49 protein-coding genes (2 of these 49 running past the window's edge) are annotated in these 56919 nt (G+C 73.6%); 29 read left to right on the top strand and 20 right to left on the bottom strand.

Features of this window, described 5'->3' with window-relative positions; genetic code table 11:
- The 3 genes from H299_RS0116695 to H299_RS0116705 form a co-directional block, all read left to right on the top strand.
- Positions 1-885 carry the 3' portion of a succinic semialdehyde dehydrogenase gene (locus tag H299_RS0116695; RefSeq protein ID WP_027749327.1) on the top strand. The gene continues 729 nt to the left of window position 1, outside the view, so 885 of the gene's 1614 nt are visible here — the last part of the coding sequence; the start codon falls outside the window, past its left edge; the stop codon is at positions 883-885.
- 40 nt (positions 886-925) lie between these two features.
- Positions 926-2851 carry a GMC family oxidoreductase gene (locus tag H299_RS34590; protein WP_051262546.1) on the top strand — a complete coding sequence of 642 codons (1926 nt, stop codon included), beginning with the start codon at positions 926-928 and terminating at the stop codon, positions 2849-2851.
- A 141-nt stretch (positions 2852-2992) separates the two neighbouring features.
- The gene (locus H299_RS0116705; protein WP_027749328.1) at positions 2993-3700 is read left to right on the top strand and encodes a hypothetical protein; all 708 of its coding nucleotides are present in this window, start codon (positions 2993-2995) and stop codon (positions 3698-3700) included.
- A gap of 174 nt (positions 3701-3874) precedes the next feature.
- Here H299_RS0116705 and H299_RS39645 read toward each other — a convergent pair whose 3' ends face one another.
- Positions 3875-5068 (bottom strand): LAETG motif-containing sortase-dependent surface protein, encoded by a 1194-nt coding sequence (locus tag H299_RS39645; protein WP_027749329.1) that lies wholly within the window; start codon positions 5066-5068, stop codon positions 3875-3877.
- Between the two features lie 941 nt (positions 5069-6009).
- Positions 6010-6318 (bottom strand): chorismate mutase, encoded by a 309-nt coding sequence (locus H299_RS0116715; RefSeq protein ID WP_027749330.1) that lies wholly within the window; start codon positions 6316-6318, stop codon positions 6010-6012.
- A gap of 367 nt (positions 6319-6685) precedes the next feature.
- Between H299_RS0116715 and guaA the strand changes: the two genes are divergently transcribed.
- The 3 genes from guaA (at position 6686) to H299_RS0116730 (ending at position 9776) form a co-directional block, all read left to right on the top strand.
- Positions 6686-8311 carry a glutamine-hydrolyzing GMP synthase gene (guaA, locus tag H299_RS0116720; protein WP_027749331.1) on the top strand — a complete coding sequence of 542 codons (1626 nt, stop codon included), beginning with the start codon at positions 6686-6688 and terminating at the stop codon, positions 8309-8311.
- Positions 8312-8466: 155 nt separating this feature from the next.
- Entirely contained in the window at positions 8467-9057 is a 591-nt protein-coding gene (locus H299_RS0116725) for a Uma2 family endonuclease (RefSeq protein WP_106965808.1), read from the top strand.
- Between the two features lie 134 nt (positions 9058-9191).
- Entirely contained in the window at positions 9192-9776 is a 585-nt protein-coding gene (locus H299_RS0116730; RefSeq protein WP_027749333.1) for a Uma2 family endonuclease, read from the top strand.
- A gap of 113 nt (positions 9777-9889) precedes the next feature.
- On the opposite strand, the gene thrS is transcribed toward H299_RS0116730, so the two are convergent.
- The gene (thrS, locus tag H299_RS0116735; protein WP_027749334.1) at positions 9890-11116 is read right to left on the bottom strand and encodes a threonine--tRNA ligase; all 1227 of its coding nucleotides are present in this window, start codon (positions 11114-11116) and stop codon (positions 9890-9892) included.
- A 213-nt stretch (positions 11117-11329) separates the two neighbouring features.
- Between thrS and H299_RS0116740 the strand changes: the two genes are divergently transcribed.
- Both H299_RS0116740 and H299_RS0116745 read left to right on the top strand, forming a co-directional pair.
- The gene (locus tag H299_RS0116740) at positions 11330-11905 is read left to right on the top strand and encodes a MarR family transcriptional regulator (protein ID WP_051262547.1); all 576 of its coding nucleotides are present in this window, start codon (positions 11330-11332) and stop codon (positions 11903-11905) included.
- 3 nt (positions 11906-11908) lie between these two features.
- Entirely contained in the window at positions 11909-12823 is a 915-nt protein-coding gene (locus H299_RS0116745) for an EamA family transporter (RefSeq protein ID WP_027749336.1), read from the top strand.
- Positions 12824-12916: 93 nt separating this feature from the next.
- On the opposite strand, the gene H299_RS0116750 is transcribed toward H299_RS0116745, so the two are convergent.
- Positions 12917-14275, bottom strand: a complete 1359-nt coding sequence (locus H299_RS0116750; protein ID WP_027749337.1) for a glycoside hydrolase family 18 protein — start codon at positions 14273-14275, stop codon at positions 12917-12919.
- A 509-nt stretch (positions 14276-14784) separates the two neighbouring features.
- Between H299_RS0116750 and H299_RS0116755 the strand changes: the two genes are divergently transcribed.
- Entirely contained in the window at positions 14785-15945 is a 1161-nt protein-coding gene (locus H299_RS0116755; protein WP_027749338.1) for a hypothetical protein, read from the top strand.
- Between the two features lie 61 nt (positions 15946-16006).
- On the opposite strand, the gene H299_RS0116760 is transcribed toward H299_RS0116755, so the two are convergent.
- From H299_RS0116760 to H299_RS0116770, 3 genes are all read right to left on the bottom strand, one after another.
- Positions 16007-16756 (bottom strand): hypothetical protein, encoded by a 750-nt coding sequence (locus tag H299_RS0116760; RefSeq protein WP_027749339.1) that lies wholly within the window; start codon positions 16754-16756, stop codon positions 16007-16009.
- 162 nt (positions 16757-16918) lie between these two features.
- Complete coding sequence (locus H299_RS0116765; protein WP_027749340.1) at positions 16919-17623, bottom strand: response regulator transcription factor; 705 nt, start codon at positions 17621-17623, stop codon at positions 16919-16921.
- Positions 17620-19068, bottom strand: coding sequence for an ATP-binding protein (locus H299_RS0116770; protein WP_027749341.1), 1449 nt, complete (start codon positions 19066-19068; stop codon positions 17620-17622). Before H299_RS0116770 ends, H299_RS0116765 begins: the two co-directional genes overlap by 4 nt.
- A gap of 205 nt (positions 19069-19273) precedes the next feature.
- Between H299_RS0116770 and H299_RS34595 the strand changes: the two genes are divergently transcribed.
- Together H299_RS34595 and H299_RS39965 are read left to right on the top strand one after the other, a co-directional pair.
- Complete coding sequence (locus tag H299_RS34595) at positions 19274-20746, top strand: PspC domain-containing protein (RefSeq protein ID WP_078512803.1); 1473 nt, start codon at positions 19274-19276, stop codon at positions 20744-20746.
- Positions 20743-21138 (top strand): hypothetical protein, encoded by a 396-nt coding sequence (locus H299_RS39965; RefSeq protein ID WP_199782458.1) that lies wholly within the window; start codon positions 20743-20745, stop codon positions 21136-21138. Before H299_RS34595 ends, H299_RS39965 begins: the two co-directional genes overlap by 4 nt.
- 3 nt (positions 21139-21141) lie before the next feature.
- Here the strand turns inward: H299_RS39965 and H299_RS0116785 are convergent, their stop codons facing one another.
- Positions 21142-21780 (bottom strand): DoxX family protein, encoded by a 639-nt coding sequence (locus H299_RS0116785; protein WP_078512804.1) that lies wholly within the window; start codon positions 21778-21780, stop codon positions 21142-21144.
- An 86-nt stretch (positions 21781-21866) separates the two neighbouring features.
- Positions 21867-22508: a hypothetical protein gene (locus H299_RS0116790; RefSeq protein ID WP_027749343.1), complete on the bottom strand. Its 642-nt coding sequence runs from the start codon at positions 22506-22508 to the stop codon at positions 21867-21869.
- Between the two features lie 88 nt (positions 22509-22596).
- On the opposite strand from H299_RS0116790, the gene H299_RS0116795 reads away from it, so the two are divergent.
- Positions 22597-22950 carry a hypothetical protein gene (locus H299_RS0116795; RefSeq protein ID WP_027749344.1) on the top strand — a complete coding sequence of 118 codons (354 nt, stop codon included), beginning with the start codon at positions 22597-22599 and terminating at the stop codon, positions 22948-22950.
- 93 nt (positions 22951-23043) lie between these two features.
- On the opposite strand, the gene H299_RS0116800 is transcribed toward H299_RS0116795, so the two are convergent.
- Positions 23044-24216 (bottom strand): NlpC/P60 family protein, encoded by a 1173-nt coding sequence (locus H299_RS0116800; protein WP_027749345.1) that lies wholly within the window; start codon positions 24214-24216, stop codon positions 23044-23046.
- A 337-nt stretch (positions 24217-24553) separates the two neighbouring features.
- On the opposite strand from H299_RS0116800, the gene pcrA reads away from it, so the two are divergent.
- On the top strand, positions 24554-27094 hold the full coding sequence (gene pcrA / locus H299_RS0116805; RefSeq protein ID WP_027749346.1) for a DNA helicase PcrA: 2541 nt from the start codon (positions 24554-24556) through the stop codon (positions 27092-27094).
- Positions 27095-27169: 75 nt separating this feature from the next.
- Here pcrA and H299_RS0116810 read toward each other — a convergent pair whose 3' ends face one another.
- Positions 27170-28993: a M23 family metallopeptidase gene (locus H299_RS0116810; protein ID WP_037759387.1), complete on the bottom strand. Its 1824-nt coding sequence runs from the start codon at positions 28991-28993 to the stop codon at positions 27170-27172.
- 426 nt (positions 28994-29419) lie between these two features.
- Here H299_RS0116810 and icmB point away from each other — a divergent pair, with 426 nt between their 5' ends.
- Positions 29420-29830, top strand: a complete 411-nt coding sequence (gene icmB / locus H299_RS0116815) for a coenzyme B12-dependent isobutyryl CoA mutase small subunit (protein WP_027749348.1) — start codon at positions 29420-29422, stop codon at positions 29828-29830.
- Here icmB and H299_RS0116820 read toward each other — a convergent pair whose 3' ends face one another.
- Together H299_RS0116820 and H299_RS0116825 are read right to left on the bottom strand one after the other, a co-directional pair.
- Positions 29831-31489, bottom strand: a complete 1659-nt coding sequence (locus H299_RS0116820; protein WP_027749349.1) for a DUF5691 domain-containing protein — start codon at positions 31487-31489, stop codon at positions 29831-29833. It lies immediately after the preceding gene.
- Between the two features lie 93 nt (positions 31490-31582).
- Positions 31583-33082 (bottom strand): SWIM zinc finger family protein, encoded by a 1500-nt coding sequence (locus tag H299_RS0116825; protein WP_027749350.1) that lies wholly within the window; start codon positions 33080-33082, stop codon positions 31583-31585.
- Positions 33083-33303: 221 nt separating this feature from the next.
- Between H299_RS0116825 and H299_RS0116830 the strand changes: the two genes are divergently transcribed.
- The 6 genes from H299_RS0116830 to sucD all read left to right on the top strand — a co-directional run bounded on the left by H299_RS0116830 (position 33304) and on the right by sucD (position 40945).
- Positions 33304-34392, top strand: coding sequence for an ATP-binding protein (locus H299_RS0116830; protein WP_027749351.1), 1089 nt, complete (start codon positions 33304-33306; stop codon positions 34390-34392).
- Complete coding sequence (locus H299_RS0116835) at positions 34389-36827, top strand: DUF5682 family protein (RefSeq protein WP_037759324.1); 2439 nt, start codon at positions 34389-34391, stop codon at positions 36825-36827. The genes H299_RS0116830 and H299_RS0116835 overlap by 4 nt, the downstream gene beginning before the upstream one ends.
- 1 nt (position 36828) lies before the next feature.
- A complete protein-coding gene (locus H299_RS0116840; RefSeq protein WP_027749353.1) occupies positions 36829-38013 on the top strand; it encodes a VWA domain-containing protein in 1185 nt (394 codons plus the stop codon).
- A 174-nt stretch (positions 38014-38187) separates the two neighbouring features.
- The gene (locus H299_RS0116845; protein ID WP_027749354.1) at positions 38188-38541 is read left to right on the top strand and encodes a hypothetical protein; all 354 of its coding nucleotides are present in this window, start codon (positions 38188-38190) and stop codon (positions 38539-38541) included.
- A 298-nt stretch (positions 38542-38839) separates the two neighbouring features.
- Positions 38840-40012, top strand: a complete 1173-nt coding sequence (gene sucC, locus H299_RS0116850; protein WP_027749355.1) for an ADP-forming succinate--CoA ligase subunit beta — start codon at positions 38840-38842, stop codon at positions 40010-40012.
- Between the two features lie 48 nt (positions 40013-40060).
- Complete coding sequence (gene sucD, locus H299_RS0116855) at positions 40061-40945, top strand: succinate--CoA ligase subunit alpha (protein WP_027749356.1); 885 nt, start codon at positions 40061-40063, stop codon at positions 40943-40945.
- Between the two features lie 129 nt (positions 40946-41074).
- On the opposite strand, the gene H299_RS39970 is transcribed toward sucD, so the two are convergent.
- Positions 41075-42217, bottom strand: coding sequence for a sigma factor-like helix-turn-helix DNA-binding protein (locus H299_RS39970; RefSeq protein WP_051262549.1), 1143 nt, complete (start codon positions 42215-42217; stop codon positions 41075-41077).
- A gap of 140 nt (positions 42218-42357) precedes the next feature.
- On the opposite strand from H299_RS39970, the gene H299_RS34610 reads away from it, so the two are divergent.
- Positions 42358-43929, top strand: a complete 1572-nt coding sequence (locus H299_RS34610; protein ID WP_051262550.1) for a cell division protein PerM — start codon at positions 42358-42360, stop codon at positions 43927-43929.
- Positions 43930-43936: 7 nt separating this feature from the next.
- On the opposite strand, the gene H299_RS0116870 is transcribed toward H299_RS34610, so the two are convergent.
- From H299_RS0116870 to H299_RS34615, 5 genes are all read right to left on the bottom strand, one after another.
- Positions 43937-44395 carry an Imm21 family immunity protein gene (locus tag H299_RS0116870; protein WP_027749357.1) on the bottom strand — a complete coding sequence of 153 codons (459 nt, stop codon included), beginning with the start codon at positions 44393-44395 and terminating at the stop codon, positions 43937-43939.
- A gap of 22 nt (positions 44396-44417) precedes the next feature.
- On the bottom strand, positions 44418-45230 hold the full coding sequence (locus H299_RS0116875) for a hypothetical protein (protein WP_027749358.1): 813 nt from the start codon (positions 45228-45230) through the stop codon (positions 44418-44420).
- An 85-nt stretch (positions 45231-45315) separates the two neighbouring features.
- Entirely contained in the window at positions 45316-45447 is a 132-nt protein-coding gene (locus H299_RS40490; protein WP_486587303.1) for a hypothetical protein, read from the bottom strand.
- Complete coding sequence (locus tag H299_RS0116885; RefSeq protein WP_027749359.1) at positions 45444-46565, bottom strand: radical SAM protein; 1122 nt, start codon at positions 46563-46565, stop codon at positions 45444-45446. The genes H299_RS40490 and H299_RS0116885 overlap by 4 nt, the downstream gene beginning before the upstream one ends.
- Entirely contained in the window at positions 46558-47052 is a 495-nt protein-coding gene (locus H299_RS34615) for an ATP-binding protein (protein WP_199782459.1), read from the bottom strand. The genes H299_RS0116885 and H299_RS34615 overlap by 8 nt, the downstream gene beginning before the upstream one ends.
- A 361-nt stretch (positions 47053-47413) precedes the next feature.
- Between H299_RS34615 and H299_RS34620 the strand changes: the two genes are divergently transcribed.
- The 8 genes from H299_RS34620 (at position 47414) to H299_RS34630 (ending at position 56560) form a co-directional block, all read left to right on the top strand.
- On the top strand, positions 47414-48532 hold the full coding sequence (locus tag H299_RS34620) for an NsdA family TPR-like regulatory protein (RefSeq protein WP_486587304.1): 1119 nt from the start codon (positions 47414-47416) through the stop codon (positions 48530-48532).
- Complete coding sequence (locus H299_RS0116900; RefSeq protein WP_027749360.1) at positions 48529-49092, top strand: hypothetical protein; 564 nt, start codon at positions 48529-48531, stop codon at positions 49090-49092. Before H299_RS34620 ends, H299_RS0116900 begins: the two co-directional genes overlap by 4 nt.
- A gap of 221 nt (positions 49093-49313) precedes the next feature.
- On the top strand, positions 49314-50123 hold the full coding sequence (locus tag H299_RS0116905; RefSeq protein ID WP_027749361.1) for a GntR family transcriptional regulator: 810 nt from the start codon (positions 49314-49316) through the stop codon (positions 50121-50123).
- Between the two features lie 94 nt (positions 50124-50217).
- Entirely contained in the window at positions 50218-50445 is a 228-nt protein-coding gene (locus tag H299_RS0116910; RefSeq protein WP_027749362.1) for a 4Fe-4S dicluster domain-containing protein, read from the top strand.
- A 32-nt stretch (positions 50446-50477) separates the two neighbouring features.
- A complete protein-coding gene (locus tag H299_RS0116915; protein ID WP_037759331.1) occupies positions 50478-51908 on the top strand; it encodes an ABC transporter substrate-binding protein in 1431 nt (476 codons plus the stop codon).
- Positions 51905-52810 carry an ABC transporter permease gene (locus H299_RS34625; RefSeq protein WP_078512807.1) on the top strand — a complete coding sequence of 302 codons (906 nt, stop codon included), beginning with the start codon at positions 51905-51907 and terminating at the stop codon, positions 52808-52810. Before H299_RS0116915 ends, H299_RS34625 begins: the two co-directional genes overlap by 4 nt.
- Positions 52807-53652 carry an ABC transporter ATP-binding protein gene (locus H299_RS0116925; RefSeq protein WP_078512808.1) on the top strand — a complete coding sequence of 282 codons (846 nt, stop codon included), beginning with the start codon at positions 52807-52809 and terminating at the stop codon, positions 53650-53652. Before H299_RS34625 ends, H299_RS0116925 begins: the two co-directional genes overlap by 4 nt.
- A gap of 43 nt (positions 53653-53695) precedes the next feature.
- Positions 53696-56560, top strand: coding sequence for a fumarate reductase/succinate dehydrogenase flavoprotein subunit (locus tag H299_RS34630; RefSeq protein WP_078512809.1), 2865 nt, complete (start codon positions 53696-53698; stop codon positions 56558-56560).
- Positions 56561-56569: 9 nt separating this feature from the next.
- On the opposite strand, the gene H299_RS0116935 is transcribed toward H299_RS34630, so the two are convergent.
- A protein-coding gene (locus H299_RS0116935; protein WP_027749365.1) for an SUKH-4 family immunity protein crosses the window boundary here: on the bottom strand, positions 56570-56919 show its 3' portion. 211 nt of this gene lie beyond the right edge of the window; only the last 350 of its 561 coding nucleotides appear in the window; its start codon lies off the right edge, out of view; the stop codon is at positions 56570-56572.

A 56919-nucleotide genomic window follows, 5' to 3' on the forward strand; every position in this document is an offset into this window, starting at 1 on the left:
CTCGCCGACTACGTCTCCTTCACCGGCTCCACCCGCACCGGCCGCGAGGTCGCCCAGAAGGCGGCGGCCCGGCTGGTGGGCTGCTCGCTGGAGCTGGGCGGCAAGAACGCCATGCTCGTGCTGCCGGACGCCGACCTGGAGCAGGCGGCGGCGGGCGCGGTGCGCGGGTCGTTCTCCTCGGCCGGGCAGCTGTGCATCTCCATCGAGCGGCTCTACGTGCACGACTCGGTCGCCGACGAGTTCCTGGCGCGCTTCACCGCCCGCACCAGAGCGATGCGGCTCGGCAACTCCCTCCAGTACGGCGCCGACATGGGCTCGCTCGTCTCCCCGCAGCAGCTGGAGACCGTGCGCCGCCACGTGGACGAGGCGGTGTCCAAGGGCGCCACCGTGCTGACCGGCGGCCGGGCCCGCCCGGACGCGGGGCCGCTGTTCTACGAGCCGACCATCCTCGACGGCGTCGAGCCGCCGATGGCGGTGTGCACCGAGGAGACCTTCGGCCCGGTCGTCTCCGTCTACCGCTGCGCCTCCGAGGACGAGGCCGTCGCCAAGGCCAACGCCACCCCGTACGGGCTCAACTCCAGCGTGTGGAGCCGGAACGGACGGCACGCACACCGCGTCGCCGCCCGGCTCAACACCGGCACCGTCAACGTCAACGAGGGCTACGCCTCCGCCTACGGCAGCGTCCAGGCGCCGATGGGCGGCATGGGCGACTCCGGGCTGGGGCGGCGGCACGGCGCGGAGGGGATTCTGAAGTACACCGAGGCGCAGACGATCGCGCAGCAGCGGGTGCTGCCGATGGGCCCGGCCTTCGGGATGGACGACGAGAAGCATGCCGCGATGATGACCCGCTCGCTCCGGGTGCTCAAGGCGCTCCGCTTCCGCTGAGCGGGGCGCCCGGCCGCCGCCCCGGCCGCCTCCTGCCCGCATCCGCTGTGTCCGCTGTGTCCGCTGCCTCGTGAGGGAGAGAACCGTGCGCGCGTACGACTACGACTACGACGTGATCGTCGTGGGTTCCGGCTTCGGTGGCTCGGTCTCCGCGCTGCGGCTGACGGAGAAGGGCTACGCGGTCGGCGTCCTGGAGGCCGGGCGCCGGTTCACCCGCGCGACGCTGCCCCGGAACTCCTGGGACCTGCGCAACTACCTCTGGGCTCCGCCCCTGGGCCTCTACGGAATCCAGCGCATCCACCTGCTCGGCAACGTGATGATCCTGGCCGGAGCCGGAGTGGGCGGCGGCTCCCTCAACTACGCCAACACGCTGTACGTGCCGCCCGCGCCCTTCTTCGAGGACCGCCAGTGGGGCCACATCACCGACTGGCAGGACGAGTTGAGGCCGTACTACGACCAGGCGCGGCGGATGCTGGGCGTCCGGCTGAACCCGACGATGACGCCCTCCGACGTCCACCTGAAGGCGGCTGCCGAGCGGATGGGCGTGGGCGACACGTTCCATCCGGCGCCGGTGGGCGTCTTCTTCGGCGACGGCCGGGACGCGGTCGCCGACGCGGTCGCCGAACCGGGCGCCGACGCGGGCGCCGAGCCGCGCGCCGAAGCGCCCGTGGCCCCGCCCGCCGCCGGGGGAGAGGTGCCCGACCCCTACTTCGGCGGCGCCGGACCGGCCCGGCGCGCCTGCACCGAGTGCGGCGAGTGCATGACCGGCTGCCGCCACGGCGCCAAGAACACCCTCACCGAGAACTACCTGCACCTGGCGGAGCGGGCGGGCGCCGTCATCCGCCCGCTGACCACGGTGCTCGGTATCCGGGAGGACGGGCGGGGCGGGTTCGCCGTCGCCGTCACCCCCACCGACGCGCCGCGCCGCCGGAAGCCGACGCTCCTGCGGGCCCGCCGGGTCGTCCTCGCGGCCGGCACCTACGGCACCCAGACGCTCCTGCACCGGATGCGCGACACCGGCGCCCTCCCGCACCTCTCCACCCGGCTCGGCGAGCTGACCCGTACCAACTCCGAGGCGCTGGTGGGCGCGCAGACCACCCCGCGCCGGTACCGGCGCAAGCACGGCGGCGGCGCCGCGCTCGACTTCACCCGCGGTGTGGCGATCACCTCGTCCGTGCACCCGGACGCGGACACCCATATCGAGCCGGTCCGCTACGGCCGGGGCTCCAACGCGATGGGCGCGCTCACCACGCTCCAGGTGCCGCACGGCTCCCGGTTGCCGCGCGTCCTGGCCCATGTGCTCAACTGCCTGCGACACCCCGGCCTCTTCGCCCGTTCGCTCTCCCAGCGCAGGTGGTCCGAACGGGTCATCATCGGGCTGGTGATGCAGAGCCTCGACAACTCCCTGACCACCTTCCGCAGGGAGAAGGGGCTCGGCAAAGGTCTGCTGACGGCCCGTCAGGGGCACGGCGCGCCCAACCCGCTGCACCTCCCGGCGGGCGCGGAGGCCGCGCGCCGGCTGGCCGAGGAGATCAACGGCTTCGCCGGAAGCAACATCGGCGAGGTCATGGGCACCCCGCTCACCGCGCACTTCCTGGGCGGCTGCGCGATCGGCGCGGACGCGGAGAGCGGGGTCATCGACCCGTACCACCGGCTGTACGGCCACCCGGGCATCTCCGTCGTCGACGGCGCGGCCGTCTCCGCGAACCTGGGCGTGAACCCCTCGCTGACCATCACGGCCCAGGCGGAGCGGGCGGTCGCGCTGTGGCCCAACAAGGGCGAGGAGGACGCCCGTCCGCCGCAGGGCGAGCCCTACGTACGGCTGCCCGCCGTGGCCCCGCACCGCCCGGCCGTCCCGGCGGACGCCTTCGCCGCGCTCCGGCCGCCCGTCCTCCTCCCGGTCCCCGCGGTCCCGCCCGCCCCGCCGCCGCCCGCCGCTGCGGCCGGGGCGGCGGAGCCGGGGTGAGTTGATCACGGCGCGGACGGGGTCTGGAATACTTGCCTATTACATATGACAAGAGCACATGGTGGGCGGGACGGCATGCGTACGGAAGACCGAAGACCAGGCGGTGCGGGGACGGGACGCCTCCGCCGGAGGCTGACGACCGTGGGCGTCGTCCTCGCCGTCACCGGTGCTCTCGCGAGCTGCGAGGACGACGGCGGCGGCGGCGATTCCGGCGACGCCTCCGCGCAGGCGTCGACCCCCTGGTACCCGCTGTCCGAGCGGGAGTTGAAGAAGGCGGCCGTCAGCGGGGAGGACGTCGAGGGGTTCGAGATCTCGGCGGGCAGTGCGGCGGAGTACGAACTGCCGGGCGTCGCGCGGGCGAAGCCGTCCGGCTGCCTGGCGCTGGTGCGGCTGTCCGGCGCCGGCAAGGACCCGCAGCCCGCGGCCACGCACTTCCTCACCTACGTGCCGGACAAGGGGCGGGACCGCTCCGGCGGCGTCCTCCGCCTCTCCGCGTACGAGGGCCGGGGTGCCGCCAAGGCGATCGGCGAGGTGCGCACGGCGGTCCGCCGGTGCGCGAAGGGTTACCGGGGACTGCCCGAGGACGGCACGCCGCAGCCCGTCGAGTCCGTGGCCGCCGCCAAGGCGCCGTCGCTCGGCGACGAGGCGGTGGCCTATCGCAGCACGGGGCGCGGTCTGGACGGCAAGAGCCTGGAGACGGTCACCACGGTGGTGCGCAGCGGCGCGCACCTGTCGATCCTGACCAGGGCCGACGCACCGGAGGCGGCCAAGGCCGACGCGCTCCACGCGCTGCTCGCGGCGCAGGTGAAGAAGGTGGACGCACAGGTGCGGGCCGCCGTGGCCGGCTGACCGACTGGCTGGCTGACCGGCTGACCGGCCTGTTCGTACGGGCGCCCCGTCCGCGGGCGCGTCCGGGGCGGACAGGCAGCGGGCGGGTGGTGGCGGTCCGCGCGGACCACCACCACCCGCCCTCACCTTCGAGCGGTCACACCGGCCGGTCGTCCCGGCCGGTCACACCCGCCGTCACGCCATCGCGTCCGTGGAGGCCGCGTCGTCCCGGCGCCGCCGCACGAGGAACATCGCGCCGCCGCCCAGCACGACGGCCGCGCCGCCCGCCAGGGCGAACATCGGCAGCTGCGAGGAGGAGCCGGTCGCGGCCAGCGTGCCCTTCTCGGGCAGGACCTGCACGTTCCCCCGGCCGCCCTGCGGCGCGGGCCGGTTGCCCTTGCCCGGCTCGCCCTTGGCGTCGTCGACCTTGCCGGTGCTGCTGCCCGCGGCCAGCACCTCGAACTCGTACTCCATCCACTCGCCCAGCTCGCAGTCGCCGTCCTCCGGCACGTGCAGGCCGGTGGTGAAGAGGAAGCCGTCACCCGCCGGGGCCGACTTGGCGACCTTCAGCCGCATCTTCGCGCCCGCGTAGCTGCCCGGTGCCAGGTCCTGGGCCGCGCCGAAGTAGCCCATCTCGTCCTCGATGCCGACCCAGGTGCCCGCGTCCTTGTCGTACCACTGCACGGTGACCTTGTCGGAGGTCAGTTCGCCGGTCTTGCCGTCGATGGTCTCCACCCCGGCGAAGACCTCGATGCTCTTCATGGTGCGGTCGGAGTTGTTCGTCACGCGGAAGGTGAAGTCCTGCCAGCCGGAGCCCGCGACGACCTTGCCGGGCAGGCCGAGCACCTCGGTGCCGATCTTTCCGTCGAGGGAGATGTCCTCGCACAGGTCGGGGGAGGAGGGCGAGGGGTCCGGGCTGGGCTCACCGGTGGTGCCCTCGGTCTCCTCACCGCCGCTCGCGCCGCCGTCGGTCTCGTTGCCCTCGGTGCCGCCCTCGGTGTCACCGCCGGTCTCGCCGCCGCCGGTCTCGCCCTCGGTGTCACCGCCCGTCTCGCCTTCGGTGTCACCGCCGGTCTCTCCGGTCTCGCCTTCGGTGTCGCCGCCGGTCTCGCCGCCGCCGGTCTCCCCTTCGGTGTCACCGCCCGTCTCGCCCTCGATGTCACCACCGGTCTCGCCGGTCTCGCCCTCGGTGGTGCCCTCGGTCTCGGCGCCGGCATCGGTGCCGCCTTCGGTGCCGCCGTCCTCCGTACCGCCGCCCGACTCCCCGCTCGTCGAGGACTCTCCGGCACCACCGTCGGTGGTGGCGTAGGCGGCGGGTGCCGCCAGCAGGGCGGCGGGAGCCAGTACGGCCGTCGCGGCGGCGACGGCCAGGGCGCGGCGAACTCTCATGGTGACCTCACTGATCCGTAACGACTGGGATGGTCGCCGTTGCGGCGGTGGGGCGCGGCTCGGCAGAGCTGAACATTAAGTCGGAAGTAAAGGATGTGTCAGCAACCGTGGAGTACCCCGTGACCACGGTGTGATGTTCCCGTGCCCGTCATAGCGGTGGAATCGCGACAGTTGCCCATGCGGGGCGCAATTCTCTGTGACCTATCTCTCAGTGTGCGATGAGTAGATGTCTCGCCAGTCGGAATCCGCAGGTCAGGGGCGGGGGAGGGGCACCGCCGCCGCCATACCCAGCGGTACGGCGAAGGGCCCCGTGTGCCTGCCGGGTGGGTGGCGGCGTCCACGGGGCCCTAGGCGGCCGGTACGACACCAGGGCAGCGTCGATACCGGCGGGGGCGGCGCCGGGGGGTAGCGCCGCCGGCTGGCGGGAACCGTGCCGAGTCGTTGCCCCGGTCCACCAACATGCCTGCGTATGAGGGGTTTTACCGTTCCCTTGCATGGTCCTGGATACGGCTGGTCCCGCGCAACCGGTTCGGCCGATTCAGGCTTTCCGGGCCGCCGACGAGTGCGGGAGCGGCCGGTCCCGGGCGTCCCCGTGACCGACCGCTGGGCCCTCCGCCGCGGCAGAGGGTCGTGACCGGGCTGCTGTCCCCTGCTGTCCGGTCACGGCACCGGAGCGAGGTCCCACAACGCGTTCGCCTCCCCTCACGGGGAGCGGGCGTTTCATCGCTCCGGTGGCGCAGCCCCGGGCCGCCGTACGCTGTGCCGGCCCCGGGGACACACCTTCCAACGAGGGGTCCCATAGCCGGTCACGCGCCGTACGGGTGATCGGTCGGCGGCCGTGCGAGAGCTTCCGTACGCCCGTACGCCTGTGCGCCGGGATGCGCCCCCGGTGCTCCCCCCCCGGCGGCGGCACCTCCGGGCCGGTCCCCCGGGCCGGTACGTCACGCGGGTCCGCGGCTCAGCTCCAGCAGCGTCATGGCCAGCGCGGTGCCCCGCTTGCCGAGCCGGTCGCGGTAGCGGACGAGGATCTCCATCTCGCGGTTGAGGCTGATCCGGCGCCCGCCCGACGCGATGCGGGTCCGCTGGATCTGCGCCGAGACCTCCACCCGCTCCTGGACGAGCGCGATGATGCGCGCGTCCAGCGCGTCGATCCGCTCGCGGGCGCCGGTGATCTCGTCCCCCGCGTCCGCGCTGTGCGCGCCGGTGTCCGTACGGGGGCCGGTGTGGGTGCTGGTGCTCGTGCTCGCCATGCTCGCTTCTCCTGGGGCTCGGGGCGGAGCCCGGCCCGGTACCGGCCCGGAAGCGGTGGCAACGCAGCGCGCCCCGGGCCTTGACCGGCCCGGGGCGCCTGGGATGTCGCTTGTCAGTGGCTCAAGCAGCACGACCATGGCAGCCGGACGGGCCGGTGCCATAGGTAAACCAGAAGGTCGTCTGCGAGAACATGGCGCCCAGTATGCCCCCGGCCGCGAGCGCGGTCCAGCCGCCCTCGGACCGTGGCCTGCCGCAGCCCCGGTAGAATCCGGGTGACGACACCCGCTTCTCCCCGCGCGCGCCTACGGGCGCCCCAGGGTGCCGACTCCGTACGACCCGCCCGCACCACCGCCGAAAGGCCGCCCCGTGGCATCAGCGTCCCCCGCAGCAACTCCCGCCGCCGAGTCCGGCCGCGCCGGCTCCGACCGGGCACCGGACACCGTCCTGGTCGTCGACTTCGGCGCGCAGTACGCGCAGCTCATCGCCCGCCGGGTGCGCGAGGCGCGGGTGTACAGCGAGGTCGTCCCGTCGACCATGCCGGTCGCGGAGATGCTGGCCAGGGAGCCCAAGGCGATCATCCTCTCCGGCGGCCCCTCGTCGGTGTACGCGGCGGAGGCGCCGTCCCTGGACCCGGCCCTCTTCGAGGCCGGAGTCCCGGTCTTCGGGATGTGCTACGGCTTCCAGCTGATGGCCCAGGCCCTCGGCGGCACGGTCGACAACACCGGCGGCCGGGAGTACGGCCGTACGGAACTGACCGTCGCCAAGCCCGGCTCGACCCTCTTCGAGGGCACGCCCGCCGAGCAGCAGGTGTGGATGTCGCACGGCGACGCGTGCTCGGCCGCGCCCGAGGGCTTCACCGTCACCGCCTCCACCGCGCTGGTGCCGGTCGCCGCCTTCGAGGACGACGCGCGGAAGCTGTACGGCGTGCAGCACCACCCCGAGGTCATGCACTCCACCCACGGCCAGCAGGTGCTGGAGCACTTCCTCTACCGCGGCGCCGGGCTCGCCCCCTCCTGGACGGCGACCAGCATCGTGGACGACCAGGTCGCCGCGATCCGCGCCCAGGTCGGCACCAAGCGGGCCATCTGCGCCCTGTCGGGCGGCGTCGACTCGGCGGTGGCCGCGGCCCTCGTCCAGAAGGCCGTCGGCTCCCAGCTCACCTGCGTGTACGTCGACCACGGGCTGATGCGCAAGGGTGAGACCGAGCAGGTCGAGAAGGACTTCGTGGCGGCGACGGGCGTGCAGCTGAAGGTCGTCGACGCCGCCGACCGCTTCCTCGGCGCGCTCGACGGGGTCTCCGACCCGGAGCAGAAGCGCAAGATCATCGGCCGGGAGTTCATCCGCGTCTTCGAGCAGGCCCAGGCCGAGCTGGTCGCGGAGGCGGGCGCGGCGGGCGAGGACGTCGCCTTCCTCGTGCAGGGCACGCTCTACCCCGACGTCGTGGAGTCCGGCGGCGGCACCGGCACCGCCAACATCAAGTCCCACCACAACGTCGGCGGGCTGCCCGAGGACCTCGAGTTCGAGCTGGTGGAGCCGCTGCGCCAGCTGTTCAAGGACGAGGTGCGGATGGTCGGCCAGGAGCTGGGACTGCCCGACGAGATCGTCCAGCGGCAGCCGTTCCCCGGGCCGGGCCTGGGCATCCGGATCGTCGGCCCGGTCACCCGCGAGCGGCTCGACCTGCTGCGCGAGGCGGACGCCATCGCCCGCGAGGAGCTGACCGCCGCCGGGCTGGACCGCTCCATCTGGCAGTGCCCGGTGGTCCTTCTGGCGGACGTCCGCTCCGTCGGCGTCCAGGGCGACGGCCGCAGCTACGGGCACCCGATCGTGCTGCGCCCCGTCTCCTCCGAGGACGCGATGACAGCGGACTGGTCGCGGCTGCCGTACGACGTGCTCTCCCGCATCTCGACCCGCATCACGAACGAGGTCGCCGAGGTGAACCGGGTGGTCCTGGACATCACGAGCAAGCCGCCGGGCACGATCGAGTGGGAGTGACCTCCCCGCATCCGGGCGCGCGCCGATCGCTGCGCGCGTCCGCCGCGCGCCACGCGTCAACCCCGCGCCGCCCTTCACCCGTGTGAGGGGCGGCGCGCTGGTTCGGGCCCGCTACTGTGGGCGCACGGCCGAGAATCCCGTCCATGGGAGGAACCATGACCGCCGAGCCTGTGCCCTCGACTTCCTGGCCCGTACCGCCGCCGGGCGGCTACACCGTGGACGATCTGTTCAATCTGCCTGGCCTCCCGCCACACACAGAGATGATCGACGGGAGCCTGGTCTTCGTGAGCCCGCAGCGGGAATTCCATACGTTGGTCCTCTACCTCCTGGAACGCGGTCTGCGCCGGACGGTCCCCGAAGACCTGCGTGTGCGACGCGAGATGGCCGTGGTCCTCAGCCGCCGGACCGCTCCCGAACCGGACATCACCGTCCTGAGGGCCGCCGCTGTCACCAGCCGACGCAAGACGCGCTACGAGGCTGCGGACGTAGTGCTCGCCGTCGAGGTGGTGTCCCCGGAGTCGGAGGAGCGCGATCGGGACACCAAGCCCCGGAAGTACGCACAGGCGGGCATTCCGCACTTCTGGCGGGTGGAGATGGCAGGCGAGAGCGACAGTCCCGTCGTGTACGTGTACGAGCTGGACCCGGCGACCGCCACGTACGCGGTCACCGGTATCCATCACGACCGGCTGAAACTGTCCGTACCGTTCACGATCGACATCGACCTGAGCGAGATCGACCGGATGTGACCTTCCCGCACGCCGCCGCGCCCCGGCCCGCCGCGTCAGTCCTGCGCCGCCGTTCACTCGTGTGAGCGGCGGCGCGGCTGATCCACGCCGCTACTCTGGCCGTAAGGTCGAGAATCTCGCCCATGGGAGTAGCCATGACCGCAGAACCGCTGCCTGCCTGGGTCTTTCCGCCTCCCGGTGGCTTCACCGCAGCTGACCTTGACCGGATTCCGGACCTCCCGCCGCACACTGAGCTGATCGACGGGAGTTTGGTCTTCGTGAGTCCGCAGAAGTACTTCCACGCGCTCGCGAGGTCGCTCCTGGAGTACGGGCTTCGCGCCTCGGCGCCCGGCGCGTACCGGGTGTGCAGCGAGATGGCGGTCGTGTTGGGCCGGCGCAACCGCCCTGAGCCCGACGTCCTGGTGCTGCGTGCGGCTGCGGCCAGCGCGGGCGCGGAGGAGACAGGCTTTCCGGCTGAGGATGTCGTCCTGGCTGTGGAGATCGTCTCCCCGGAGTCGGAGGAGCGGGACCGCAAGCGCAAGCCCGTGCTCTACGCCGAGGCGGGCATCCCGCACTTCTGGCGGGTGGAGAAGGGCGACGGCCGCCGTCCCGTCGTGTACGTGTACGAGCTGGACCCGGCGACCGCCACGTACGCGGTCACCGGTATCCATCACGACCGGCTGAAACTGTCCGTACCGTTCACGATCGACATCGACCTGAGCGAGATCGACCGGATGTGACACTCCACTGGGCTTGCGCCCGTGTCGAGTCGCCGCCAGGGCGCCGAGTCCCGTATGCGGCCGGCGAGTTCGGCGCCTCGTCGCGGAGTGGTCACGCCAGTGGAGTCGTCACGTCACCGGGGCTCGTCCTCCCACAGCTCGGTGCGGTGCGCGGCGATCAGGCGGGTGAGGGTGTCGAGGGCCTCCTCGGCCGGGAGAGGGCCGACCTGGCGCCCGTCGCGCAGCCGCAGCGCGACCGCCCCGGCGGCGGCCTCCCGGGCGCCGGCCACCGCCTGGTACGGCACGAGGCGGGCCGCCCGTACGCGCGCGCCCAGGCTGCCGCGTTCCGGCCCGGCGGTCTCGGCCCGCAGGCCCCGCTCGGCGCAGCGCCGCAACAGCGCCTCGGCGTACGGAAGTTCGGCTTCGGAGACCGGCAGGACGGCCAGCTGGGTGGGCGCGAGCCAGGCGGGGAAGGCGCCGCCGTGCACCTCGATGAGGTGGGCGACGGCCCGCTCGACGCTGCCGACGATGCTGCGGTGGATCATCACCGGGCGGTGCTTCGCGCCGTCCGCGCCCACGTAGTGCAGGCCGAACCGCTCGGGCTGGTGGAAGTCGACCTGCACGGTGGAGAGGGTGGACTCGCGCCCGGCGCCGTCGGTGACCTGGACGTCGATCTTGGGGCCGTAGAACGCGGCCTCGCCCTCGGCCGCCTCGTAGGGCAGGCCCGAGCGGTCGAGGACGTCGGTCAGCAGGGCGGTCGACCGCCGCCACAGCTCGGGTGCGGCGACGTACTTCCCGCCGGGGCCGGGGAGGGAGAGCCGGTAGCGGGCCGCGCTGATGCCGAGTGCCGCGTACGCCTGCCGGATCAGCTCCAGGGCGGCCCCGGCCTCCTCGGCGGCCTGGCCGAGGGTGCAGAAGACGTGCGCGTCGTTCAGCTGGATGGCGCGCACCCGGGTGAGGCCGCCGAGCACGCCGGAGAGTTCGGCGCGGTACATGCCGCCCAACTCAGCCATGCGTAGCGGCAGTTCGCGGTAGCTGTGCGGGCGGGAGCGGTAGATGAGCGCGTGGTGGGGGCAGAGGCTGGGGCGCAGTACGACCTGTTCGCCGCCGAGGTCCATGGGCGGGAACATGTCGTCGCCGTAGTGCGCCCAGTGGCCCGAGATCTCGTACAGCTCGCGCTTGGCGAGGACGGGTGAGTACACGTGGCGGTAGCCCGCCCGGCGCTCGGCGGCGCGGACGTACTCCTCCAGCGCGTGCCGCACGGTGGCGCCGTCGGGCAGCCAGTACGGCAGGCCCGCGCCGATCAGCGGGTCGGTGTCGAACAGATCCAGCTCGCGGCCGAGCCTGCGGTGGTCGTGCATGGCGGTCTCCTCGCGGTCGTGGGGGCGGGTGACCGCAAGGCGAAGCCCCGGGGCACTCGCCCCGGGGCTTCGGATTCAGGCATCTGTCAGCGCGCCGGGACACTCTCCGGCGTCGTCGTCATCGCAGCGCGCTTCATGGCGAGCACGCTAGCAGAGCGGTGAGCGGCAGTCCTCCGGGTTGCGGGCGGGTGGAGATCGCGTTATGCATGAGTCATGCATGATACGGATCGCGCGCAGGGCCACCCCGCGCACCACACCGCGAACCTGCTGGGCGCCACCGCGCTGGCGGTGACCGACCTGGCCCTCGCCGGGATGACCCGGGCGGCCGGGCTCAGCTCCAGCGGTGCCGCCGCGCTCGTGGTGCTGGCCGGCGCACCCGGCCTGGGCGCATCCGGCCTGGGCGTCACCGAGTTGAGCGTCACCGAGCTGGGCCGCCGCGTGGGCCTCTCGCAGCCCGCCGCCGCCCGCATGGTCGACTCGCTGGAGGCACGCGGCCTCGTCGGGCGGCGGCCGGGGCCGGGGCGCCGGGTGTCCGTCTCGCTGACCGCCGCCGGGAAGCGGGCCTCCCGCGAACTGCTCGCCGCGCGGGGTGCACCCCTGGCGGACCTGCTCGGCGTACTGGACGAGGCGGAGCGCAGGGCCCTGGACGGTCTGCTGCACAAGCTGCTGACCCGCCTCCATGCCGAGGTGGGCAGCGCGGACCTGCTGTGCCGGCTCTGCGACCGGGGGCGCTGCGTCCAGGGCGCCGTCTGCCCGGTCGGCGAAGCCGAACGGCACGAAGCGGACTGACCGGTGGGCGCGCTGCTGGCACTCGCCTCCTCGGTCGCCTACGGCCTCGCGGACTTCGCGGGCGGACGGCTCTCGCGCCGTGCCGCGTTCCTGGCGGTCGCCCTGGCCGGGCAGGTCAGCGGACTGGCGCTCACCCTCGCGGTGGCGCCGTTCGTCCCCGCGCACTCGGTAAGCGCGGCGGATCTGGGCTGGGGCGCGCTCTCCGGGGCGGGGACGGCCGTGGGCATGCTCTTCCTCTACCGGGGGCTGAGCCGGGGTGCGATGAGCGTGGTCGTGCCGGTGAGCGCGGTCGGCGGGCTGGCGCTTCCCGTGCTGGTCGGGGCGGCCTTCCTGGGGGACCGGCTCTCGCCGCTGTCCTGGCTCGGGGTCGCGCTGTCCGTGCCGGCGATGTGGTGCGTGGCGGGCGCGCGGCGCGGCCCGGCGGGCGGGTCCGGTGCCGCGCGGGGGTCCGGTGCTGCGGACGGTGCCGCCGCCGTGCCGCCGTCCGCCGCCGCCCCGTCGTCCGCGCCCGTGGACGGGCTGGTCGCGAGCCTCGGCATCGCCCTCCAGTACCTCGCGCTCGCTCAGGCCGGGGCCGGGGCCGGGATCTGGCCCGTCGTCGTGGGCCGGCTGGCCGCCGTGCTGACCCTGCTGCCGCTCACGCTGCCGCCCCGCGCCCGGCGAGGCGGCGCCCTGCGCCTGCCGCCCCGGCTCGCACTCGCCTCGGCGGCCGTGGGCGGTGCCGCCGCGCTCGCCCTGGTCTGTTACCTGCTGGCGACCAGGCAGCAGCTCGCGTCGGTCGCCGTCGTCCTCTCCTCGCTCTACCCGGCGATCCCGGTACTGCTCGGCGTCCTCGCCCTGGGGGAGCGGCTCGGTGTCGCGCAGCGCGCCGGTCTGCTCGGCGCGGGCACCGCGATCGCCCTGCTCAACCTCGGCTGAGGCCAGGCGCAAAAGGGGCGGCCGGCGCCCCGCGAGCATCGATGGCTCGCGGGGCGCCGGCCGCCCCGGTGTATCCCGGCGTGAACGGGCTTCCTAGCGGAGGCCGTTGGTCAGGGTGCGGAAGAGTTCACCGTCGTCGTCGCCGTCCAGGGACCAGACCATGGCGCCGGCGAGGCGGTTCTTCTTGATGAACTTGGCCTTCTCCTTGATGACGCGCTTGTCGTCGTACGTCCAGAACGTCGTGCCGTCGAAGAGCCAGGCGTGGCCGCCGTCCTTGGAGCGGTGGACGGTGTACTCGTCGGACTCGGCGAGTTCCTTCAGGACCTTGTAGTCCTCGAAGCCCGCTTCCCAGGTGCCGGGGGCCGCTCCGGACGAGGGCTGCTGGTAGCCGTCACCGCCGCCCTGGACCCCGGTCCAGCCGCGGCCGAAGAAGGGGACGCCGAGCACGATCTTGTCCGCGGTGGCCCCGCGGGCGAGCCAGTCCCGTACGACCTGGGTCAGGCTGTCGTCGGGGGAGTTGATGGCCGACTGCTGGTTGGTCGTGGACTCCCAGGCGCCGTGCAGGTCGTAGCCCTGCAAGGTGGCGTAGTCGAGGTGGCGGAAGAACTTCTCGCCCTCGTAACCCGCGTCCATGGCAGCCGAGTTGGCCGGTAGGAAGGCGGTGAGCAGCAGGTTCTTGCGCGCCTTGTGCTCGTAGGCGTCGAGCTGCTTGCGGAACTCGGCCACCAGCGCGGTGAAGTTCTGCTTGTCCTCGGGCCGGTAGACGTTGCCCTCGGCGCCGGGCCAGCTGGGCCACTCCCAGTCCAGGTCGATGCCGTCGAAGATGCCCGCGGCGCTGCCGGGGCCGCCGCGGCCGTTCTCCCGGGGCAGGTTGCCCTTGATGAACAGGTCGATGCAGGAGCTGACGAAGGCCTTGCGGGAGGCGGGGGTGAGGGCGGCGTCCGAGAAGTTCTTGGACCACTCCCAGCCGCCGAGCGACATCAGGACCTTCAAGTGCGGGTTGCGCTCCTTGAGTTCGCGCAGCTGGTTGAAGGTGCCGGCGAGCCGCTGGCGCGGGCTGTCGGCGACACCGTCGACGGAGTCCCGGGCGGAGAGCGACTCCTGGTAGTCCGTACGGGCCCGGCCCTCCCCGGGGACGCTGCTCTCGAAGCACAGTCCTTGCGGACTGACGTTGCCGAAGGCGTAGTTGAGGTGCGTCAGCCGCCGCGCGGTGCCGCTGGTCTGGAGGTCCTTCACCAGGAAGCCGCGGTCGCTGGAGCCCCACTGCGTGTAGTAGCCCACGCGCTTGGCCTGGCGGCGGTCGTGCTGCTTCCCCTTCTCGGCGGCCGAGGCGGACGGCGAGGAGGAGTCGGAGGCGGAAGAGGAGTTGGAGGCGGCGGCGATGCCTGGGGTGAGCAACAGGGAAAGGGAGCAGCCGGCTACAGCCAGCCGACGCAGGAGCCTACGAGGCATAGGAGTGCTTCCCTCCAGAGGGAGTCTCGGAGGCCGACGGTGGGGCGGCGGCCGTGCCTGCGCACGGTATTGGCCTGGACCAATGAGGGTCAAGCATCCTGTCACGATCACTTCTCCCGGTGACCGGGACGTCCCGCAGCGCCACCACCGATCCGCGCCGTACGTACGCCGCCTGTGCGTAGCGCAGCGTGCGGGCCACCGGCTCGCGCCGTACCGGCGGGGTGGACTCCCGCAGCGCGGCGGGGTGTTCGGGGCGCGGCAGGGTGCCGCGCAGCACCTGGCTGAGGGCGGGTTCGGCGACTCGGTTCTCACTCCATGCCGCCCACGCTACCGCCCGGCCCCTGCCCTCCAACTCCCCTTCCTCCTCCGCGCCCGCGCTCGGCCACGCCGCCGGGAGACGTGCACGACACCCACCCGATCCCCGCCGAACCGTTACCAGGTGTCTCGGCGGCTGTGGCTCCGGCCGATTTAGGGTGGATGCTTCTCACCGTCGTGAAGGGGGCACCGACGTGATCGTGCTTGCGGCCGATCTGCTGATCGTCGTGCTGGTCAGCGTGGTGGCGTGGGTGCTGCCGGTGCTGGCGCGGCCGGGTCGGCCGTTCGGCGTGCGGGTGCCCGCGAGCCGGGTGGCGGACCCGGTGGTCCTCGGGCAGCGGCGGGCGTACGTGCGCCGGGTCGTGGGGCTGGCGGTGCTCGCCGCCGCCGTGGCCGCCGCGCTGCTGGCGCTGGGGCGTCCGCGGCACACGCCGAGCATCGTCGCCAGCTGCCTGGGCGCGGCCGACGCGTTCGCGTACGGCCTCGCCCACTACCGCGTCCGGACCGCGCGGGCGGAGCAGAAGTGGCACCAGGAGGTGCGGCCCGCCCGGCCGGGTGTGCCGGCCGAAACGGTACTGCGAGCGGCGCCGGTGCCCGTACCGGCCCTGTGGTTCCTGCCCGCGGCGGCCGTGCCGCTGCTGACCTTGGCGGTCGGCGTCGTGCGCTACGGCGAACTGCCCGATACGCTGCCCGCCCCGCGCAGCCTCGGCGTGGACAGCGGGGAGCGGGTGACGACCTCGCTCGCCACCGCCTTCGCGCCCGTCCTGGTGCAGGCCGTGCTCGCACTGCTGATGCCGCTGCTGGCCGCCGGGTTCACCCGGGCGCGGTCCGAGTGGAGCACCGCGGAGTGCGGGCGGCGGCGTGCGGAGCCGGACCGCCGGTACCGGATCTACCTGACCTGGGTGGTGCGGCTGATCGCCGTCGCGGCGGGGTGCGGGAACCTCGCGGCGCTCTTCTTCGCCCTGCAACTGTGGGAGATCTGGACGCCGTCGGCCCCGCGCAACGCGCTCACCTGCCTGCCCCTGGTGGTCGCCTTCGCCGTCTGGCTCTGGTTCGAGTTCCGGGTCGGCCAGGCGGGGCACCGGCTGCCCGACGAGCCGGGTGAGGCCGCCCCGCCCGCGTACGGGGCGCGGCACGACGACGGCCGGTACTGGCACCTCGCGGGCCTGGTGTACGCCAACCGCACCGACCCCGCGCTCTTCGTCCACCAGCGGACCGGCGGCGTCCCCTGGACGATGAACCTGGGCCACCCGGTGACCTGTGCCGTTCTGGCCGGACTGGCGCTGATCGGACTGCTGTCGGCGGTGGGCGTGCTGCCGATCTGCCCGCCGGGGGAGGCCGCCGAGTCGGCGTGACGCGAGCCCGGCACGCGCGGCGCGCCGGGCTCGGCGGGCGACCCGCGCCGGGCGGCGGCCGTCAGCGCAGGAACGGTACGGGAATCCCCACCGGCTGCGGCGCGGTCAGCCCCTGGGCACCGGCCGGCACCGGCACGGCCGCGAAGATGCGGCCCTGCTCCGCCGCCAGTTCCCGCACCCGCTCGGCCGGGGTGCCGGGCAGCCGCTGCTCCTCGTAAAGGGCGTGCGTGCGGACGGTGGCCCGGTGGCTGGCCGGGGTGTGGAACTGGATCTCGTACGTGTGGTCCGTCAGCGGGTCGCGCCAGGCGGAGTTGACCGCCTTGTAGCTCTCCCGGTTCTTCCAGGTGTTGCTCCACCGGACCGACTCGTGCTGCCAGGCGGCGAGCGTCGAGGAGGCCGTCCGTACGCCGTCGCTGTACTCGCGGTCGGACCAGCGGAAGGTGTAGCGCACGGAGTCGTTGATGCGCTCCAGCGTCTCGTGCACCGACTGGGTCGGCGTCTCGCGCAGCTTGGTGGCGACCTTGCGCTTGAGCGAGTCCTCGCCCTTGAGCCGGTGGTCGAAGCCGACCAGTTCGGCGCCGCTCCACGAGGCGACCGTCCGGATCTGCGGGCTGATCACCTTCTCGGCCTGCTCGGCGCGGGCGAGGAACTTGTCCACCGCCCTGTTCTGCGCGGCGTTGAGCCGCAGGCCGTCCTTCTCCCAGCCGCCGGGCGGCGGGGCGGCCGAGGCGGAGGGGGCGAGGACGGCGGTGAGCGCGGCGGCGAGTGCCGCCGCGCCCGCGGTGCGGGCGGGGAGGGGGGTGTGCGTCATCAGGGTGTCCCAATCACTGCGCGGAATCCGGGCACTTCTCCGGCTGACAACCGGGGCCGGACGCGGCGGGTTACGGGCAGTACTCCTGATGGACGGCGGGCCTCACCTGCCCGGACGCGGGCTCATGGGCTCACCGGCCCACAGGTTCGCAGGCTCACCGGCTCACACCAGCCGGCGGGCCGTCGCCCAGCGGGTCAGCTCGTGCCGGTTGGAGAGCTGCAGCTTGCGCAGCACCGCCGAGACGTGCGACTCGACCGTCTTGACCGAGATGAACAGCTGTTTGGCGATCTCCTTGTACGCGTACCCGCGCGCGATCAGCCGCAGCACCTCGCGTTCGCGCTGGGTGAGGCGGTCCATGTCCTCGTCCACCGGGGGCGCGTCCGTGGAGGCGAAGGCGTCCAGCACGAAGCCCGCCAGGCGCGGGGAGAAGACCGCGTCGTCGTCGGCGACCCGGAAGATCGCGTTGACCAGGTCGGTCCCCGTGATGGTCTTGGTGACGTAGCCGCGCGCGCCGCCCCGGATGACGCCGATGACGTCCTCGGCGGCGTCGGAGACCGACAGGGCCAGGAAGCGGACGGGCGCCTCGGCCGCCGTCATCAGCGGGGTGCTGCGGCGCAGCACCTCCACGCCGCCGCCGCCCGGCAGATGGACGTCGAGCAGGACGACGTCGGGGCGGGTCGCCTGGATGACGGTCATCGCCTGGTCCACGTCACCGGCCTCGCCGACGACCTCGACGCCCGTCTCCTGCGTACGCCCGATCTCCGCCTGCACACCCGCGCGGAACATCCGGTGGTCGTCGACCAGCACGACCCGCGCCCGGCGCGCCTCCGGTCCGTCCCCCGCCGTCACTGCCTGCTCGTCGCTCACGACTCCGCCGCCCTCTCCATCTCCAGCTCCACCTCTGTACCCTCGCCCGCCGTCGAGCGGATGCGGGCCGTGCCGCCGTTGCGTTCCATCCGGCCGATGATCGACTCGCGCACGCCCATTCTGTCGTCCGGCACCGACTCCGGGTCGAAGCCCGGCCCCCGGTCGCGTACGGAGATGAAGACCGTACGGCCCTCGACCTCCGCGAAGACCTGCACGGCGCCGCCCTCGCCACCGTACTTGGCGGCGTTGACCATCGCCTCGCGCGCGGCCTGGACCTGGGCGGTCAGCCGCTCGTCGAGCGGGCAGTCCCCGACGCAGACGACCTCCACCGGCACCCCGTGGTAGTCCTCCACCTCCGCGACGGTGCCCTTCACGGCCTCCGCCAGCGTCTCCGGTTCGTCCTCCTCCGCGCGGTCCCGGCCGCTGCCCTCCGGCTTGTAGAGCCAGGCGCGCAGGTCGCGTTCCTGGGCGCGGGCCAGGCGGGCGACCTCGCGGGCGTCGTCGGCGTTGCGCTGGATCAGGGTGAGGGTGTGCAGCACGGAGTCGTGGACGTGCGCGGCGACCTCGGCCCGCTCCTGCGCCCGGATGCGCATCAGCCGCTCCTCGGAGAGGTCCTGCACCAGGCGGACGAGATACGGGCCGATCAGCAGGGCGATCCCGACCAGCACCGCGAGCGAGGCCTGGAGCACCGGCCCCAGATGCCGGGCCGAACCCTGCACCACCACGATGCCGGACACCCCCACCGCGACCAGGGCCACTCCGGCCGCGCTCCGGGCCACCGGCAGCAGCCGCTTGCGGCGGCTGACCTCCGCCCAGTGCGCCCGCCGGGCGTTGTCGGCCTGGCGCCAGACGAGGGCGACGCCGAGCGCCATCACCAGCAGCGGCCACAGGTAGGTGTTGGCCCGGCCGAAGGGCAGGTTGAGGCCGAAGATCACGAGCACGCCGAGCATGCCCAGCACCCCGATGGCCTGACCGCGGTCGATCCGGCGGAAGCCGCTCAGCCTGCCGCGCCGCTGCCCGCCCGCGGCCCGGTCGCCGCCGGCGCCCTTCGCGGGACCGGCACCCTCGGCCGCACCGGCGCTCCCCTCCGGCCCGCCGCCCTGGCCGCCGGGCTCCGGGCCGAACCGGCGCCACGGGTCGTCCTCGCCCGCCGCGCCGCCGGTCACCCCGACCCCGACCCCGCCGGTGCCCAGTGGGACGAAGAACCAGAACGCCGCGTACAGCAGCGCCCCCAGACCGTTGGCCGTGCACAGCGCGGCGAAGACGACCCGCACCCACAGGACCGGGAGCCCCAAGTGGCCCGCGAGTCCGCGCGCGACCCCGCCCAGGATGCGGCCGTCGGCGGAGCGGTAGAGCCGCCGCAGCGGCGGCTCGTCGGCGCCGGGCGGCGACTGCGGAGCCGTGGCGGTGTGCGCGCTGGGCGCGGTCGAGGCGGCGGCGGTCATGACCCGATCGTCACACGGTTCGGTGCCCTGGACATCAGGGTGTGCCCCTGATCCGCCCCGGACCTTTCCCGGGCGGGCGCCGGGGCCGTACGCCCGGGTCCAGGGGCGGGGTCCGGACGTACGGCCCGGGACGCCGCGGATCTCAGGGTCGCGTCGGGGACGGTCCCCGATGCCGGAGCGGGCCGGGAGGCGCCACCATAGGCGCATGGCCGAAGACCAGCAGCCGACCAGCGGTGCCGCGCGGGGCACGTCCGAGCCGTCCGCCGACGCGGGCGGCGCGACGCGGGCGGCGTCCGCCACGGCGCAGGCGCCGCCCCCGCCGGCGGTGCCCGAGCGGCGGCTCACGCGCAGCCGCAGCCACAAGGTCGCCGGCGGCGTATGCGGCGGCCTCGGCCGCTACTTCGACGTCGACCCGATCGTCTTCCGGGTGCCGCTCGGCGTCCTCTCGGTGATCGGCGGCCTCGGCCTCGTCGCGTACGGCCTGGCCTGGCTGCTCATCCCCGCCGACGGCGAGCGGGAGAACGAGGGGCGGCGGCTGCTCTCCGGGCGCGTGGAGGGCACCTCGCTGACGGCCATCCTGGTCGCGCTGGTGGGCTGCGGGCTGTTCCTGGCCTCGATGGGCGGCAACAGCCCCTCGTTCTCCGTCGCCGTCGCGGCAGCCGTCTTCGGCGGGGCCTACTGGTCCCACCGGCGCCGCTCCGCCGAGGCCGCCGCGGCCGAGGGCGCGCCCTTCCACCCGGCCGCGCAGTCCGTCGCCGACGCGCCCCCCGAGACGCAGGCGCCGCCTGTGCCGTACACGCCCTCCTGGTGGCGGGACCCGCTCACCAAGGACGGGCGTCGGGGCACCGGGTACCTGTGGGGGCCGGTGGACGAGCCGCCCGAGGAGCCGGGTGGCTCGTCCACCGGCCCCCGCGCCGCGCCCCCGCGCGAACGTGCCGCGGCCTGCCAGTCGCTGGGCGGGCTGCTCTTCCTGCTGGCCGCTCTGGCCGCGTCACTCGGTACGGCGGCCACCTGGGCGGACCACCCGCTCGGCGTCAGCCTGGCGGTCGGACTGGGCGGCGCGCTGGCCGTCTTCGGGATCGGTCTGGTGGTCAGCGCGTTCGTCGGGCGGACGGGCATCGGCACGATCGCCGCGGTCGTCGTGACCGCCCTGCTGCTGGCGGGCGCCTCGGTGCTGCCCAGGGACATCGCCACCCGGTGGGACGACCGGCACTGGGCCCCCACCGCCGCCGCCGAACTGCCCGACCGCTACCACCTGGGCAGCGGGAACGGCGTACTGGACCTGACCGGGCTGCGGCTGCGCGAGGGCCAGACGGTACGGGTCTCCGCGCGGGTCGGGGCCGGGGAGCTGCGGGCGCTGGTGCCGCTCGACGCACGGGTGAAGGTGCACATGAAGGTGGGTCTCGGCAGCTACGACCTGCCCGGCGGCGCGGGGTCGGACTCGGGCGGCGGCCTGGACAGGTCCCAGCGCCGTACGTTGGAGCCCGAGGCGGGCACCCGGCCGCGCGGCACGATCGAGATGGAGCTGGACGTGGGGATCGGGGACGTCTCGCTGGTGCGGAGCCTGCCCGACGGGCCGGAGCCGCCCGCGAAGCCGGAGCCGTCGGCCAAGCCGGAGCCGTCGGCGAAACCGGAGCCGTCCGGCGGCTTGGGTCCGCAGGAGGTGGCGGCGCGATGACCCGGCACTCCTTCGAACCGGCCCGGCTGCTGCTGGGCCTGCTGCTCCTCGGCGTGGGCGTGCTGTACGTGCTGGACGCGCTCGGCGAGACGGAGGTGCGGACCGCCGTCCTGCTGTCGCTGGTGCCGGGCGCGCTGGCGGCGGGCGCCCTGACGAGCATGACCACCTTCGCCGTCCGGCGCGGCCTGGCCCGCCGTCACGCGGAGCGGGCGCCGGGCGGCACCGTACGGGGCGGCCAGGCGTCCGGCGGCGACGCGTACGGCGGCGAGGCGGAGCTGCGCGACCTGCCGGTGGCCGAGCTGACCACCGGCTACGCGCGCTCCCGCCGGACGCCGCCGGACGGCGGCGCGGACAGGCACGGCGGCGCGGGCGGGCACGGGGACGCGGGCTGACGCTCAGCCGAAGATCCGCCGCCCCCGGCGCCGCCGCCGCACCGCGAGCGCCGCGTCCAGCGAGAGCAGCGGCGAGCCGGTCAGCGCCAGCGGCACCCAGCAGAACAGGTACGGCAGGTCGTTGCCGTAGTAGTACGGGTCGGCGGACCAGCTCACCGTCAGCCAGAAGGTCAGCGAGATGAACGCGCCGCCGAGCGCGGCCGGCCGGGACCACAGGCCGAGCAGAGTGCCCACGCCGACGGCGATCTCCCCGGCCGAGATCGCGTAGCCGAACCCCTCGGGGTTCTTCAGCGCGAGGTCCACCAGCCAGGGCGCGGCGGCCGTGTCCCGTACGGAGTGCAGCAGTTGGGTCAGCGAGTCGGGGCCGGAGCCGTCCAGGAAGCCCGGGGAGGTGAGCTTGTCGATCCCGGCGTAGACGAAGGTGAAGCCGAGGAAGAGGCGCAGCGGCAGCAGGGCGTAGCGCGCCGCGGTGGCCCGGAGGCCGCCCCCGCCCAGGCCCCCGCCGACCCCGCTGCCGAGCCCGCCGCCCGGAGGGCTGGGGCCGCCACCGCCACCCAGCCCCGGGCCCGTGCCTGCACCGATCACGCTGCCGCCGCCGCTGTTGCCGCTGTCCTCGTCGCCCGGGTGGTCCGCACGTGACATGGCTGTCCCGCCTTCCGGTAGTGCGTGCGGTGTGCGGGGCCGATTCTTCCGTCCCCACCCGTCCCGCACGCAACACGACCGGCCGGTCAGCTCCCTCCGACCGCGCCGTCCGGGTAACGGTCGCGGCTCGTACGCACGACCTCGCCGATCAGCTCCAGGTGCCGTGCCGCGTTGCGGTAGCCCGCCTCCCAGCTGGCCCGTTCGCTCGGCCGCGGATCACCGGTCGGCGAGCCGGCGCCCTGGCGGCCCGCCTCGGCCCAGCCCAGCTTGCCCTTGCCGAGCCGCCGCGCGTACTCGGGGTCGAGGCCGTAGACGCACACGCTCTCCCGGGTGAACAGGCAGTGCCGGTGGCGGCGGTCGGGCGTCTTGTGGTCGGTGTTCCAGTCGACGTGGTGCTGGCGGATGCGCAGCGCGTGCGGGAGCACCGTGTAGTGCGGGACGACGTAGACGGGCGTGCCGATGAGCGTCGCGCGGAAGACGATGCCGTGCTCGTACAACCGGTGTTCGAGCAGCAGCAGTTCACCGAGGCCGTACGCCAGCGGCACGAGGAGCCCGGCGAAGACGGGCAGTCCGACCAGCAGGAGGATGACGTTCGGAGCCAGGAAGTGGAAGATCAGCAGGATGCCCAGCGGCAGCGTACCGATGATCGCCCAGCCTGCGGCCGGGTGCAGGGGTCGGTGGATCTCGATCAGCGCACCCAGCTCAACCGGTGGTTTCCGTCGCAGCATCCGAGCTATTGAAGCACGCGACTGCCTTCCGTACATGCTTGGTGACCCCCCTTGCCGGGGTAGCAAGATCGATAGCTATGCTATCAATATGGATACATTGATCAACATTTTTGTCGGTCTGCATGTCCTGGGTATCGCCGCCCTCCTGGGCGGCTTCCTCTATCAGCTCAAGGCCGCGCGGGCGGGTGAGGCGCGCATCCTGCCGGGCATGCTGCACGGCGCGCTCACCATGCTGGTGACCGGTGTGGCGCTGGCCGGGCTCAACGAGGCGGACGACGTCTCGCTGGACCAGACGAAGCTGGGCGTCAAGCTGACGATCCTGGTGGTGATCCTGGGCCTGGTCTACGTGAAGCGGGCCGAGGAGAAGGTCTCGTCCGCCGTCTTCTGGACGATCGGCGGACTGACGATGGCGAACGTCTTCATCGCCGTCCTGTGGACCTGAGCACTCCCGGGGTGAAGCACCCGCCCGGCGCCCGCCGGTGACGCGGGCGGGCGGCCCGGCGCGCGCCGGACCGCGCACCCGCCGCGGCCCCGCTCAGGCGGGGCGCACCGCGCTGTGGAACGGCATGTAGTCGACCGACTCGTACTTCACGTCGTCGCCGGGCTTGGAGGCGTGGATCATCTGGCCGTCGCCGACGTAGATGCCGACGTGGCTGATGTCCTCGTAGAAGAAGATCAGATCGCCCGGCCTCATCTCCGACTCGGCCACCTTCGTGCCCACCTCCACCTGGTCGAAGGTGGTGCGCGGCAGCGAGACGCCCGCCGCCTTCCAGGCGCCCTGCGTGAAGCCTGAGCAGTCGTACGAGTTGGGCCCGCTGGCGCCCCACACGTACGGCTTGCCCAACTGAGCCCTGGCGAAGGCCAGCACCTTCTCCACCTTGCCCGCCGACGGGTCGGCCGGCGGCTCGGGGGCCGGGGTCTGCGTACCGCCGCCGTCCGGCGTCCCGGCGTCCTCCTCCGGCTGTTCGCGCTGCCGCTCCCGCTCCCGCGCCGCCGCCTCCCGGCGCTCCTTCGCGGCCCGCTCGTCGGCCTTGCGCTGCGCCTCGGCGCGCTTCTCGGCCTCGATCTGCGCCAGCCGGGCCTTCTCCTCGGCCGTCAGCCGGGAGAGCAGTTCGCGCGCCTCGGTCAGCTTCGTCTGCACCGCCTGCTTGCTCGACTTGAGCGTTTTCTGCGAGGAGGTGAGGGAGGCGAGCTGCTTGGTGGCCTCCGTGCGCTTCTTGCCCGCCGCGGTCTGCCGGGCCTGGAACTCGGTGACGGCCTGCTTCTGGTCGCCGGTCATCCGGTCCATCAGGTGCTGCTGGTCGAAGTAGCTCTGCGGGTCCTCCGCGAGCAGCAGCGTGGCCGTCCCGGAGACGCCGCCGGTGCGGTACTGGGCCGCCGCGTACTGGCCGAGGGTGCGGCGCGCCTCGTTCACCTTGGCGGTGCGCTGCGCGACGGCGTCGAGCGCGGAGTCGACCTTCTTGCGCTGGGCGGCCGTCTTCTCCTTGGCCGCGTTGTACTTCTGGGTCTGCGTACCGGCCTGCTGGTAGAGCTTGTCGACCTTCGCCTTGACCTCCTCGACGGAGGGCTTGTCGTCGGCCGGCGTCGCGTTCGCGCTCTGGGTGAGGAGCGTGACGGACGCGAGCGCCGCGGTGGTGACGCCCACCGCGCTCGTACGGGACGTGGCGGACTGCATGATGCGGGTGCGTGGCTTGCGGTGCGACGCCAAGGCCAGCGACTCCTTCCACGGACCGCCTACCGGGTCGGTGCTGTGGGGGCCCGCGTAGGGGTCCCGGTTCCGGCGACGGGAGCCGGATGCGGCGGAGGCGGCCCGTGTCGACGCTCTCGCCGACTGGGGGCGCGGGCTGCCTGGGACCGCACCGTAGCGAAGGCGTGGGGCTGGTGTGAAGGCTGGTATGCGAAACGTCCGATATCTTTTTGTGACCGTTCTCTCTCCGAAGCTGCCGACCCCGGGGCGGGAGGTCGGCGGGGCGGCCTAAGGGCTGTCCCGTAATCCGCCGTGCGCCCGCCGGGGATTACGGGACAGCCCTTAGACTCGGAAAACGATGAGCAGCCTCTTCGATGACAGCTTCCTGGCCAGCCTCGAGCACCGGCATTCCGAGGACGACGCGCCCCCGCCGCCCGAGCACACGGGCGACGAGCCGGTGCCCGACGGCCTGTTCGCGGGCACCTTCGCGGGCGGCGGCGGGCGCGACGCCTACTACCGGGACGGCGCGTCCCGTCCCGCGGTGGACACCGAGGCGCTGCTGGAGGCGATGAACGAACAGCAGCGGGCCGCCGTGGTGCACACCGGCTCGCCGCTGCTGATCGTCGCCGGGGCCGGTTCGGGCAAGACGCGGGTGCTCACGCACCGGATCGCGTACCTGCTGGGCGAGCGGCGGGTGCACTCGGGCCAGATCCTCGCCATCACCTTCACCAACAAGGCCGCGGGCGAGATGAAGGAGCGCGTCGAGGAGCTGGTGGGGCCCCGCGCGGCGACGATGTGGGTGTCGACGTTCCACAGCGCGTGTGTGCGCATCCTGCGCCGGGAGAGCAAGAAGCTCGGCTTCACCTCCAGCTTCTCGATCTACGACGCGGCCGACTCGAAGCGCCTGATGGCGCTCGTCTGCCGGGATCTGGACCTCGACCCGAAGCGCTTCCCGCCGAAGGCGTTCAGCGCCAAGATCTCCAACCTGAAGAACGAGCTGGTGGACGAGGAGGACTTCGCGGCGCTGGCTTCGGACAGTTTTGAGAAGACCCTCGCCCAGGTATACGCGATGTACCAGTCGCGGCTGCGCGAGGCCAACGCGCTGGACTTCGACGACATCATCATGACGACGGTGCATCTGCTCCAGGCGTTCCCGGACGTCGCCGAGCACTACCGCCGCCGCTTCCGGCACGTGCTCGTCGACGAGTACCAGGACACCAACCACGCGCAGTACACCCTGGTCAAGGAGTTGGTCGGCCCCGTCGGCGGCGGCACCGGGAGCGGTGACGAGGCGGGCGAGGCCGGGTTTGGGGACGGCGCGGGGGAGCGGGCCGAGCTGTGCGTCGTGGGCGACGCGGACCAGTCGATCTACGCCTTCCGCGGCGCGACCATCCGCAACATCCTCCAGTTCGAGGAGGACTACCCGGACGCCAAGACCATCCTGCTGGAGCAGAACTACCGCTCGACGCAGACGATCCTGAGCGCCGCCAACGCCGTCATCGAGCGCAACGAGAACCGCCGCCCGAAGAACCTGTGGACGGACGCGGGCGAGGGCGCCCGTATCTCCGGCTACGTGGCCGACACGGAGCACGACGAGGCGCAGTTCGTCGCGGAGGAGATCGACCGGCTGACGGACGCGGGCGAGACGACCGCCGGTGACGTCGCCGTCTTCTACCGCACCAACGCCCAGTCCCGCGTCTTCGAGGAGATCTTCATCCGGGTGGGGCTGCCGTACAAGGTCGTGGGCGGCGTGCGCTTCTACGAGCGCAAGGAGGTCCGCGACGTCCTGGCGTACCTGCGGGTGCTGGCCAACCCCGAGGACGCGGTGCCGCTGCGCCGCATCCTGAACGTGCCCAAGCGCGGCATCGGCGACCGCGCGGAGGCGATGATCGACGCGCTCGCGCTGCGCGAGAAGATCACCTTCCCGCAGGCGCTGACCCGGGTCGACGAGGCGTACGGAATGGCCGCCCGTTCGGCCAACGCGGTCCGGCGCTTCAACACGCTCATGGAGGAGCTGCGCACGATCGTCGAATCCGGCGCCGGTCCGGCGACGGTGCTGGAAGCCGTGCTCGAACAGACGGGCTACCTCGCGGAGTTGCAGTCCTCCACCGACCCGCAGGACGAGACGCGGGTGGAGAACCTCCAGGAACTCGCCGCCGTCGCGCTCGAATTCGAGCAGGACCGGGGCGAGGACGACCCAGGTACGCTCGCCGACTTCCTGGAGCAGGTCGCGCTGGTCGCCGACTCCGACCAGATTCCGGACGAGGACGCGGGCGAGGACAGCCAGGGCGTCATCACCCTGATGACCCTGCACACCGCCAAGGGCCTGGAGTTCCCGACGGTCTTCCTGACGGGGATGGAGGACGGCGTCTTCCCGCACATGCGTGCCCTCGGCCAGACGAAGGAGCTGGAGGAGGAGCGGCGGCTCGCGTACGTGGGGATCACGCGGGCGCGCGAGCGCCTGTACCTGACGCGTTCGACGATGCGCAGCGTGTGGGGGCAGCCCTCGTACAATCCGCCGTCGCGCTTCCTGGAGGAGATCCCGGACACCTTCGTGGAATGGAAGCGCACCGGTGCGTCCGCGCTGGCGGCACAGGCCGCCGGGCGTACGGGCGGCGGCCGGGGCGTGGGCGGCGGGAGCGGGCCGACCTCCGGGATCACCTCGTCGCTGGCCTCCGCCTCGGCGCGCCGCGGGGCGAGCGGCTTCGCGACCAGGCGGGCCGCCGAACGGCCGGTCGTGGCCCTGGCGGTGGGCGACCGCGTCACGCACGACAGCTTCGGGCTGGGCACGGTGATGGCCGTCAACGGCAGCGGGGACAACGCGGAGGCGACGGTGGACTTCGGCGAGGAGAAGCCGAAGCGGCTGCTGCTGCGGTACGCCCCGGTGGAGAAGCTCTGACGGCTGCCCCGGCTGCCCCGGCCCGTCGGCTGCGAGCCGGGCGGGCCAGGATGGCCGGGCGGGCCGGGGGACGGGTCAGCCGGGCTCGATGCCGTGCGAGCGGAACCACGACAGTGGGTCGACGGCGGAGCCGCCGCCCGGCCGGACCTCGAAGTGGAGGTGCGGGCCGGTGGAGTTGCCGGAGTTGCCCGAGTAGGCGATGACGTCGCCCGCCTGCACCGTGCCGGAGCGGATCTTGGTGCTGCTCAGGTGGCAGTACCAGGTCTCCGTGCCGTCGGCGGCGGTCACGATGGCCATGTTCCCGTAGGAGCCGCCCCACTTGGTGCTGACCGTGCCGTCGGTCGCGGCCTTCACGGCGGTGCCGTAACTGGCGGGGAAGTCGATGCCGGAGTGCACGGACATCCAGTTGATGCCTGCCTGGCCGTAGTACGCGCTGATCCCCGTACCCGACACGGGTGCGGCGAACTTGGGGCGGGCCGCCTCCTTGGCGGCGGCGGCCTCCGCCTTGCGGATGCGCTCGGCCTCCTTGCGCTCCTTGAGGTCGATGCGCTCCTGCGTGCGGCTCGCGCGGTTGGCGAAGTCGTCGGCGTCGGCGGAGAGACCGGCGAGCTGGGTGTCGAGCTTGTCGTTGGCGGATGGCGGCGCGGACGGCGCGGCGTCGGGCGCGGCCTGCGTGGTCGTGTCGTCGGCACCCGCCTCGTCCTCACCCGTCATGCCGGTCACGGAGGCGGCGGCGATGCCGGCGACGCCCAGGACGCAGACGGAGGGAACGGCGACGGTCAGCAGGGCGGAGCGGCGGGGCTTCGCGGAACGGCGACGGCCGCGGTTCAGCGGGAGCGAGCCCGCACCGACCGCGGCCACCGCCACGGGTTCAGGTTCCGCGTCCGAGTCGGGCAGGTCGACGGCGAGGCCGTCGTACGCGTCGCCGTAGGTGTCGTGCGACTCGTGCGCCGCGTGCGTGTCGTGTGCGCCGTCGTCGTACGCGGCGGTGGGCTGCGGTGCGTACGCCGCGCCGCCGTCCGGGCCCGCGCCCGGGTGGCCTTCGTACCGCGCCGTGTGGTGCGCGCCGGTGTCCCAGGCGGTGGTGTCGTAGGTGCCCGTCTCGTACGCGGCGGCCTCGTAGGCGGCGCTGTCGTAACCACCGGTGTCGTAGCCGCCCGCGTCGCGCGCGAGGGCGTAGGCGCCGGAGTCCCATTCGGCGGCGGCGTGCGCGCCGGTGTCCTGCGGTACGTGCTGTGCGGGGATGAGGCCGGTGGCCTGCTCCGGGGTCTCGGCCGTCCAGGTCCAGGAACCGGTGTCCTGCACGGGTGCCGCCGCGACGCCGCCGTACGCGGCGGTCTGGTAGCCGCCGGTGTCGTAGGCCGCGCTGTCGTAGCCGCCGGTGCCGTGACTGCCGGTGTCGTAACTGCCGGTGTCGTAGGCGCCCGTGTCGTACAAGGCCGGGTCGGGCGCCGCCGGGTCGTAGGCCGCCGCCGGGTAGCCCCCGGTGTCCCACGAGGCGGCCGTGTCCCAGCCGCCGGTGTCGTGGCTCGCGGTGGGGTACGTGCCGGTGCCGTAGGCCGAGGTGTCGTATGTCCCCGTGTCGTACGCCCCGTTGGGCAGTTCGTAGCCCCCGGCGTCGTAGGGAGCGGTGGCGTAGGAGCCGGTGTCCCAGCCGTGCTGGACCGGGCCGGTGCCGAAGAGCGGGTCGCCGTCGCCGTAAGTGGGGGCGCTCGCCTGGTAGGTGCCGGTGTCGTAGCTGCCGGTGGAGTAACCGTCGTACCCGGTGCCGGGGTGGCCGCCGCTCTCGTAGCTCCCGTACGGCGACTGCCCGTAAGGCGTCGCGTCGAAGGCTGCTTGAGAGGAGTCGGCAGCAGGATCGGTCGGGAAGGGGAGACCCGACGGGTGACGGTCGTTCACCACCAACTTCTCTTTCGCCTCGACAACAGGGGCGGAGCAGTGCGGTGACTGTACCCGGCGGTATGCGACGGCGACAATCTTCGGCAGGATTCCGGCGGTCAGGAAGCGGTCATTCGGCTGCCTTTCGGCGGACTACGGGCGAGACTTCGACGCTCTGTTCACGGCCTGTTCGAATTGCGTTCGATAATCAGTGCCAAGGGAAATCTTCGGCGCCCGAAGTCCGCGGAGAATTCCGCACGGCGTCCGAGCAGCGGAATGGCGGCTCCGCAGGACTGTGCGGAACAGGGAAGGCGTGCCCGCTCATGTGATTTCCCCCTCGGTGTGCCCCCGGGAGCGGGTCCGATGCGGGATGCTGGAGATAACGTTCGTTCACTTCGGCGGTCGACGCGCCGGAGACGCCGTCGTACGTCGTAGATGGAGGCAGTGATGGGTGTGTCGGGTCCGATCAGGGTGGTGGTCGCCAAGCCGGGTCTCGACGGCCACGACCGGGGCGCCAAGGTCATCGCGCGAGCCCTGCGCGACGCGGGCATGGAGGTCATCTACACGGGGCTGCACCAGACGCCCGAGCAGATCGTGGACACCGCGATCCAGGAGGACGCGGACGCGATCGGCCTCTCCATCCTCTCCGGCGCGCACAACACGCTCTTCGCCAAGGTGCTGGAGCTGCTCAAGGAGCGCGACGCCGAGGACATCAAGGTCTTCGGCGGCGGCATCATCCCGGAGGGCGACATCGCTCCCCTCAAGGCCCTGGGGGTGGCCGCGATCTTCACCCCCGGCGCGCCCACGGGCGAAGTCGTCGAGTGGGTCCGCGGCCACGTCCGCCAGGTGCCCGCCTGATCAGTCGGGTATCGCGGCGCCGTCGCGCAGCTCGGCACCCATGGCCGCGCGCAGCCGCAGTGTCGAGACCAGCCGCTGGAAAGCCTCCGACCAATAGCTCCCGGCACCGGGCGAGCCGTTCTCCGGCTCGTCCGGTACGGCGGCCAGCAGCGCCAGCCGGTCCGCGTCGGCCGGGTCGAGGCAGCGCTCGGCCAGCCCCATCACACCGCTGAAGCTCCACGGATAGCTGCCCGCGTCCCGCGCGATCTCCAGGGCGTCCATCACCGCACGCCCCAGCGGGTCCGTCCAGGGCACCGCGCACACCCCGAGTATCCGGAACGCCTCGGAGAGGCCGTGCGCGGAGATGAAGTGCGCCGCCCACCGCGCCCGCTCGTCCGGCGGCAGCACCGCCAGCAGCTTCGCCGGGTCGCCCGGGCCGGACGCGGGGGAGGCCCCGGGCGCGCCGAGCAGCGCCCGTGCCCAGGCGGCGTCCCGCTGCCGGACGGCGGCGAGGCACCAGGCGGCGTGCAGATCCCGCTGCCAGTCGTCGGCCACCGGCAGGGCGACGACCTCGGCCGGAGTGCGGCCCCCGAACCGGTCGGTCCAGGCCGCCAGCGGCGTCGCCTCGACCAGCTGCCCCAGCCACCAGGCGCGCTCGCCGCGCCCCGAGGGCGGTTTGGGCACGACGCCGTCGCGCTGCATCGCCGCATCGCACTCGTGCGGCGCCTCGACGGCGATACGGCCGCCGGCCGCGCCGTCGAGCGTGACGCACGACCACGCGCGCCGGGCCATCCGGCCCGCGAGCGCGGAGCCGGGCAGCGCGGACAGCAGCTCGGCGGCGGTGGCCCGCACCGTGCGGCTGCGGTCGGCGAGAGCCTGCTCGAGGAAGGGCTCGTCCTCCTGCGACAGGTCGTCCCGCAGGGAATCGAGGAACATCAGCCTGTCCTCCGCCCGCTCGGTGGACCAGCTGCCCGCCAGCAGCGCCAGCCCCGCCGCCGGGTCCCGGCGGCGGAGCGAGGCCAGCAGCGTGACCCGCTCGGCGAACAGCCCCTCCTCCCAGCGCGCCCGCACGGCCTCGGCGCTCGGCTCGGCGTCCGCGCCGCCGTCCCCGCCGCTGCCGGGCTCCGCCGCGCCCGCCCGGCCGCCGCCGTCGCGCAGGGCGAACTTCCAGTCCGGGTTGAGCCGGGCCAGCCACCGGCCGCGCGGCCCGGTCAGCAGCAGGGTCTGCGGGCGCAGATCCGTACGCGCGCGGGCGGCGTCCAGCAGGGCGGGCAGCTTGGCGTCGGGCGCGCGGTAGCCGTGCGCGTTGGCCGCGGCGAGCCACTGCGGGAGCAGCTCGGCGAGGTCCGGTGCGGTGCCGCGCCTGCCCCCTCCGCCGGCGCCGCCCCTGGTCAGCAGCAGCTCGAGGCGGTGCTCGGCGGCGGCCGGGAGCGGTGGACGCGGATCGTGGGGCGCGGGCTCGGGAAGCGGCCGGGCGGCGGCGGGGCGCGCGCCGGCCCGCCGCCGCACCGTCGCGACGGCGGCGGCGTCCAGCAGTGCCGCGACGCTGCCGCCGGGCGGCGTCCGCCGCTCGGCGCCCAGCAGCGCGGCGGCCACCAGTTCGCTCCACGGCGGGGCGGTGTCCGGGCCGCTGCTTGTGCTGCTGGCGGTGGTGCTTGTGCTGGTGGTGCTGGTGTCCATCCGGACTCCCCTGGTGGAGGCCCCGGCAGGTGCCGGGGCAGGAATGCGGGAACGAGGAACGCGGAAGCACGGGAGCGCGCCCTCAGCGGCAGGTCACAGCGGGACCGCCCGTACGTGCTCCGCCGCCGGGCCCCAGGCCGCGTACGGGGTGAAACCGCGGTGGCCGCAGTCGCCGAAGACGGTGAGCGGAGCACCGCCGGAGAGCGCCGCCAGCCGCCACAGCCCGGCGGGCGCGCAGCCGGGCGCCACCGGCAGCGCCGCGCCGCCCTGCGCGTCGGCCAGCTGCCAGCCGTCCCGGCCGTCCCCGCCGTCCGGTATCGGGACCACGTCGCGCAGCACGACCGGCCACGCCTCCAGCCACGGATCGCCGCACAGCGCCGCCGCGTACGCCCCCATGGCGTCCGCCACCGAACCACCGCCGCCCGCCGCGTCCGGTACGAAGCCCTCGCCCGGAGCGCCGTACCGCTCGCCCAGCGCGGCGCGCAGCGGGGACGCGCCCGGATAGAAGGCGAGGTCCGCGTCGAGCACGCTGCCCACCGGCAGCGAGAGCTGCGGCGCCCGCCCGGCCGCGCCGAAGGAGAGCAGCAGCGCCGGGCGGTGCGCCCGCCGCCCGTACAGCCAGATGCGGCGCACCGTCAGCTTTCCCTCGTCGGTGTCCCGCTGGGCGAGGACCAGCCATTCGTCCCGCTGCCGGGCCGACTCGTCGGCCAGCAGCCGCGCCGTGTCGACCGTGAGCCCGACGCGGCTGCGCACCGTCGCCGCGAGCGGCTCCGGCAGCGCGCCGCCGGACTCCGCAGCGCCCGGGCCGTCCGTACCCCCGCGCCCCTCCGGGGCGTCCGGGCCGTCCGGGCCGCCCAGGGCGAGCACGCCCCGCGCCAGCAGATGGAGCAGCGCGCTCTCGGCGAGCAGCCGCTCGGGCCAGCCCGGCCCCGAGGAGGGGATCGCCCCCAACTCCCGCAGCCTGTCCGCCAGCCCTTTCGCCTGGGCGTCGACCATCCGGGCCGCCATCTCGTCCCACGCCGCGTAGCCGTGCTGGTCCGCCGCGGCGAGACCGCCGCGCAGCAGATCCGTCAGGCGCTGCTCCAGCTCCGAGGCCCCTGCGGCCACCAGCCGCGAGCGGCGCTCGGCGCGCCGCCGTGCCGCCGCAGGATCGGCCGGCTGACCGCGCCCGCCGGCCGCGCCCTGACCTCCCGCCGCCTCCGCGCCCCCCGCCGCCGCGTCCGCCGCCCGGGCCGCCCGCTCCCTGCGCCCGCTCAGCCACGTCTCCGCCCACGGGGGCGCCTCCGGCGCACCCGGCACGTCCTCCCCGCCGCCCGCCCACAGCAGCAGCAGACCCAGCGCGTGCTTGCAGGGGAACTTCCGGCTGGGGCAACTGCAGGTGTATCCCGTCCCGTTGCCTCCCTCGACATCCACCACCGTGCGGTACGGGGTCCTGCCACTGCCCTTGCACTGGCCCCACACCGCGCCGTCCGCCGTGCCCGCCTCCGACCATGGTCCGGGAGCTGCGAGCTTGCTCCCGCTCTTCCGCGACGCCGCGTCGGGCGCCAGCGCCAGCACCTGTTCCGCTGTCCAGCGGACCCCCGCTCCAGTCATGTCTACGACGGTAGGCGCGGCCACTGACATTCCCCCCGGCCACCGCCGTGACCAGCGCCGCGTCAGGCGAGGTTCACCCCGCGAGCCGCCCTGTCGGACCTGGGGAGTCCCCGTCCGGCCTCCTTGCCGCCGCAGCGGCAAGGAGGCTCGCCGCGGACGGATTGTCAGTGCCTCGGTGCAAGGTGGGAACACATCGATCCACGTCCTTTCGAGGGGGAGTTGTGACCGAGACGCATGCCCTGCGCCCACACGCTGAGGACGCCTTCGCGAGCGAGCTGAAAGCGCTCGCCGCAGCCGACGACCGGCCCCGCCCCGAGCGTTGGCGGCTCTCGCCGTGGGCCGTCGCCACCTACCTGCTGGGCGGCACCCTGGCGGACGGCACGGTCGTGACGCCCAAGTACGTGGGCCCGCGCCGCATCGTCGAGGTCGCCGTCAGCACGCTCGCCACGGACCGCGCGCTGCTGCTCCTCGGCGTCCCCGGCACGGCGAAGACCTGGGTCTCCGAGCATCTGGCGGCGGCCGTCAGCGGTGACTCCACACTGCTGGTCCAGGGCACGGCGGGCACCGCCGAGGAGGCCATCCGCTACGGCTGGGACTACGCCCGGCTGCTGGCGCACGGCCCCAGCCGCGAGGCGCTGGTGCCCAGCCCGGTGATGCGGGCCATGGCCGAGGGCCTGACGGCCCGCGTCGAGGAGCTGACGCGCATACCGGCGGACGTCCAGGACACCCTGATCACGGTGCTGTCCGAGAAGACGCTGCCCATTCCGGAGCTGGGCCAGGAGACCCAGGCGGTGCGCGGCTTCAACCTGATCGCCACCGCCAACGACCGCGACCGGGGGGTCAACGAGCTGTCCAGCGCGCTGCGCCGCCGCTTCAACACCGTGGTGCTGCCGCTGCCCGCCACGGCGGAGGCCGAGGTGGACATCGTCTCGCGCCGGGTCGACCAGCTCGGCCGCTCCCTGGACCTGCCCTCCGTGCCGGACGGCCTCCAGGAGATCCGCCGCGTGGTCACGGTCTTCCGGGAGCTGCGTGAGGGCGTCACGGCGGACGGCCGTACGAAGGTCAAGTCACCCTCGGGCACGCTCTCGACGGCCGAGGCGATCTCCGTGGTGACCGGCGGCCTGGCGCTGGCGGCGCACTTCGGGGACGGCGTGCTGCGCTCGAGCGACGTGGCCGCGGGCATCCTGGGCGCCGTCGTGCGGGACCCTGCGGCGGACCAGACGGTGTGGCAGGAGTACCTGGAGGCGGTGGTCCGCGAGCGCGAGGGCTGGAAGGACTTCTACCGTGCCTGCCGAGAGGTCTCCGCGTGAGCGGGCCGGCGGGCCCGGGCGGGCCGCTGCTGCTGGGGGTGCGGCACCACGGCCCCGGCTCGGCCCGTGCCGTGCGCGCCGCGCTCGAGGCGTACGGCCCGAAGGTGCTGCTGGTCGAGGGCCCGCCGGAGGCGGACGAAATCGTGGCGCTGGCGGGGGACGAGGCCATGCGCCCGCCGGTCGCGCTGCTCGCGCATGTGCTGGAGGAGCCCGGCAAGGCGGCGTTCTGGCCGCTGGCCGACTTCTCACCGGAGTGGGTGGCCATCCGCTGGGCGCTGGAGCGCGGGGTCCCGGTGCGCTTCGTCGACCTGCCCGCCGCGCACTCGCTGGTCGTGGACGACGAGGCACCCGGTGTCGAGGCACCGGGCGGGTCCGGGGAGTCCGGGGAGCCCGGGGCGGCCGAGGAGCTGCGGCTCGATCCGCTGGCCGTGCTCGCCGAGACCGCGGGGTACGACGATCCCGAGCGCTGGTGGGAGGACGTCGTCGAGCACCAGCTCCCGGCCGGTCCCGCCGCCTCCGGCCCTGGCTCCGGCCCTGGCTCCGCCGCCTCCGATCCGTACGCGCCCTTCCTCGCGCTCGGCGAGGCCATGGCCGCGCTCCGCGAGGTGCACGGCCACGGCGGGCACCACCGCGACCTCGTGCGCGAGGCGCACATGCGGCTGCGCCTGCGCGAGGCGCGCCGGGAGTTCGCCGAGCACGGCGAGCACGCCGTCGCCGTCGTCTGCGGCGCCTGGCACGTCCCGGCGCTGGCCCGGTCCGTCACCGTTGCCGCCGACCGGCAGCTCCTCAAGGGCCTGCCCAAGGCGAAGGTCGAGGTCACCTGGGTGCCCTGGACGCACCGCAGGCTCGGCCGCCGCAGCGGATACGGCGCCGGAATCGCCTCACCCGGCTGGTACGGCCACCTCTTCGCGGCCCCGGACCGCCCGCTGGAGCGCTGGATGACGCGCGTCGCCGGCCTTCTGCGGGAGGAGGACCACCCGGTCTCGCCCGCGCACGTGATCGAGGCCGTCCGGATGGCCGAGACCCTCGCCGCCGTGCGGGGCCGCCCGCTGGCCGGTCTGGCCGAGACGGTCGACGCGGTGCGTGCCGTGCTGTGCGAGGGCTCGGACGTGCCGCTCGCCCTCATCCAGGACCGCCTGATCATCGGTGACGACCTGGGCGAGGTGCCCGACGGCGCACCCGCCGTCCCGTTGCAGCGCGACCTGGCCCGGCAGCAGCGGACACTCCGGCTCAAGCCCGAGGCCCGCGAGCGCGAGCTGGAGCTGGACCTGCGCAAGGACACCGACGCCGCCCGCAGCCGCCTGCTGCACCGGCTGCGTCTGCTCGGCGTGCACTGGGGCGACCCGGCGCGCTCGCGTACGGCGAGCACGGGGACGTTCCGGGAGACGTGGCAGCTGGGCTGGGAGCCGGAGCTGTCGGTGCGGATAGCCGAGGCCGGGGTGTGGGGCACCACGGTGCTCGCGGCGGCCACGGCCAAGGCCCGGGCGGCGGCGGTGACCACGGAGGCGCTGGCGGACGTCACGGCGCTTGCCGAGCGCTGCCTGCTGGCGGAACTGCCGGACGCGCTGCCGATGGTGATGCGGGCGCTGGCCGACCGTGCCGCGCTGGACTCCGATGTCGGTCATCTGGCGCAGGCGCTGCCGCCGCTGGTGCGCTCGGTGCGGTACGGCGACGTCCGCGGCACCGACACGGCGGCGCTCGCGGAGGTGGCCGCCGGGCTCGCCGAGCGGGTCTGCGTCGGGCTGCCGCCGGCCTGCGTGGGCCTGGACGCCGACGGCGCGGCGCAGTTGCGCGGCCACCTGGACACCGCGCACCAGGCCGTCGGCCTGCTGGCGCAGACCCGCGCGGAGCGGGCGGCGGGCGGCAGCGCGGGTGACGGCGCGGGCGGAGGCGAGGACGAGCTGCTCCCGCGCTGGCGCGCGGTGCTGCGGACGCTCGCCGCGCGGGACCGTACGGCCGGGCTGGTGCGCGGGCGCTGCACGCGGCTGCTGCTGGACGACGGGCAGCTGGCGGAGGGCGAGGCGGCCCGGCTGATGGGGCTCGCGCTGTCGCCGGGCACGCCGCCCGCCGAGGCGGCGGCCTGGATCGAGGGCTTCCTCGCCGGGGGCGGCATGCTGCTGGTCCACGACCGGCGGCTGCTGTCGCTGGTGGACGGCTGGCTGGCGCGCGTCCCCGCCGACGCCTTCACGGACGTACTGCCGCTGCTGCGCCGTACGTTCGCGGCGTACGAGCCCGGGGTGCGGCGCACGGTCGGCGAGCTGGTGCGGCGCCGCCCGGCCGGGCCGGGCGACGGCGGCCCGGTGCCCGCGGCGGAGGGCATCCCGGGCTTCGGCCCCGGCCTCGATCTCGCACGGGCGGACGCCGTACTGCCCACGCTCCGGCTGCTGCTGGGCCCGGTGGCGGAGAAGAACCACAGCGTGACCACGGGAGGGTGACATGATCCAGCACCAGCACCAGGGCGGGCACCAGGGCCCCGAGGCCGACGCCGAGCGCCTGCGCCGCTGGCGGCTCGTGCTCGGCGGCGGCCAGGCCGAGGACGGCACCGGCTGCGAGCTGAGCGGCAAGGACGCCGCCATGGACCGCACACTCGAGGCGCTCTACGGCGCGGCGCCCGGCGGGCGTACGGGACCGCGCTCGGCCGGGCTCGGCGCGTCCGCGCCGAAGGTGGCCCGCTGGCTGGGGGACATCCGGACGTACTTCCCCAGCTCCGTCGTGCAGGTCATGCAGCGGGACGCGATCGACCGGCTCGGCCTCTCGGCGCTGCTGCTGGAGCCGGAGATGCTGGAGGCGGTCGAGGCCGACGTCCATCTGGTGGGCACCCTCCTCTCGCTGAACAAGGCGATGCCCGAGACCAGCAAGGAGACCGCCCGGCTGGTGGTGCGCAAGGTCGTCGCCGAGCTGGAGAAGAAGCTCGCGACGCGCACCCGCGCCACCCTCGGCGGCGCGCTCGACCGCTCGGCCCGGGTCAGCCGCCCCCGCCACCAGGACATCGACTGGAACCGTACGATCCGCGCCAACCTCAAGAACTACCTGCCGGAGTACCGCACGGTCGTCCCCGAGCGGCTCATCGGCTACGGGCGGGCGTCGCAGGCCGTGAAGAAGGACGTCATCCTCTGCATCGACCAGTCCGGCTCGATGGCCGCCTCCGTCGTCTACGCGTCGGTGTTCGGCGCCGTGCTCGCCTCGATGCGGTCGATCAGCACCCGGCTCGTCGTCTTCGACACCAACGTCGTGGACCTGACCGACGACCTCGACGACCCGGTCGACGTCCTCTTCGGCACCCAGCTCGGCGGCGGTACGGACATCAACCGCGCGCTCGCGTACTGCCAGTCGCAGATCAGCCGTCCGGCGGAGACGGTCGTCGTGCTCATCAGCGACCTCTACGAGGGCGGCATCCGGGACGAGATGCTCAAGCGGGTGGCCGCGATGAAGGCGTCCGGCGTCCAGTTCGTGACGCTCCTCGCCCTCTCCGACGAGGGCGCGCCCTCGTACGACCGGGAGCACGCGGCGGCGCTGGCCGCCCTGGGCGCACCGGCGTTCGCCTGCACGCCTGACCACTTCCCGGACGTGATGGCGGCGGCGATAGAGAAGCGCCCGCTGCCGGTGCCGGAGGCGGGCTGACGGGAGGCAGCCCCCGTGCCCCCCCCGTGCCCCGTGTGGCCGGTGCGGGGCGCGGTGGGGAGTGGTGAACGTGTCGTGAGGCCCGTTGCGCCCCCGGCCGCGGCCGTGCAGGGTCGCAGCCGTGCCGCGTCCGCCCGGGCGCGGTGCCCGACCGGTTCGCGGAGCGAGGCAGCGATGCGCAGGAACACCCACCGTGCCCTGGCGGTGCTGGCCACCGCGGGCGGCCTGCTGGCCCTCGGCACCGCCACCGCCCAGGCGGACGGCGCGGACGGCGGCGGGCAGGGGCGGGAGTCCGTCCTCCAGCCGGTGCTCGCGGGCGCCGTCGAGAACGTGCAGGACGCGGTGCCCGCCGTGCCCGAGGGCTCGGGCGTCGGCGTGCCCTCCCTCGTCCCGGGCGTGCCCTCGGCGAGCGTGCTGCCGCTCTCGCTGCCGGAGCTGCCCGTCACCCCGGCCGTCCCGCGGATTCCCGGCGTCCCCACGGTGCCCGGCAACCCGGCGGACCTGCCCGGCATGCTGCCGCTGCCCTGACCCGAGCACTGCCCTGACCCGAGGGCTCCCGCCACCTGCGGGCCTCCACCTGCGGGCCGCCCCGCGACCCATGGGCGCGCCAGGGGGCGGCGGACACGAGGCGTGCTTCCCGTAGTGCCCCCGGACATCTGCTGTGACCGGTCTCACCGCGCCGTTGTGAGCTGGAATTTATGCGGTGCACACAGGCGGGGCTAACCTGCAAGGCGGACATGCCGCGCGCCCCCGGTGAAGCCGCGGCCCTGCGGCACGCCCACGCTGACAACGACCGCGATACCACTGATTAAGGGGACGTACGCGCGTGGACCTGTTCGAGTATCAGGCGAGGGACATCTTCGCCAAGCATGACGTACCGGTGCTGGCCGGTGAAGTCATCGAGGCACCGGAGGCGGCGCGCGAGGTGACCGAGCGACTCGGCGGTCGCGCGGTCGTCAAGGCGCAGGTCAAGACCGGTGGCCGGGGCAAGGCGGGCGGCGTGAAGCTGGCCGCCGACCCGGCCGACGCCGTCGAGAAGGCGGGCCAGATCCTGGGCATGGACATCAAGGGCCACACGGTCCACAAGGTGATGCTCGCCCAGACCGCCGACATCGCCGAGGAGTACTACGTCTCCTTCCTGCTGGACCGCACCAACCGGACCTTCCTGGCGATGGCGTCCGTCGAGGGCGGTGTCGAGATCGAGGAGGTCGCGGCCACCAAGCCCGAGGCGCTGGCCAAGATCCCCGTCGACGCCATCGAGGGCGTGACGGAGGCGAAGGCGCGCGAGATCGTCGCCGCCGCGAAGTTCCCGGCCGAGCTGACCGACCAGGTGGTCAACGTCCTCCAGAAGCTGTGGGACGTCTTCATCAAGGAGGACGCCCTCCTGGTCGAGGTGAACCCGCTGGTCAAGACGGCTGACGGCAAGGTCATCGCGCTGGACGGCAAGGTGTCCCTGGACGCCAACGCCGAGTTCCGCCAGCCGGACCACGCGGCGCTGGAGGACAAGGCGGCGGCCAACCCGCTGGAGGCGGCGGCCAAGGCCAAGGGCCTCAACTACGTCAAGCTCGACGGCCAGGTCGGCATCATCGGGAACGGCGCGGGGCTGGTCATGTCCACCCTCGACGTCGTCGCCTACGCCGGTGAGGCCCACAAGAACGTCAAGCCCGCCAACTTCCTGGACATCGGCGGCGGCGCCTCCGCCGAGGTGATGGCGAACGGCCTGGAGATCATCCTCGGCGACCCGGACGTCCGGTCCGTCTTCGTCAACGTCTTCGGCGGCATCACCGCCTGCGACGCCGTCGCCAACGGCATCGTCCAGGCCCTGGAGCTGCTCAAGTCCAAGGGCGAGGACGTCACCAAGCCGCTGGTCGTACGCCTCGACGGCAACAACGCGGAGCTGGGTCGCAAGATCCTCACCGATGCGGCCCACCCGCTCGTGCAGCAGGTGGACACCATGGACGGAGCGGCCGACCGCGCCGCCGAGCTGGCCGCGCAGTAGTTTCCGGCGTATCTCCGACACGACAAAGGACTCAGGACACCGAAAACCATGGCTATCTTCCTCACGAAGGAAAGCAAGGTCATCGTCCAGGGGATGACCGGCTCCGAGGGCCAGAAGCACACCAAGCGCATGCTTGCCTCGGGCACCAACATCGTCGGCGGCGTGAACCCCCGCAAGGCGGGCACGACCGTTGACTTCGACGGCACGGAGGTGCCGGTCTTCGGCAGCGTCAAGGAGGCCATGGAGGCCACCGGCGCGGACGTGACCGTCGTGTTCGTCCCGGAGAAGTTCACCAAGAGCGCGGTCATCGAGGCCATCGACGCCGAGATCCCGCTCGCCGTGGTGATCACCGAGGGCATCGCGGTGCACGACTCCGCCGCCTTCTGGGCGTACGCGGGTCAGAAGGACCACAAGACGCGCATCATCGGCCCCAACTGCCCCGGTCTCATCACCCCGGGCCAGTCCAACGCGGGCATCATCCCGGCCGACATCACCAAGCCGGGCCGCATCGGCCTGGTGTCGAAGTCGGGCACGCTGACCTACCAGATGATGTACGAGCTGCGCGACATCGGCTTCTCCACCTGCGTGGGCATCGGCGGCGACCCGGTCATCGGCACCACCCACATCGACGCCCTCAAGGCGTTCGAGGCCGACCCCGACACCGACCTGATCGTGATGATCGGCGAGATCGGCGGCGACGCGGAGGAGCGTGCGGCCGACTTCGTCAAGGAGCACGTGACCAAGCCGGTCGTCGGCTACGTCGCGGGCTTCACCGCGCCCGAGGGCAAGACGATGGGCCACGCCGGTGCCATCGTCTCCGGCTCCTCCGGCACGGCGCAGGCCAAGCAGGAGGCGCTGGAGGCCGCGGGTGTGAAGGTCGGCAAGACCCCGTCCGAGACGGCGCGGCTCGCGCGCGAGCTGCTCGGCGGCTGACCGCACCGACGCGACGTGTGACACGGCACGGCACGGTGCCCGCCAGCACCGTGCCGACGGGCCCGCACCCCCCGGCCCGGGGGGTGCGGGCCCGTCGGCGTGACGGGGGCGATCGCGCGGGTCCCGGCACTAGTGCGCCCGCGCGCCCTCCTCGTCCAGGTGCACGCGGTGGTTGGCGGAGCGCAGCTGCGGCGCCCACGCCGGCCCGGGGTCCGCCTCGGCGCCCGGTCCGGCGTTCGCCGCCGCATCCGCGTCCGCCCCCGTGCTCTCCCCGGAGCCCGCCGCCGGGCCCGGCGCGGGCGCGTGGGTGGCGGCCGGTTCCTGCTGATCCACCGGGTCGACCGAACGCGTCTCGGCGGTCACCATGGTCGCCGCCACCGCCGTCACCACCAGCGCGGTCAGCCCCATCGCCGCCCGCGTACGGCGCCGGGTGGTGTGCTCGCTCCCGGTCCGTACGGCCTGGGGCGGGCGGGTGCGGACGGGCTGTGCGTCGGCCAGCAGTCGCAGCCGGTCCGCGATCAGTTCGGGCCGCTGCTCGGCGGGTGCGTCCCGCAGCTCCGGCACCAGGCCGGTCAGCGCCTCCCGCGCGTGGAAGACCCGGCCGAACGTCGCCGGGATGCTCGCCTCCGTCTCGGCCGCGGTGTACGAGATGCTCATGCCGAGGCCGTCGTGCAGCAGCAGCGCCCGCCGGTACGCGCGGGGCAGCGTCAGCAGGGCCTCGAGCAGCGCCCGGTCGGCGGGCGGGCCCGGGTGCGCCTGGGGTTCGCGGCGGCGGGGGTGGAAGCGGTGCCAGGGCGAGAGGGCGTACTCGTACGCGGCGGCCCGTACCCAGCCGGCGGGGTCGCTGTCGACGGCCACTTCCGGCCAGCGTTCCCAGGCGAGGTGGAAGGCGTGGGTGACGGCGTGCTCGGCGACGCGACGGTGGCCGCAGAGCACGTACGCCTGGCGGGTGAGCGTGCGGGCGTGCTGCGCGTAGAGGAGGTCGAAGGCTTGCTCGGCGGGGGCGTCGGCGGCCGGTTCGCCCGCCGGTTCGCCCGCCGGTTCGCCCGCCGCGGTGTCCGCCGCCGCCTCGGCTGCCGCCTCGACCGCCGCCTCCGTCTCCGCCGCCTCGGACCCGGACCCGGATTCGGACCGCGCGTCCGCCGGGGCGGGGACCGTGCCCGCCGCCGTACGCCCCGGCCCCCGTAGCCGCTCCCGCCGCCCGTTCCCGGTCTTCGCCCTGGCTTTGACCTTGGCCTTGTGCCGGCGTCTCGCTTTCGTCACGACGGTCATGCCTGCCTCTCCACGCAGTGGGCGGCCAGCGGACCTTGCGCTTCATATCGTGTGAAAAGGTGCATGGTCCCAGACTGGGCGACACCACGACGATTCGCGCGCTACCTGGGCGAAACGTGTGTTGTTGGGAGCATGTCGGCGTGAGCGAACGGACGTACACCGGCCCGGCCACGCACCCGGTCGGCGGTACCGAACCCCGGCCCCCCGCCCGTCCCCGTCCCGTCGGCAGGCGCCTGCTGCTGGCGGGCGCGCTCGCGGCCGGGCTCGGCCTGGGCGCCCTCGTGGTCCTCGTGCTGCTGCTGTGGGTGCTCTCCCCCTCCTCCGGCAGCGGCCCCGCCGAGGCCCTGCACCTCGCCGCCGACCTCTGGCTTCTCGCCCACGGCGCCCAACTGGTCCGCACCGCCACGCCGTCCGGCGTGCCCGCGCCCGTCGCGCTCATGCCGCTGCTGCTGACCGCCCTGCCGGGCCGGCTGCTCCTCCGGGTGACCCGGGGCGCCCTGACCGGCCGTCACCGAGGCCCGGACGGCAGCGCGGCGCGGACGGCCGGATGGGTGGCGGGCGGCTACCTCCTGGTGGGCGCCGCCACCACGGCCTACGCCGCCACCGGCCCGCTCCGCGTGCGGGTGCCCAGCGCGGTGCTCGCGCTGCCGCTGTTCGTCGCGGTGGTGACGGTGATCGCGGCTCTCTCCCTCGGCGACCGCAACCCCCTGGTGTCGCGCGGGCACCCGTCCCTGCGGCGACTGCTGACCCGCGCCCACGCCCCGGCCGTCGTACGCGACCTGGTCACCGGCCGCCAACTGCCCGACGCGCTGCGCGCGACCGGCGCGGGGCTCGCCGTACTGCTGGGCGGCGGCGCGCTGCTGCTGCTCGTCGGGCTCGTCCGGCACGCGGGCGCCGCCTGGCACACCGTCACCCAGCTCACCGGCGCCTGGCCGGACTACCTCGCCGTACCGCTGCTGGTGGCCGCGCTGCTGCCCAACGCGGTGGTGTGGGCGGCGGCGTACGGGCTCGGACCCGGCTTCGCGCTGGGCACCGACAGCGTGGTCGGACCGCTGGGCGCCGACCACCCCGCGCTGCTGCCGCCCTTCCCGCTGTTCGCGGCACTGCCCGGCGAAGGGCCTGGCACGCCGTGGACCTGGGCGGCGGGCGCGGTGCCGCTGGCCGCCGGGCTGGCCCTGGGCTGGTACGCGGCGCGCAGGTGCGTCCCGGTGCCGGGGGAGCGGGCGGGGGCGTGCGGCGTACGGGGCACGGTGGCGGTGGCGCTGCTCGCGGCCGGTGCGTTCGGCGTGGCGGTGGCGGCGCTGGCGGCCCTCTCCGGCGGCGCGCTCGGCACCGGACGGCTGGCCCGGCTCGGGCCCAGCTGGTGGCTGTGCGGCGCGGCGGCGCTGGGGTGGGCGGCGCTGGCGGGCACCCCGGCGGCGCTGGCCGTACGCGGCTGGCGGCTGCGCGCCGCGCTGCGGCTGCCGGTGCTCGCGCCCCCCGACCCGGCAACCGGCACGGCCGCCGACCCGGCCGCCGACTGGCACAACACCGCCACCCGCCGCACCCGATGGGCCGCGCTCAAGGAAGCCTCGGGCGGCCTGATGCCCGACTTCCCCCTTCGTCCGCCCACACCCCCGCCGCTGCCCCCGACGCCTCCTGCGGCCGGACCCCCGGCCGGACCCCCGACGGGGCCTCCGTCGGCCGATGACGACCCCGTGCGCCCTGCCTGACCGCGCGTCACAGCCGCAGCAGCCGCTCCAGCATGAACGACGCGTTCTCGGACGGTTCGAGGGAGAGCGACTGCACGCGATAGCGCCCGCCGGGAACATCCACCCGGATCAGCTCGGCCTCGCCGACCTCGTCACCGCGAGCAGCGGAGTCCAGCAGGAGGTAGCGACCGCCGAGGGTGACGTCGAGGACGCCCTGCCATGCGTCCGAGGCCATGCTCCGCTCCACCGCGTCCTCCAGCCCGGCGTCGTCCTCGGCCGCATGCCATCGGATGAACGTCCTGGTGCGGTCGAGGAAGGTGACGGCCGACGGTTCCCCTCCCAGGGTCAGCACATCGCCGTGACCAGGCACGACGACGCACCCGACGTACTCCGTCCCCACCGGGTCCGCCTCGGTGCCCTGCCAGTTCGGCAGATACCGCTCAGGACACAACGCGTAATAACCGAAGTCCGTGTCGAGCCACTCCACCAAGTTCTCCCCGCTTCGCTGCTCACCCGCGCTCCAGCTGCGCCCGCGTGCGGCGACGGTGCCGCGCCCACGTCGCCGCTGCCGCCTCCATACGCCGGGTCCACGGGCCCGGGTCCGCCTCCGCGATGTCCTGCCACAGACAGGCGCTCGCGGTCGCGAAGGCGTCCACGGCTTCCCGGGGTGCCGTCTCCCACGCCGGGAGCGTGGCAGCCCAGCACTCGGCCTGGCCTGCGGTGTGGCCCGCGGCGATGAGCCAGAGCAACCACAGCGCGGGGTCGATCCACCCGGCTCCCCTGGACGCCCACGCCCAGTCCACCAGCACTGTACGCCCGTCCAGGACCAGGGCGTTGGTGTGGTTCCAGTCGGTGTGGAGAAGCCGGTCTCCGGCGAACAGCTCCGGGGCGTCGCAGTAGTCGGCCATCCGACCCGGCATCGTCTTGAGCGGCAGCTCCGGGCACGGCAGCTCACCCAGGTGCCGCAGCGCGGAGGCGACGAGCGGCACGTCCGGGGAGCTGGGCGAGTAGTCGGCGTGGTGACCGTCCACAGCCTCGAATCCCAGCAGGTCCCACCCGGCGGCCTTGAGACGCCACAGCAGTCGTGGAGCGATGCCGGAGACATGCGGGTTGATCTCGGCTTCGCGCTGCTGGGTCCACACCCGAGGATGGTCGGTGCGCAGGCCCTTCACGAAGAACGTTCCGCTCTCGGTGTGCACGCGGGCGGCGATCTCGCTGTTGAACCCGGAGCTCACCGGCTCCATCCTCAGCACGCGGCCGGTGGTCTCCGTCAGGGCGGAGCGTACGTCAGCGGGGACGTCGGTCAGGCGGGCGGTCGGCATGACAGGAGCCTCCCACGGAGCGGCGCAGGGCCATGGCGCACGCCATGGCCCTGGCCCTACTCGGTCACTCGGCGTCGACGCTGTGTCAGCGGTACGGGTTGTCGTCGTTGCACCCCGGCTGGGACGCGGCGGTGTAGGTCTCCACGTCCTCGATGATCGCGACTTCCTCCGGGTCCTCGACGGTGCGTGTCGGGGTCATTTCGACCATGACGGTCATATTTCGCTCTCCTTCATTCGGTGTTGGCAGTAGCTGTGGAGCGGTGCCTTCGCCTCCTGGAAGACCTTTGCCATCGGCCGACAGACCCGGCAGTTGCCGGAGAGCTGGCAGCCGCTGCATCCTCCGGTGCGAAGCATGAGGGAATCAGCGATCGCGCCGAGGCGGGCGAGCCCGGCCACGCCTTCGGCTGGGAGGTCGACGTTCGGCTCGCGGCCCACCTTGCACATCGACGCCCGGCCGAACGGGTCGGCGTGAAAGAACGCGTGACCGGCTGGGCATCCGGTGAACAGCGGCCGGTGGGTCAGGTGCTCCGGTGACTGTGCGGGCAGGGATTCTGCCCCGCCGTGGATGGTCGGGGAGATGTTGGCGTACACGCGGTGCGGTACGCCGAGCCGGTCCGCCCAGGCGCGCATAGCGTCGGACTCGTGCGCGTTGCGGTGGGTGATGATCAGGCTGAGGTCCACGTTCAGCCGGGCGGCGATGGCGGCTTCCAGCCCCCGAGTGAACCGATGGAACGCGCCGCGCCGTCGGGTCACCCCGTCGTAGGTCTCAGCGCTCGCTCCGTAGACGCTCAGGGACATCTTCACGGGCGGCAGCGCGGTCAGCAGTTCCAGCACCCTGGGTTTGCCGAGCTGCGATCCGTTGGACAGCAACTCCAGTTGCATGCCCAGCTCATGGGCGAGCTGATACGCGGCGGGGAACTGCGGATCGACCAACGGCTCGCCGCCGGTGATCTGGAGCCAGACCACTCCCGCGTCCCGCATGACGTGGAGAAGCCGGGCCTTGCCGTCCCAGCCCAGACCTTCGAACCGCTTCTCACCCAGGTAGCAGTGTTCACAGTCGAAGTCGCAGCCGAGATTGATCTCCCACGTCGCGCGGCTGAATCCGTACGGTCCGGATTCTCGGACGATTACGGCCGCCTGCGCCGGGCGTCCGGACGTGTCCAGGTCCCAGGTGCGACGTGCCGTGTCCACGAGCCAGCCGGGCAGCGTTCGCCCACTCGCTCGCGCGCGCTCCAGTTCGGCGAACTTCGCGTTACCCACCTTGACCGCGCGTTTGCTGCCGGGGCGCAGGATGAGGTGCTGACCTCGGAACGGCGCTGCAATCAGATCATGCACCGCATGCCTCCCTTGACTTTTCGCGGATCTGCTCGTGGATCTCTTCGCGGGGGAAGGGGATGCTGTTCACCTTGCCGCCCTCCGTTTGCAGTTCGGCCCAGACACATTTGCCCCATGCCTTGAGGTCGGTGCCCCAATTGCTCGTCAGCGCGTCCACGAGCGCCAGGCCACGCCCGTCCACTTCGTTCTCCTCGGCGAGCCGGAGTGCCGGCAGCGTGTGGGACTTGTCCGCCACAGCCACGCGTACGAGACCGCCGTCCGTGCGGGCGACGAGCACGCGGAAGGAGCGGCCCCGAGCATGGTGCACGGCATTGGCCACCAGCTCGGTCGCGACCAGCGCGCCTGCCTCCGTCAGTTGTTCGAGGCCCCAGGCGGAAAGCGCGGTGCGCACGAGACGACGGGCGGCCTGTGCGCTCTCCGGCTCGCGCGGCAAGGTTTCGGAGTAGCCGGGGCGGCCGGTGGCTGTGGGCCGGGCTGCTGTGCTCATGGTCATCAGGACCTCTGCGTGTGGAAACGGCGGGTAGGCATCTCTTCCGGCCGCCGAAGCCCTCTGTGGAGGGCGGGCCGTGCACAACCCAACGACCCGGGACTGCGTAGCGTGAGGAAATGCGGACGGCTTGCGCGCCTTCGGCAACCGGAAATTTCCGAGCCCTTCGGTTTCCTCCCGACTGGTGTCGTGCATACGGTGAGCAGATGGAGGGCAACGAGAGCCTGAAGGTGCACATGTCGGAATCCGGCTTCACGCAGGTGGAATTGGCCGATGCGGTGAATGCCGAACTACGGATCGCCGGTCACGAGGGGACCGTCGGTGACCGAACCGTCCGCCACTGGCTGAGCGGTAAATCCCGATGGCCTCACCCCCGGCAGCGGGCCGCGTTAGAGGCAGTATTCGACTGCCCGGTGACCGAACTGGGCTTCATTCCACGAGGAGCCGACTCCTCGCGCACAGCACCATCGGAGGACCCTGTGCACCGCCGTCGCTTCGTCAGCGCCTCCGCCGGAGCGGCCGTGGCCGCCACCGCCCCGCCTCCTACGGCGCGCAGCCGCGCGTGGGCAGCAGCGATGTACAGCGGCTGCTCTCCAAGTTCGCGCTCGTCATCGCCAATGACCACCGGCACGGGGGCAGGCTCACGATCGAGACACAAGCCTCCGCGCTCGCCGGGGAAGCCCTCGCACTCCAGGCGCGTGGCAGCGTCAGCCAGCGGGTGCGCGGCGCCCTGTACGGCTGCGCGGCATCCTTCATGTCCAGCGCGATGTGGGCCGCTATTGACGGCCGCCGCTTCGACGCCGCTCAGCGCCACTTCGGCCGGGCGTCCAGCCTGGCCCTGATGTCGGCTGATCCCACCATCCAGTTCCGCATCTGGTCCCATGCGGGCAGCATGTACCGTCACATGGCCCGCCCATCGGACGCGCTGGCCGCCAACGACGTGGCCCGCCGCCTGCCCATTGCCCGGCGCGACCCGCTGTTCGCGTCTCTCGGTCACGCCCGGCATGCAGCGATCTGCGGCTTGACCGGGGATGCGCGCGCAGTGCGCCAGGCCATCGGGCATGCTCAGCATGCACTTCAGCAAGCCGACCCCGCGGAGCGTCGCCCTGTGTGGATGAACGCCTTCTACGACCAGGCGGAGTTGGAGAACCTGGCTTTGGCCGCTTGCCTGGCTCTGGGTGACTATGAGGGCGCCGAGGCCCATGCGCACCGCAGCTTGGCCCTGCTCCGGCCTGAGATGCAGCGCACTCGCGCCATCACCAGTGCACGCCTCGCTCACGCCCAGCTGGGCCAAGGTGACCTGGAACCAGCTGTGTCCACGGCCATGTCCATCCCCGCTGATCCGATCGGGCAGCACCCCCGTGTAGCGGGCATGCTGCACGATTTCGGCAACGCGCTACGCATCAGTGCGCCGTCCAGCCCCTGCACACGCAGCTGGGACCAGCATGCCCGTGACAGCCGAAGGAGCCTCCAGGGATGAGCGAAGGCGTCGAGTTGCACCGCTACACCGACGTTGACGGGGTGTGGAACACGCTGATTGACGTGTATGCCGAGGTACGCGCTGACCAACTCCACAAGCCCCACTACTCAGTGGAGCGATACGGGGAGCGGCTCGCGAGGCACGCTTCGGAACCGGGCTGGGAGGTGGTCGTCGGGTTCGACGGCGATGAGCCGGTGGGGTACGCCTACGTCAACAGCCTTCAGCCGGATGACCGCTGGTGGCGGCGGATGGCCACCCCTGTGCCCGACGGCTGCGCCGAGCGGCGCACCGTTGCCCTCAAGGAGATCATGTTGCGGGCGACATGGCGCGGCACCGGTACCGCGCGCCGTATCCACGATGAACTGCTCGCCAACCGGGCGGAGGAGCAAGTCTCACTCCTGGTCAATCCGCTGGCGGGAAGCGGCAAGGTCAAAGCGTTGTACGAGGGATGGGGCTACGAGCAGATCAGCGTGCAGCGGCCTGCGGCGGACGGGCCGGTTCTCGCTGCCATGCTGCGCGCCGTTCGCGGGCCTGCCTCAGGGCTCGGTCCGCTGCTGTAGGCACTGGTCGCCCAGGGGCGTCGCGGCGCTCCGGGGGTGGCGGATGTGCCGGGGGTGGTGGGGGAATAGCTGGTCAGGGGCTTGGGGGTGGGGCGGGGTGGTGGCGTAATACTGCGGCAACACCACCGGCGGGCAGCCGTGGGTATGGTCCGAGTACGGCCCCGGCGACGGGCCCGTATCCGTCCGAGCAAGCCCCGTACCGACGTGCAGCAGGAGCCCCGATGTCCGCCGAACGCGCCCGCCCGCGCACCGCCGCGCCGCGCCGAGCCGCCGCGCCGGTGGCGGAGGCGGCCGTGCGGCGGCGCAGGCGGGCGGACCGGGCGCGGCAGCTCGCGGATCTGCTGCGGCAGCAGATCCTGGGCGGCGGCTTCGCAGACGGCGCCCTGCCGCACGAGGAGTCCCTCGCCCGCGACTACCGCGTCTCGCGCAACACCGTGCGCCAGGCGCTCGGTCTGCTGAGCGCGGAGCGCCTGGTGGAGCGGGTGCCCGGGGTGGGCACCGTGGTGGTGGGGGAGAAGTACCCGCACCGGCTCGACCGCCTGCAGGGTCTCGCCGAGACGCTGCACGCGCACGGCCGGGTCACCAACGAGGTCCGTACGGTCGGCCCGGTCGCCGCGCCCGGCCCCGTCGCCGAGCGGCTGCGGGTGGCCGCCGGTGCCGAGGTGCTCTACATCGAGCGGCTGCGCCGGATGGACGGGCTGCCGCTCTCCCTCGACCTGACCTACCTCCCGCTGGACCTGGGCGCCGACCTGCTGGGCGCCGACCTGGAGAACACCGACGTCTTCCGGCTGCTGGAGAAGATCACCGGGCAGTCGCTGGGCACGGCGGACATCACCCTGGAGGCCGTCAACGCCGACGCGCACTCCGCCGCCGTGCTGGAGGCGCCGCGCGGCTCGGCCGTGCTGATGCTGGAGCGGCTCACCCGCCTCGCCGACGGCCGTCCCGTCGACCTGGAGTTCGTACGGTTCCGCGGCGACCGCATCACGATGCGCGGCGCGCTGCACCGCACCGCCTGTCCGTCCTGCCGCTGACCCCTCCGCGCCGGACCACCGGACCACCGGACCACCGTTCCGCGCCGTCCCCGCTTCGCCCCTTCGCCCCTCCACCCCGTCCCGGGAGACAGTCATGCCTCTGGTACCCCAGCGCGCCGACGTGCCGGTCACCATCGACGAGTCCAAGTGCCTGGACGGCTGCACGCTGTGCGTCGACATGTGCCCGCTCGACTCGCTCGCCATCAACCCGGACTCCGGCAAGGCGTACATGCACGTCGACGAGTGCTGGTACTGCGGCCCGTGCGCCGCCCGCTGTCCCACCGACGCCGTCACGATCAACATGCCCTACCTGCTGCGATGAACCGGCCCCAGCCCAAGAGGAGACGTACGACGATGCGCCCTGTCCGCACCGCCGCCCCGGCCGCCGCGCTGGCCACCGCACTGCTGGTGCCGCTGGCGGGCTGCGGTTCCGGCAGCGGGTCGGACGACGGCACAGTCACCGTGTCGGTCGGCTACCAGTCCAAGACGATCAACACCGTCACCGCCGGAACCCTGCTGCGCTCGCTCGGCTACCTGGAGGAGGAGCTGAAGGCCCTGGGCCGCCGGGACGGGGTCACCTACAAGGTGGACTGGCAGGACTACGCCACCGGCGCCCCCATCACCGCCCAGATGACCGCCGGAAAGGTGGACATCGGGTCCATGGGCGACTTCCCGCTGCTCATCAACGCCGCCCGCGGCCAGCAGCTGAAGGCGCCCACCAGCCTGGTGTCCGTCACCGGCTACAACCTGCGCGGTGCGCTCAACATGGTGGTCGCCCAGCCCGGTTCGAAGCTGCGCTCGCTCAAGCAGCTCAAGGGGCGGAAGGTGTCCACGAGCGTCGGCTCGGCCGCCGACGGCACCCTGATCCGGGCCCTGAAGCGGCAGGGCCTGGACCCGGCCGAGGACGTCGAGAAGCTCAACCAGCAGCCCGCCGTGGGCGCCTCCGCGCTGGAGGGCGGCAGCGTCGACGGTCTTTCCCAGTTCGTCGCCTGGCCCGGCCTGCTCGTCTTCCAGGACAAGGCACGGCCCCTCTACGACGGCGCCCGGCTGAACCTGCCCACCTTCCACGGGGTGACCGTCCGCCAGTCCTTCGGCGAGGAACGCCCCGAGGTCGTACGGGCGTTCCTGCGCGCGCAGCAGCGGGCGGACGGCTATCTGCACGAGCACCCGCTCGACGCCTCCCGGAAGGTCGCCGAGGCCACCGGCATGCCGCCCGAGGTCGTCTACCTCTACAACGGCGCGGGCGGCCAGTCCAGCTTCGACGGCACCCTGAAACCGGAGCTGACCGAGGCGCTGAAGAAGGACGCGCCGCTGCTCCAGGAGGCGAAGCTGATCGGGCCCGTCGACCTGGACGCGTTCGTCGACGACAGCTACGTGAGGGACGTGTACGGCAAGAAGTACGCCGCCGCGCGGGACGTCAAGGAGAACCTCGCCCCCGTGACGGGCGAGGACCCGGTCACCGAGCGCCCCGTACGGGACCCGGCGACGGCGAGCGAGAGTTGGTGGAAGGGCGAGAAGCGCACCCGCGCGCACGCCACCCCCACCACGCTGCTGCGCCACCTCGCCGCGCGCGACGGCGCGCCGCGCGCCGCGTTCGTCCCCGACGCGCTCACCGGCACCCGGTGGTTCGCCGACTCCTCGGTCTGGGCGGAGGACCCGAAGGCCGCGCGCGACGCCCGCTTCCAGCCCTTCAGTACGGCGGAGAACGCCCGCGACTGGATCGCGGAGCACCCCGGGGCGCGCCTGGTCTCCTACCGGGACGCCGTACGGACGGCGGGCCGATGACCACCGCACCGCACCGGCCCCGGGCCGCCGCCGCGGCCGACCGCGAGCCCGCGGCGAAGGAAGCCGGGGACCCCGCCGCCGAGGCGGCGCACGCGGCCGGAGCCCCGCGCCGTGCGCGCCGCTCCTGGCGCCGCTACGCGCTGCGCGCGCTCTCGCTGGCCGCCGCCCTCGGCCTGTGGCAGCTGCTCACCGTCCTCGAAGCGCGGGTGTGGCTCAACTTCCAGCAGCTGCCCACCGCCACCGAGGTCGGCGCCGAGTTCGCCGACCGCGCCGGCGGCGGCACGTACTGGCAGGACCTCACCGACAGCCTCCGGCGCATCCTGACCGGCTTCGCCCTCGCGGCGCTGCTCGGCGTCGGCACCGGCATCGCGCTGGCCCGCTCCCCGCTGGCCGAGGACCTGCTCGGGCCGGTGCTGGAGGTGCTGCGGCCGATCCCGGCCATCGCGCTGGTGCCGGTGGCGATCCTGCTCTTCCCGAGCAACGAGCAGGGCATCGTCTTCATCACCTTCGCCGCCGCCTTCTTCCCGATCCTGGTCAGCACCCGGCACGCCGTACGGGCGCTGCCGCCGGTGTGGGAGGAGGCCGTCCTCACGATGGGCGGCGGGCGGCGGCACGTGCTGCGCTCGGTCGTCCTGCCGGGCGCGCTGCCCGGCATCCTGGGCGGGCTCTCGGTGGGGATGGGGGTGTCGTGGATCTGCGTCATCTCCGCCGAGATGATCTCCGGCGCGTACGGGGTCGGCTACCGCACCTGGTTCGACTACACGATCGTCGACTACCCCGGCGTCCTGGTCGGCATGGCCACCATCGGCCTGCTCGGCTGGCTCACCTCCGCCGCCATCGAACTGGCCGGACGCCGCCTGACCCGCTGGCTTCCCCGCACCGAACGGAGCGCCGCCCGATGACCGCACGCCCCGCCGCGGCGGCCCCGGCCGAGCCCGCCGAGCCGACCGCACCCGCCGCACCAGCCCAGGCCGACACCTCAGCCGCACCAGCCGAACCCGCCCCACCCGGCCTGCGGCTGCGCCTGGCCGACGCCATCCTCGGCCGCCCCGGCGCCCCCGTCCTGCGCGGCGTCCGCCTCGACGTCGCCCCCGGCGAACTGCTCGCCGTGGTCGGCCCGTCCGGCTGCGGCAAGTCCACCCTGCTGCGCACGTTCGCCGGGCTCCTGCCCGCCCTCGGCGGCGAGGTCAGCGCGGACGGCCGCCCGGTCACCACCCCGCACGCCGACCGGGCGCTGATCTTCCAGGAGGACGGCCTGCTGCCGTGGCGCTCGCTGCGCGGCAACGTCGAACTCCCGCTCGCCATCCGCCGGACACCGCGCGCCGAGCGCCGCGCACAGGCGGACCGCTGGCTCGCCCGGGTGGGCCTGGCCGGACGGGAGGCGCACTTCCCGCACCGGATCTCCGGCGGCCAGCGCCAGCGCGTCCAGCTGGCCCGCGCGCTGGCCGGGCAGCCGCGCGCCGTGCTGATGGACGAGCCGTTCGGCGCGCTCGACGCGCAGACCCGGGCGGGCATGCAGCAGCTCCTGGTCGAGGTGCTCGGCGACACCCGCGCCACCGTCGTCTTCGTCACGCACGACGTGGACGAGGCGCTCTTCCTCGGCGACCGGATCGCCCTGCTGGGCACCGAACGGGCTCACCCCGTACGGCTGCTGGACGTGCCGCGCCCCCGCGACCGCGGCGCGCGCGGCGAACCGCGCACCGCCGCGCTCCGCCGCCGCGTACTGGAGTCCCTCGGCGGCTGACCGCCCCGCCGCACCCGTGCCCCTCCCCCTCGAAAGGTCCCTGATGGAGACGCCCTCGCTCGCCGACGCCGAAGAGCTGACCTGCGACGTCCTGGTCATCGGCGGCGGCACGGCCGGCACCATGGCCGCCCTGACCGCCGCCGAGAAGGGCGCCTCCGTACTGCTCCTGGAGAAGGCGCACGTACGCCACTCCGGCGCGCTCGCCATGGGCATGGACGGGGTCAACAACGCCGTCGTGCCCGGCCGTTCGACCCCGGAGGACTACGTCGCCGAGATCACCCGCGCCAACGACGGCATCGTCGACCAGCGCACGATCCGGCAGACCGCGACCCTCGGCTTCGCCATGGTCCAGCGGCTGGAGCGGTACGGCGTGAAGTTCGAGAAGGACGAGCACGGCGAGTACGCGCTGCGCCAGGTGCACCGCTCCGGCGAGTACGTGCTGCCCATGCCGGAGGGCAAGGACGTCAAGAAGGTCCTCTACCGGGTGCTGCGCCGCCGCGAGATGCGGGAGCGCATCCGCATCGAGAACCGCGTGATGCCGGTGCGCGTGCTCACCGACGAGAGCGGCCGGGCCGTCGGCGCGGCCGGATTCCACACCCGCGACGGCCACTTCGTGACCGTACGGGCCGGTGCGGTGATCCTGGCGGCCGGGGCGTGCGGACGGCTGGGCCTGCCCGCCAGCGGCTACCTCTACGGCACCTACGAGAACCCGACGAACGCGGGCGACGGCTACGCCATGGCCTACCACGCGGGCGCCGAGCTGAGCGGCATCGAGTGCTTCCAGATCAACCCGCTGATCAAGGACTACAACGGTCCGGCCTGCGCGTACGTCGCCAACGCCTTCGGCGGCTACCAGGTCAACCGGCACGGCGAGCGGTTCGTCGACTCCGACTACTGGTCCGGCCAGATGATGACCGAGTTCGCCGCCGAGGTCGCCTCCGCGCGCGGGCCGGTCTACCTCAAGCTCAGCCACCTGCCCGAGGAGTCCGTCGCCGCGCTGGAGAACATCCTGCACACCACCGAACGCCCCACCCGCGGCACCTTCCACGCCACCCGCGGACACGACTACCGCACCCACGACGTCGAGATGCACATCTCCGAGATCGGCCTGTGCAGCGGCCACTCGGCGTCCGGCGTGTGGGTCGACGAGCACGCCCGCACCACAGTGCCCGGCCTGTACGCGGCCGGGGACATGGCCTGCGTGCCGCACAACTACATGATCGGCGCCTTCGTCTTCGGCGACCTCGCCGGAGCCGATGCCGCCGAGCTGGTACGCCGCGAACCCGCCGGGGACGGCCCGCTCCCCGCCGCGCAGCTGCGCGCCGCCCACGAACTGGTCTACCGCCCGCTGCGCCACCCGGACGGCCCGCCGCAGCCGCAGGTCGAGTACAAGCTGCGCCGCTTCGTGAACGACTACGTGGCCCCGCCCAAGAGCGGCGCCCGGCTGTCGCTGGCCGTGCACGCCTTCGAGCGGATGGCCGAGGACATCGCCGCGATGGGCGCCCGCACCCCGCACGAGCTGATGCGCTGCGCCGAGGTCTCCTTCATCCGCGACTGCGCCGAGATGGCCGCCCGCTCCTCCCTCGCCCGCACCGAGAGCCGCTGGGGCCTCTACCACGAGCGCACCGACCACCCGGGCCGCGACGACGGCAACTGGCTGCGCCACCTCAACCTGCGCAAGGGCGTGAGCGGCGCGATGGAGTTCCTCACCCGGCCCGTCGCCCCGTACGTCGTCCCGGTGGAGGGCTTCACGCCCGGCGCCGGGGGCGAAGGCGTACGGGAGTTGGGGGAGGTGCACCCCGAGCCGGTCGCCACCGCCGGGGCGGCCGGGAGCGGGCCGCCCGCCTCCGCCGCTCCCGCCCCCAGCGGGGGCGCCCGTACGGCGGCCACCCCGGCCGTGCCGCCCGGCTCCCCGCGCCTGCCCGAACTGATCCGGCTGCTCCAGTCCGCCGAGCACCGGCCCGCTGAGGAGCAGCCCGACCTCGCCGCCCTCGGCCCCTACCTGCACGACCACGACCCCGCCGTACGCCGCACCGCGCTCGCCGCGCTCGGCGAGTCCGCCCCGCCCGGCACCGGCCCGGCGCTCGCCGCCGCGCTCACCGACCCGGACCCGGGCGTACGCGGCACCGCCGCCGCCGCACTGCGCGAACTGAGCGAGGTGCTGCCGGGCGATCCGGCGCTGCGGACACTGCTGGCCCGGCCCCTAGCGGCCCCGGACGAGGGCGGCACCCCCGACCCGGTGGTACGGGCCGCCGCCCTGGACGTGCTGCGCTCGCTGCGGCTCGGCGACGCCGCGCTCTACCGCCGTACCCTCACCGACCCGGACCCGGAGGTGCGCATCCAGACCGTACGGGCCCTGGTCTCCGTCGACGCGACCGCGCCGCTGGCCGAAGCGGTGCACGACCCGGCCCGCGAGGTACGGGTGGCCCTCGCCCGCGGCCTCGGCCGCGTCGGCGCCCCGGCCGCCGCCACGCTCGCCCCGCTGCGCGCCCTCGCGGACGACCGCGACCTCCTCGTACGGGCTGCCGCGCTGGAGTCCGCGGGCGCGACCGGCTGCCCCGCCCCGCTGGACGAGGCGGCGCTCGCCGGGCTCGCCGACCCCGCGTGGCAGGTGCGCAAGGGCGCCGCCGCGGGACTGTCCCCGCTGGCGGACCGGCCGGAGGTGCTGGCCGCGCTGCGCACCGCGCTGGGCGACCGGCACCCGGACGTGCGGAAGGCGGTCGTCCTGGCCCTGCTCCCGCACGCGGCGGACCCGGAGGTGCGGGAGGTGCTCGCGACGGCGCTGGCGGACCGGGACGCCGACGTACGCGGCTACGCCCGCCAGGCGGCGGGCCCCGCTTCGGCCCCCGCTCCCGATCCCGCCCCCGCCGACTCGGCCCCCGCCGGCTCCGCCCCGGGCCGCGGCTGAGCCGAAGCGTCAGCACACGCGACAGTCGTCCGCGCTGATCTGCCCGATGATCCAGTGCCAGAACAAGGACGCGGTGCCCCAGGCATCCTGGTCGGCTGCCCGCAGCAGCCCGGCCAGTTCGGCACGCTGAACCGCGACGTCCTCCTCGCCGAGAAAATCGAAGCGCTCGCGTTCCTGCTCCAGGAGGCAGAGCGCCTCGATATGCCTGTCGAGTGACGTGTTGATCCGGAGAGTCGCGCCCGTTTCCGGGGACGCGTAGTGGATGTCGCCGGTGCCCGGTTCGAGGAGAATGCTGCCCCCCGCATAGCCGATCCGGTACATCGCGTGAACGGGCTCGGCGGATTCGATGCCGATGCCGG

The sequence above is a fragment of the Streptomyces sp. CNH287 genome (genome assembly GCF_000424825.1).

Excerpts from the sequence above, each read along its gene's own strand:
- H299_RS0116715 (WP_027749330.1), bottom strand. The coding sequence starts at position 6,318 with ATGGCGAGCACGAGCACCAGCACCCACACCGGCCCCCGTACGGACACC.
- H299_RS0116925 (WP_078512808.1), top strand. The coding sequence starts at position 52,807 with ATGACCGCACGCCCCGCCGCGGCGGCCCCGGCCGAGCCCGCCGAGCCG.
- H299_RS0116840 (WP_027749353.1), top strand. The coding sequence starts at position 36,829 with ATGATCCAGCACCAGCACCAGGGCGGGCACCAGGGCCCCGAGGCCGAC.
- sucD (WP_027749356.1), top strand. The coding sequence starts at position 40,061 with ATGGCTATCTTCCTCACGAAGGAAAGCAAGGTCATCGTCCAGGGGATG.
- pcrA (WP_027749346.1), top strand. The coding sequence starts at position 24,554 with ATGAGCAGCCTCTTCGATGACAGCTTCCTGGCCAGCCTCGAGCACCGG.
- H299_RS0116905 (WP_027749361.1), top strand. The coding sequence starts at position 49,314 with ATGTCCGCCGAACGCGCCCGCCCGCGCACCGCCGCGCCGCGCCGAGCC.
- H299_RS0116770 (WP_027749341.1), bottom strand. The coding sequence starts at position 19,068 with ATGACCGCCGCCGCCTCGACCGCGCCCAGCGCGCACACCGCCACGGCT.
- H299_RS0116760 (WP_027749339.1), bottom strand. The coding sequence starts at position 16,756 with ATGACGCACACCCCCCTCCCCGCCCGCACCGCGGGCGCGGCGGCACTC.
- H299_RS39965 (WP_199782458.1), top strand. The coding sequence starts at position 20,743 with ATGACCCGGCACTCCTTCGAACCGGCCCGGCTGCTGCTGGGCCTGCTG.
- H299_RS0116825 (WP_027749350.1), bottom strand. The coding sequence starts at position 33,082 with ATGACTGGAGCGGGGGTCCGCTGGACAGCGGAACAGGTGCTGGCGCTG.
- H299_RS0116820 (WP_027749349.1), bottom strand. The coding sequence starts at position 31,489 with ATGGACACCAGCACCACCAGCACAAGCACCACCGCCAGCAGCACAAGC.
- H299_RS34625 (WP_078512807.1), top strand. The coding sequence starts at position 51,905 with ATGACCACCGCACCGCACCGGCCCCGGGCCGCCGCCGCGGCCGACCGC.
- H299_RS0116875 (WP_027749358.1), bottom strand. The coding sequence starts at position 45,230 with ATGCCGACCGCCCGCCTGACCGACGTCCCCGCTGACGTACGCTCCGCC.
- H299_RS0116750 (WP_027749337.1), bottom strand. The coding sequence starts at position 14,275 with ATGCCTCGTAGGCTCCTGCGTCGGCTGGCTGTAGCCGGCTGCTCCCTT.
- H299_RS0116900 (WP_027749360.1), top strand. The coding sequence starts at position 48,529 with ATGAGCGAAGGCGTCGAGTTGCACCGCTACACCGACGTTGACGGGGTG.
- H299_RS0116795 (WP_027749344.1), top strand. The coding sequence starts at position 22,597 with ATGGATACATTGATCAACATTTTTGTCGGTCTGCATGTCCTGGGTATC.
- H299_RS0116785 (WP_078512804.1), bottom strand. The coding sequence starts at position 21,780 with ATGTCACGTGCGGACCACCCGGGCGACGAGGACAGCGGCAACAGCGGC.
- H299_RS0116740 (WP_051262547.1), top strand. The coding sequence starts at position 11,330 with ATGCATGATACGGATCGCGCGCAGGGCCACCCCGCGCACCACACCGCG.
- H299_RS0116725 (WP_106965808.1), top strand. The coding sequence starts at position 8,467 with ATGACCGCCGAGCCTGTGCCCTCGACTTCCTGGCCCGTACCGCCGCCG.
- H299_RS0116845 (WP_027749354.1), top strand. The coding sequence starts at position 38,188 with ATGCGCAGGAACACCCACCGTGCCCTGGCGGTGCTGGCCACCGCGGGC.
- H299_RS39645 (WP_027749329.1), bottom strand. The coding sequence starts at position 5,068 with ATGAGAGTTCGCCGCGCCCTGGCCGTCGCCGCCGCGACGGCCGTACTG.
- H299_RS34595 (WP_078512803.1), top strand. The coding sequence starts at position 19,274 with ATGGCCGAAGACCAGCAGCCGACCAGCGGTGCCGCGCGGGGCACGTCC.
- H299_RS34615 (WP_199782459.1), bottom strand. The coding sequence starts at position 47,052 with ATGAGCACAGCAGCCCGGCCCACAGCCACCGGCCGCCCCGGCTACTCC.
- H299_RS0116910 (WP_027749362.1), top strand. The coding sequence starts at position 50,218 with ATGCCTCTGGTACCCCAGCGCGCCGACGTGCCGGTCACCATCGACGAG.
- H299_RS34630 (WP_078512809.1), top strand. The coding sequence starts at position 53,696 with ATGGAGACGCCCTCGCTCGCCGACGCCGAAGAGCTGACCTGCGACGTC.
- icmB (WP_027749348.1), top strand. The coding sequence starts at position 29,420 with ATGGGTGTGTCGGGTCCGATCAGGGTGGTGGTCGCCAAGCCGGGTCTC.
- thrS (WP_027749334.1), bottom strand. The coding sequence starts at position 11,116 with ATGCACGACCACCGCAGGCTCGGCCGCGAGCTGGATCTGTTCGACACC.
- H299_RS39970 (WP_051262549.1), bottom strand. The coding sequence starts at position 42,217 with ATGACCGTCGTGACGAAAGCGAGACGCCGGCACAAGGCCAAGGTCAAA.
- H299_RS0116915 (WP_037759331.1), top strand. The coding sequence starts at position 50,478 with ATGCGCCCTGTCCGCACCGCCGCCCCGGCCGCCGCGCTGGCCACCGCA.
- H299_RS0116790 (WP_027749343.1), bottom strand. The coding sequence starts at position 22,508 with ATGCTGCGACGGAAACCACCGGTTGAGCTGGGTGCGCTGATCGAGATC.
- H299_RS0116730 (WP_027749333.1), top strand. The coding sequence starts at position 9,192 with ATGACCGCAGAACCGCTGCCTGCCTGGGTCTTTCCGCCTCCCGGTGGC.
- H299_RS34620 (WP_486587304.1), top strand. The coding sequence starts at position 47,414 with ATGGCCTCACCCCCGGCAGCGGGCCGCGTTAGAGGCAGTATTCGACTG.
- H299_RS40490 (WP_486587303.1), bottom strand. The coding sequence starts at position 45,447 with ATGACCGTCATGGTCGAAATGACCCCGACACGCACCGTCGAGGACCCG.